51 protein-coding genes, 3 tRNA genes and 2 pseudogenes (2 of these 56 running past the window's edge) are annotated in these 57,671 nt (G+C 34.9%); 35 read left to right on the forward strand and 21 right to left on the reverse strand.

Translation table 11 applies throughout. The annotated features are described in order from the left end of the window. From AAGD84_RS06700 to AAGD84_RS06715, 4 genes are all read left to right on the forward strand, one after another. Window positions 1-659: the 3' portion of a 3'-5' exonuclease gene (locus AAGD84_RS06700; RefSeq protein ID WP_065094884.1), read on the forward strand. It extends 163 nt beyond the left edge of the window; only the last 659 of its 822 coding nucleotides appear in the window; the start codon falls outside the window, past its left edge; the stop codon is at window positions 657-659. Window positions 660-866: 207 nt separating this feature from the next. Continuing rightward, on the forward strand, window positions 867-2,834 hold the full coding sequence (locus tag AAGD84_RS06705) for a porin (protein ID WP_264722950.1): 1,968 nt from the start codon (window positions 867-869) through the stop codon (window positions 2,832-2,834). Between the two features lie 436 nt (window positions 2,835-3,270). Continuing rightward, window positions 3,271-4,077, forward strand: coding sequence for a DUF2163 domain-containing protein (locus AAGD84_RS06710; protein ID WP_265029996.1), 807 nt, complete (start codon window positions 3,271-3,273; stop codon window positions 4,075-4,077). A 31-nt stretch (window positions 4,078-4,108) separates the two neighbouring features. Continuing rightward, a tRNA-Ser gene (locus tag AAGD84_RS06715) sits at window positions 4,109-4,195 on the forward strand. 106 nt (window positions 4,196-4,301) lie between these two features. On the opposite strand, the gene AAGD84_RS06720 is transcribed toward AAGD84_RS06715, so the two are convergent. Next, window positions 4,302-4,553 (reverse strand): hypothetical protein, encoded by a 252-nt coding sequence (locus AAGD84_RS06720; RefSeq protein WP_022626339.1) that lies wholly within the window; start codon window positions 4,551-4,553, stop codon window positions 4,302-4,304. Between the two features lie 187 nt (window positions 4,554-4,740). Between AAGD84_RS06720 and AAGD84_RS06725 the strand changes: the two genes are divergently transcribed. After that, window positions 4,741-6,066 carry an IS4 family transposase gene (locus AAGD84_RS06725; protein WP_341817981.1) on the forward strand — a complete coding sequence of 442 codons (1,326 nt, stop codon included), beginning with the start codon at window positions 4,741-4,743 and terminating at the stop codon, window positions 6,064-6,066. A gap of 308 nt (window positions 6,067-6,374) precedes the next feature. On the opposite strand, the gene AAGD84_RS06730 is transcribed toward AAGD84_RS06725, so the two are convergent. Beyond that, entirely contained in the window at window positions 6,375-6,668 is a 294-nt protein-coding gene (locus tag AAGD84_RS06730) for a transposase (RefSeq protein WP_080717625.1), read from the reverse strand. A 348-nt stretch (window positions 6,669-7,016) separates the two neighbouring features. On the opposite strand from AAGD84_RS06730, the gene AAGD84_RS06735 reads away from it, so the two are divergent. Genes AAGD84_RS06735 through AAGD84_RS06745 form a run of 3 tightly spaced genes read left to right on the forward strand, consistent with a single transcriptional unit; the run spans window position 7,017 to window position 10,421 of the window. Continuing rightward, on the forward strand, window positions 7,017-8,126 hold the full coding sequence (locus AAGD84_RS06735) for a PQQ-binding-like beta-propeller repeat protein (protein WP_264722876.1): 1,110 nt from the start codon (window positions 7,017-7,019) through the stop codon (window positions 8,124-8,126). Continuing rightward, complete coding sequence (gene lpdA / locus AAGD84_RS06740; protein WP_264722877.1) at window positions 8,119-9,489, forward strand: dihydrolipoyl dehydrogenase; 1,371 nt, start codon at window positions 8,119-8,121, stop codon at window positions 9,487-9,489. Before AAGD84_RS06735 ends, lpdA begins: the two co-directional genes overlap by 8 nt. 2 nt (window positions 9,490-9,491) lie before the next feature. Next, window positions 9,492-10,421 (forward strand): tyrosine recombinase XerC, encoded by a 930-nt coding sequence (locus tag AAGD84_RS06745; RefSeq protein WP_265038099.1) that lies wholly within the window; start codon window positions 9,492-9,494, stop codon window positions 10,419-10,421. Here AAGD84_RS06745 and AAGD84_RS06750 read toward each other — a convergent pair. The 5 genes from AAGD84_RS06750 to AAGD84_RS06770 all read right to left on the reverse strand — a co-directional run bounded on the left by AAGD84_RS06750 (window position 10,418) and on the right by AAGD84_RS06770 (window position 16,071). After that, window positions 10,418-12,241, reverse strand: coding sequence for a hypothetical protein (locus tag AAGD84_RS06750; RefSeq protein WP_341817982.1), 1,824 nt, complete (start codon window positions 12,239-12,241; stop codon window positions 10,418-10,420). The genes AAGD84_RS06745 and AAGD84_RS06750 overlap by 4 nt on opposite strands. 85 nt (window positions 12,242-12,326) lie before the next feature. After that, on the reverse strand, window positions 12,327-13,265 hold the full coding sequence (trxB, locus tag AAGD84_RS06755; RefSeq protein ID WP_341817983.1) for a thioredoxin-disulfide reductase: 939 nt from the start codon (window positions 13,263-13,265) through the stop codon (window positions 12,327-12,329). Continuing rightward, complete coding sequence (locus AAGD84_RS06760) at window positions 13,252-13,851, reverse strand: peroxiredoxin (RefSeq protein WP_012673206.1); 600 nt, start codon at window positions 13,849-13,851, stop codon at window positions 13,252-13,254. Before AAGD84_RS06760 ends, trxB begins: the two co-directional genes overlap by 14 nt. 875 nt (window positions 13,852-14,726) lie before the next feature. Then, a complete protein-coding gene (locus tag AAGD84_RS06765; protein ID WP_007550039.1) occupies window positions 14,727-15,599 on the reverse strand; it encodes a hypothetical protein in 873 nt (290 codons plus the stop codon). 115 nt (window positions 15,600-15,714) lie between these two features. Further along, window positions 15,715-16,071, reverse strand: a complete 357-nt coding sequence (locus AAGD84_RS06770; RefSeq protein WP_264722881.1) for a glutaredoxin — start codon at window positions 16,069-16,071, stop codon at window positions 15,715-15,717. Between the two features lie 68 nt (window positions 16,072-16,139). Between AAGD84_RS06770 and ribF the strand changes: the two genes are divergently transcribed. The 4 genes from ribF to AAGD84_RS06790 are packed head-to-tail and all read left to right on the forward strand — an operon-like array spanning window position 16,140 to window position 20,221. Then, window positions 16,140-17,072, forward strand: a complete 933-nt coding sequence (ribF, locus tag AAGD84_RS06775) for a riboflavin biosynthesis protein RibF (RefSeq protein ID WP_341817984.1) — start codon at window positions 16,140-16,142, stop codon at window positions 17,070-17,072. After that, window positions 17,069-17,545 (forward strand): signal peptidase II, encoded by a 477-nt coding sequence (lspA, locus tag AAGD84_RS06780; RefSeq protein ID WP_006279329.1) that lies wholly within the window; start codon window positions 17,069-17,071, stop codon window positions 17,543-17,545. The genes ribF and lspA overlap by 4 nt, the downstream gene beginning before the upstream one ends. A 29-nt stretch (window positions 17,546-17,574) precedes the next feature. Next, a complete protein-coding gene (locus tag AAGD84_RS06785) occupies window positions 17,575-18,915 on the forward strand; it encodes a pitrilysin family protein (protein ID WP_341817985.1) in 1,341 nt (446 codons plus the stop codon). Further along, window positions 18,902-20,221 carry a M16 family metallopeptidase gene (locus AAGD84_RS06790; RefSeq protein WP_151807601.1) on the forward strand — a complete coding sequence of 440 codons (1,320 nt, stop codon included), beginning with the start codon at window positions 18,902-18,904 and terminating at the stop codon, window positions 20,219-20,221. The genes AAGD84_RS06785 and AAGD84_RS06790 overlap by 14 nt, the downstream gene beginning before the upstream one ends. Here AAGD84_RS06790 and purN read toward each other — a convergent pair. Further along, the gene (gene purN / locus AAGD84_RS06795; RefSeq protein WP_264722883.1) at window positions 20,215-20,781 is read right to left on the reverse strand and encodes a phosphoribosylglycinamide formyltransferase; all 567 of its coding nucleotides are present in this window, start codon (window positions 20,779-20,781) and stop codon (window positions 20,215-20,217) included. The genes AAGD84_RS06790 and purN overlap by 7 nt on opposite strands. 304 nt (window positions 20,782-21,085) lie before the next feature. Between purN and AAGD84_RS06800 the strand changes: the two genes are divergently transcribed. Further along, a complete protein-coding gene (locus AAGD84_RS06800; protein ID WP_010082489.1) occupies window positions 21,086-21,502 on the forward strand; it encodes a hypothetical protein in 417 nt (138 codons plus the stop codon). On the opposite strand, the gene AAGD84_RS06805 is transcribed toward AAGD84_RS06800, so the two are convergent. Further along, a complete protein-coding gene (locus AAGD84_RS06805) occupies window positions 21,495-22,025 on the reverse strand; it encodes a Na+/H+ antiporter subunit E (protein WP_010962821.1) in 531 nt (176 codons plus the stop codon). The two genes, AAGD84_RS06800 and AAGD84_RS06805, sit on opposite strands and share 8 nt — an antisense overlap. Window positions 22,026-22,093: 68 nt before the next feature. On the opposite strand from AAGD84_RS06805, the gene AAGD84_RS06810 reads away from it, so the two are divergent. From AAGD84_RS06810 to dapA, 10 genes are all read left to right on the forward strand, one after another. Continuing rightward, window positions 22,094-23,842 carry an ankyrin repeat domain-containing protein gene (locus AAGD84_RS06810; RefSeq protein WP_341817986.1) on the forward strand — a complete coding sequence of 583 codons (1,749 nt, stop codon included), beginning with the start codon at window positions 22,094-22,096 and terminating at the stop codon, window positions 23,840-23,842. A gap of 120 nt (window positions 23,843-23,962) precedes the next feature. Then, entirely contained in the window at window positions 23,963-24,412 is a 450-nt protein-coding gene (gene smpB / locus AAGD84_RS06815; RefSeq protein ID WP_007548863.1) for an SsrA-binding protein SmpB, read from the forward strand. Window positions 24,413-24,418: 6 nt separating this feature from the next. Beyond that, window positions 24,419-25,210, forward strand: coding sequence for a prolipoprotein diacylglyceryl transferase (gene lgt / locus AAGD84_RS06820; protein WP_006280508.1), 792 nt, complete (start codon window positions 24,419-24,421; stop codon window positions 25,208-25,210). Between the two features lie 690 nt (window positions 25,211-25,900). Then, window positions 25,901-27,646 (forward strand): type I secretion system permease/ATPase, encoded by a 1,746-nt coding sequence (locus AAGD84_RS06825; RefSeq protein ID WP_010962824.1) that lies wholly within the window; start codon window positions 25,901-25,903, stop codon window positions 27,644-27,646. 361 nt (window positions 27,647-28,007) lie between these two features. After that, window positions 28,008-29,447 carry a hypothetical protein gene (locus AAGD84_RS06830; protein WP_015589193.1) on the forward strand — a complete coding sequence of 480 codons (1,440 nt, stop codon included), beginning with the start codon at window positions 28,008-28,010 and terminating at the stop codon, window positions 29,445-29,447. Between the two features lie 4 nt (window positions 29,448-29,451). Continuing rightward, window positions 29,452-30,060, forward strand: coding sequence for a hypothetical protein (locus tag AAGD84_RS06835; protein WP_015589194.1), 609 nt, complete (start codon window positions 29,452-29,454; stop codon window positions 30,058-30,060). A gap of 4 nt (window positions 30,061-30,064) precedes the next feature. Then, the gene (locus AAGD84_RS06840) at window positions 30,065-30,880 is read left to right on the forward strand and encodes a hypothetical protein (protein ID WP_065094808.1); all 816 of its coding nucleotides are present in this window, start codon (window positions 30,065-30,067) and stop codon (window positions 30,878-30,880) included. A gap of 13 nt (window positions 30,881-30,893) precedes the next feature. Next, a tRNA-Arg gene (locus tag AAGD84_RS06845) sits at window positions 30,894-30,967 on the forward strand. Between the two features lie 67 nt (window positions 30,968-31,034). Continuing rightward, complete coding sequence (gene ssb / locus AAGD84_RS06850; RefSeq protein ID WP_010082448.1) at window positions 31,035-31,517, forward strand: single-stranded DNA-binding protein; 483 nt, start codon at window positions 31,035-31,037, stop codon at window positions 31,515-31,517. A gap of 9 nt (window positions 31,518-31,526) precedes the next feature. Beyond that, window positions 31,527-32,408, forward strand: coding sequence for a 4-hydroxy-tetrahydrodipicolinate synthase (gene dapA / locus AAGD84_RS06855; RefSeq protein WP_264722888.1), 882 nt, complete (start codon window positions 31,527-31,529; stop codon window positions 32,406-32,408). Between the two features lie 38 nt (window positions 32,409-32,446). Here dapA and ligA read toward each other — a convergent pair whose 3' ends face one another. After that, window positions 32,447-34,435: an NAD-dependent DNA ligase LigA gene (gene ligA, locus AAGD84_RS06860; RefSeq protein WP_264722889.1), complete on the reverse strand. Its 1,989-nt coding sequence runs from the start codon at window positions 34,433-34,435 to the stop codon at window positions 32,447-32,449. A 214-nt stretch (window positions 34,436-34,649) separates the two neighbouring features. Here ligA and gltX point away from each other — a divergent pair, with 214 nt between their 5' ends. The 7 genes from gltX (at window position 34,650) to AAGD84_RS06895 (ending at window position 43,319) form a co-directional block, all read left to right on the forward strand. Continuing rightward, on the forward strand, window positions 34,650-35,972 hold the full coding sequence (gltX, locus tag AAGD84_RS06865) for a glutamate--tRNA ligase (protein WP_264722890.1): 1,323 nt from the start codon (window positions 34,650-34,652) through the stop codon (window positions 35,970-35,972). A 757-nt stretch (window positions 35,973-36,729) separates the two neighbouring features. Then, window positions 36,730-40,059, forward strand: coding sequence for a DNA polymerase III subunit alpha (gene dnaE, locus AAGD84_RS06870; RefSeq protein WP_265038483.1), 3,330 nt, complete (start codon window positions 36,730-36,732; stop codon window positions 40,057-40,059). A gap of 48 nt (window positions 40,060-40,107) precedes the next feature. Further along, the gene (locus AAGD84_RS06875) at window positions 40,108-40,881 is read left to right on the forward strand and encodes a 30S ribosomal protein S6 (protein WP_065094495.1); all 774 of its coding nucleotides are present in this window, start codon (window positions 40,108-40,110) and stop codon (window positions 40,879-40,881) included. Then, window positions 40,881-41,156: a 30S ribosomal protein S18 gene (rpsR, locus tag AAGD84_RS06880; RefSeq protein ID WP_007548890.1), complete on the forward strand. Its 276-nt coding sequence runs from the start codon at window positions 40,881-40,883 to the stop codon at window positions 41,154-41,156. The genes AAGD84_RS06875 and rpsR overlap by 1 nt, the downstream gene beginning before the upstream one ends. Before the next feature lie 7 nt (window positions 41,157-41,163). After that, window positions 41,164-41,718, forward strand: coding sequence for a 50S ribosomal protein L9 (rplI, locus tag AAGD84_RS06885; RefSeq protein WP_341817987.1), 555 nt, complete (start codon window positions 41,164-41,166; stop codon window positions 41,716-41,718). A 236-nt stretch (window positions 41,719-41,954) separates the two neighbouring features. Continuing rightward, on the forward strand, window positions 41,955-43,247 hold the full coding sequence (gene purB, locus AAGD84_RS06890; protein WP_264722894.1) for an adenylosuccinate lyase: 1,293 nt from the start codon (window positions 41,955-41,957) through the stop codon (window positions 43,245-43,247). Then, window positions 43,247-43,319: transfer RNA gene (locus tag AAGD84_RS06895), tRNA-Met, on the forward strand. The genes purB and AAGD84_RS06895 overlap by 1 nt, the downstream gene beginning before the upstream one ends. Window positions 43,320-43,508: 189 nt before the next feature. Here the strand turns inward: AAGD84_RS06895 and AAGD84_RS06900 are convergent. Then, window positions 43,509-44,765 carry an iron-containing alcohol dehydrogenase gene (locus AAGD84_RS06900; protein WP_265038084.1) on the reverse strand — a complete coding sequence of 419 codons (1,257 nt, stop codon included), beginning with the start codon at window positions 44,763-44,765 and terminating at the stop codon, window positions 43,509-43,511. A gap of 42 nt (window positions 44,766-44,807) precedes the next feature. Here AAGD84_RS06900 and dapE point away from each other — a divergent pair, with 42 nt between their 5' ends. After that, window positions 44,808-46,004, forward strand: coding sequence for a succinyl-diaminopimelate desuccinylase (gene dapE, locus AAGD84_RS06905; protein ID WP_341817988.1), 1,197 nt, complete (start codon window positions 44,808-44,810; stop codon window positions 46,002-46,004). Between the two features lie 117 nt (window positions 46,005-46,121). Here the strand turns inward: dapE and nth are convergent, their stop codons facing one another. Both nth and AAGD84_RS06915 read right to left on the reverse strand, forming a co-directional pair. Then, window positions 46,122-46,760, reverse strand: a complete 639-nt coding sequence (gene nth, locus AAGD84_RS06910; RefSeq protein WP_209472633.1) for an endonuclease III — start codon at window positions 46,758-46,760, stop codon at window positions 46,122-46,124. Window positions 46,761-46,781: 21 nt separating this feature from the next. Next, window positions 46,782-47,657, reverse strand: coding sequence for a molecular chaperone DnaJ (locus AAGD84_RS06915; RefSeq protein WP_341817990.1), 876 nt, complete (start codon window positions 47,655-47,657; stop codon window positions 46,782-46,784). A gap of 49 nt (window positions 47,658-47,706) precedes the next feature. Here AAGD84_RS06915 and AAGD84_RS06920 point away from each other — a divergent pair. Then, window positions 47,707-48,565, forward strand: a pseudogene (locus AAGD84_RS06920) (IS630 family transposase). A gap of 28 nt (window positions 48,566-48,593) precedes the next feature. On the opposite strand, the pseudogene AAGD84_RS06925 reads toward AAGD84_RS06920, so the two are convergent. From AAGD84_RS06925 to AAGD84_RS06945, 5 genes and pseudogenes are all read right to left on the reverse strand, one after another. Continuing rightward, window positions 48,594-48,977, reverse strand: a pseudogene (locus AAGD84_RS06925) (DUF6444 domain-containing protein); the annotation flags it as partial. Between the two features lie 64 nt (window positions 48,978-49,041). Continuing rightward, entirely contained in the window at window positions 49,042-49,215 is a 174-nt protein-coding gene (locus AAGD84_RS06930) for a hypothetical protein (protein WP_264722855.1), read from the reverse strand. An 11-nt stretch (window positions 49,216-49,226) separates the two neighbouring features. After that, window positions 49,227-50,528 (reverse strand): group II intron reverse transcriptase/maturase, encoded by a 1,302-nt coding sequence (ltrA, locus tag AAGD84_RS06935; RefSeq protein ID WP_338476458.1) that lies wholly within the window; start codon window positions 50,526-50,528, stop codon window positions 49,227-49,229. Continuing rightward, on the reverse strand, window positions 50,513-51,025 hold the full coding sequence (locus AAGD84_RS06940; RefSeq protein ID WP_245611107.1) for a hypothetical protein: 513 nt from the start codon (window positions 51,023-51,025) through the stop codon (window positions 50,513-50,515). The genes ltrA and AAGD84_RS06940 overlap by 16 nt, the downstream gene beginning before the upstream one ends. 235 nt (window positions 51,026-51,260) lie before the next feature. After that, window positions 51,261-52,586, reverse strand: coding sequence for an IS4 family transposase (locus AAGD84_RS06945; RefSeq protein WP_341817859.1), 1,326 nt, complete (start codon window positions 52,584-52,586; stop codon window positions 51,261-51,263). An 807-nt stretch (window positions 52,587-53,393) separates the two neighbouring features. On the opposite strand from AAGD84_RS06945, the gene surE reads away from it, so the two are divergent. Then, window positions 53,394-54,146: a 5'/3'-nucleotidase SurE gene (surE, locus tag AAGD84_RS06950; RefSeq protein ID WP_264723003.1), complete on the forward strand. Its 753-nt coding sequence runs from the start codon at window positions 53,394-53,396 to the stop codon at window positions 54,144-54,146. 24 nt (window positions 54,147-54,170) lie between these two features. Here the strand turns inward: surE and hisS are convergent, their stop codons facing one another. Both hisS and AAGD84_RS06960 read right to left on the reverse strand, forming a co-directional pair. Continuing rightward, a complete protein-coding gene (gene hisS / locus AAGD84_RS06955; RefSeq protein ID WP_264723004.1) occupies window positions 54,171-55,394 on the reverse strand; it encodes a histidine--tRNA ligase in 1,224 nt (407 codons plus the stop codon). Continuing rightward, entirely contained in the window at window positions 55,391-55,963 is a 573-nt protein-coding gene (locus AAGD84_RS06960) for a NifU family protein (protein ID WP_151807847.1), read from the reverse strand. The genes hisS and AAGD84_RS06960 overlap by 4 nt, the downstream gene beginning before the upstream one ends. Window positions 55,964-56,129: 166 nt before the next feature. Between AAGD84_RS06960 and AAGD84_RS06965 the strand changes: the two genes are divergently transcribed. Continuing rightward, a protein-coding gene (locus AAGD84_RS06965; RefSeq protein ID WP_264705388.1) for an IS630 family transposase occupies window positions 56,130-56,989 on the forward strand; the annotation gives its coding sequence in 2 pieces (ribosomal slippage) (window positions 56,130-56,454 and window positions 56,454-56,989; 861 coding nt in all). A gap of 86 nt (window positions 56,990-57,075) precedes the next feature. Continuing rightward, window positions 57,076-57,336, forward strand: coding sequence for a J domain-containing protein (locus AAGD84_RS06970; RefSeq protein ID WP_227738613.1), 261 nt, complete (start codon window positions 57,076-57,078; stop codon window positions 57,334-57,336). Between the two features lie 19 nt (window positions 57,337-57,355). Here the strand turns inward: AAGD84_RS06970 and AAGD84_RS06975 are convergent, their stop codons facing one another. Further along, window positions 57,356-57,671, reverse strand: partial view of an N-acetylmuramoyl-L-alanine amidase gene (locus AAGD84_RS06975; protein WP_341817991.1) — the 3' end only. It continues 1,214 nt past the right edge of the window; only the last 316 of its 1,530 coding nucleotides appear in the window; its start codon lies beyond the right edge, outside the window; the stop codon is at window positions 57,356-57,358.

Consider the following 57,671-nt stretch of genomic DNA (forward strand, 5'->3'; position numbering starts at 1 on the left):
AGCCTTTTCACCTTGTTGTAGTTATTAGTTTTTTACTTTGCAATATAAGCTACCAGAGTGGTTATGAGGTGTTCACACTGCAAGAAATAAGATCTGGAGGCACACTAAATTCCAGTGAAAAGGAGCTAGTGAAAGGATTTTTTAACTACATATCAGAGAAAAAGCCAAGATTAGTTTCGTTCAACGGACGCACTTTTGATATACCAGTGCTGAAGTATCGTGCTATGGTCCATGGCATTCAAGCGGAATATTTTCATAAAGCTGGCGATAAGTGGAATAGTTACAATCAGAGATATAGCAGTGATTGGCATTGTGATTTGCTTGAATCCCTCTCTGATTTTGGAGCTTCTGCGAGAGTAAAAATGAACGAAGTTTGTGCAGCATTTAATCTTCCTGGTAAGATTGGAGTTGATGGGTCACAAGTTATGGACTTATACGATAGCGGCAAGATACAAGAGATTCGAGATTATTGTGAAACAGATGTAATTAACACTTATTTGATTTACTTAAGGTTCATGCATCATCAGGGAAGGATTACTACTGAAAGCTACAACAAAAGTGCGGAAGAGCTGCTTTTAGAGTGCGAAAAAAAAGAATACCTAAAGAAATTTAAAGAAGAATGGGAAAGAACTTGTGGTGGAAAAATTTTACTTCCATAGAATAAATAGTCGAGTTATAATGCACTAACAAGCGAACCTCTGTACTAAATTTTGGTTAATATACACGTTGAGCATATTAAGAAAGTTGCTTTTAAGGTATTGCATTTTACTTTTATTTTCGTTATAAGGTTGCTTTAAGTTGAATTTTCAACATTTTTATACTATTTACATTTAAGATATGATTTCGAAATTTTTTGGGGGCACTTCATGAAAAAGTCTATGTATACTAGAACTGCTCTAGTTTCTTTATTAACTTTATGTTCTTTCAGCAGTTTTGCAGCTGACTTTCCTGATGAGAGTATGAAGGAAATAAAAAAGCAAGAGAGCACAAAAACTTCTGGAAAAACAGAAGTTATGAAAACATCAAATAAAAAACTGAAAGAAAAGATGGACAGAATATGTAATGCTGATCCAAGAAAAAAAGCTGAAGAGCTTAAGAAAAAGGAAGAGATGAGATTAGCAGCCGAGCAGAAGAAAAAAGAGGAGATCAGGCTAGCAAATGAGAAAAAAGCAAAGCTTATAGAGGATTCAAAAGCGAAAGCTCTAAACGCTAAGAATTCTAATATAGAAAAAGGTAAAGTTTCAAAAACTAAGCGTTCTAAAACTAAGAATGCTAAAGTTGAAGCTAAAGATGTAAAGAAGGATATAAAAGTTGTTAACAAAAATACAGAGGAAAAAGGTAAGGCAAGTCCTGTTGTTTCAGTTGGTGGAGTTGATATTATCGATACCAATCAAGGGCAAAGTAATTTAAGAATAACTTTTGGTGGTGTTGTTGATGCTCAAGGTTATGGCAAAGCTGGACCAAGTGGCGCAGATTATAAACGTTATAACGTTATGCCAAACAGATCTACAGAGTATTATAATGCCACTCCAGATATAACAAGAGGAGCAAATCCAATATTCTATGAAGGAATAGGAAATATTGGTGATTACAGCAACGATATGGGTATGATTGCTGATGCAATATTGCACCTCAGAGCAGAAAATAAGAATGAAGATTTAGGTCTTCTTTATGGTGCTGACGTGCAGTTTCATGTCCCAGTGACCGAAGGTAAGGGAGCTTCACAGGGTGTTTATGCTGCAAAAGGCAGAAGTGCGCATGTGTTTGTTAACTCAAAATATGGTGACGTGAAGCTTGGTTACCAATTTGGTCCTGAGGCTCTGATGAGGCTTGATGCAACAAGAATTGCGACTGTTGACGGAGCTGCAGATAGTGACTGGTTCAGAAAAGTGAACTTAGAAGGAAGCGCTGCTAGCTTTCCATTTTATGTAACACCACGTCTTTACACTGAAAGTTTTTCGAGTGAAAGTGAAAAATTCTCTTTCCGCATGGCAGGGAAATATAACAAAGGCGTTATGACTACACTGCCATTTAGAGTTGCCTACTACTCACCAAATTATATGGGCGCAAGGTTTGGCATCAGTTATGCACCTCGTTATGATAGTAGCTTGTTTATTGTGAAAGAAAAAGAAGAGAAAAACGGTAAGGTAAAAGATAAGATAAGGCATGTCGGTCCAGACTATGAGCACATAGTAAGTGCTGGTGCATCATATGAATATGACTTTGATAAATATAATGTAAAAGTTAAAACTTCTGCAGTTGGTGAGTATGGTCAAGCAAAAAAACTAAATAAAGATAAGCATGTTTATAATGAATATGTAGAGTACAATGACCTTATGGGTGTTAATTTGGGTGTAAGCGCTGATTATAAGATTAATGAAGATCAAGGCGTAAAGTTTGCTGCCTCTTTTGCATACTTGGGCAAATCTGGTCAACCGAAGGGTATTAAAAAATTAATTGGTGATACCTATACGGAAATTGATAGTAAAGATGCTACTGATGGCAAAAGAGTGGAAGGGCTGAAAGCTCAATTTGGTAAAGATAGTATAGATACCATGTATTGGACTGTAGGAGCTGGGTATCAACATGAGAATATCTACACAAGTTTGACGTATTTTGGCAGCAGAATGAATGACAAAGATATGCTTCATGATGGTGCACTTGGCGTTCAATATGATCTGTCTCCTGCATGCAGTAAGAACAAATTTGTTCCTTACGCAGCTCTCCATTATTTTATGACTAACGAAACAGGTAAGCTGAAAGATGAGTCTGATGCTGATGTACCTTCTAACCAAGGAATTCTCCTTCTTACTGGTGTGAAGTTTTCTTTCTAACCAGCCAGTACACACCACAGTTAACTGTGGTGTATTCTTGTCTGTTAGTGTTTATTTGTCGATCAAATAAACATATGGTGTCCTCTCTCCTGTCATCCCAGTGCGTGACACACAACTGTACGAACATTGTGATTTGAGGACACTCCACCAAGAAGGATGTCATCCCAGTGCCCAGACACTGGGATCCAGCTTTCCATGCAACTTCATCAAAAGCGTTTATTCAGCATAAGATCAGCCACTTTTTATGCTCACCAAATCAGTTTGCTTACTTACAAGCAAAATTTCCTGGATTCCAGTGTCAAGCACTGGAATGACACCCTATGGTCACCGGAATGACGCTTTATGGCTACTTAGATGATGAGAAAAGAACACACTGCCCTTATTCTACTGGCCGTATAGCTACTTTCAAATTTAATCAATTAAGCAGGAGGCCCCTATGCAAACCACACTAAAAAATCATTTAGCTGGAGAATTACTTACCACTGCTACGTGCTGGAAATTAACGCTTGCAGGTGGAGAAGTAATGGGATTCACTGACTATGATGAAGACTTAAATATTGATAATATACTCTATAAATCTTCAAGTGGATTTACAGCCAGTAGTATAATATTAAACAGCGATTTAAAGACTGATAATTTGGAAATTGAGGGAATATTAAATAGTGTTGATATCAAAGAAAAAGATGTTTTATCAGGAAAGTACGACTTTGCAAATATTGAGATATTTCTTGTGAATTATAAAGACTTGACCCAGGGAACAATGAATCTACATTCAGGAATTTTTGGTAAAGTGACATTAAGTAGTGGAAGATTTATTGCTGAAATTAGAGGGCTCTCAGCAAAGCTTGAGAGAAGCATAGCAGAATTATACTCTCCTGCATGCAGAGCACAATTTTGCGATGATAAATGTAAAGCCGATACTAAAAAATTTAGTAAAATAAGTACAATCACTAAAGTAATAGACGAAAGAAGATTTGAAGACACGAATTTAACTGAGAGTGATGAATATTATAAGCACGGAGTAGTAAAATTCTTTGGCTCAATAGCGTTTGAAGGTGTAGTAAAAGAATATAAAAATAAAGTAGTTACGTTGTTTACTTCGCCTCCATACCAAATTTTTGCTGGAGATAAATATTCAATACTCGCAGGTTGCGATAAAACATTTCCAACTTGCAGAAGCAAGTTTAACAATACTGTGAATTTTCGTGGTGAACCCTATATACCAGGTTTTTATATTGTTTAGCAGTACAATTTTCAATATTATGAATAAGCATGGAAAGGTGGCTGAGTGGTCTAAAGCACACGCTTGGAAAGCGTGCACATATGAAAATATGTCGGGGGTTCGAATCCCCCCTTTTCCGTATGTTACTTCTAGAATAGTATAAAACCCCCGGTCGCGCACACAACTGTACGAACATTGTAATATGGTACAATGTTACAACTATGCGGTGGTAATTTACGATAAATTCATGTAGCCATTTCAAATTTAGCCATACCAATGTCAGTAAATTGATTAAGCAAATAACACTTGAGTAGCAGTTCCTTCCCACGATTAATTTCAGATTTGTTCCGAAAATTAAACCCGAATGTTTGTTTCAGTCGCGAGAAAAAACTTTCTACATAAGATCTTTTTCCGTAGTTTGTTTGCCTTTTCCACCTCTTCATTCCATCTTCGCTGTATGACTTTATTAGTCTAATTGCAGCATTTCTTTCTGCCATACTTTGGATGCTCTGCTGCATTGTTTTTTTGGAGGAATTTTTGTCTTTATGCCGCATTCATCACACAATTTATAGAGTTTATGTCTGTCATATGCTCCATACGCGTCAAGTTAAGGAAATAAAGGTATGAAAGAGATAGAATAATAAGGTATAAGTTCTCCCAGATGTACTTTTAGTGAGAGAACCAATGAATAAAATAACTTGCTTATCAAAAAAGCTCAAAGAATTTTTTAATGAAAAAGCAGAGAAAATCTCAATTACAACAAGGTTTATAAAAAGAAAGAGAAAGCTAAAAGGTTCATCATTCGTAAAAGCCATGGTCTTGGGTAATATAGGAGTTGATAATTGTAGCGTAGAAACAATGTGTCAATTACTAAACGAGGACTCGATAGATATAACAAAACAAGGTTTGGATTTTAGATTTACTGAAGAAGCAGTGGAATTTATGAAAAGGATGTATAATGAATCTGTGGTTCTCTTTAAAAATATCTTGCAAGTTGATTGCAAAATCTTACAGCAATTTAATAGTGTTAAATTATTGGACAGTAGCTATATTACTCTACCTAACAGTATGGAAGAGATGTATAAAGGTTATGGTACTAGCTACAGTGGCTATGAAAGCAATACTAAGTCTGGAATAAAGTTACAATTAGTTTTCGATTACATGAATCAGATAATAGACCAACTTAATTTAACGGAGGGAATAAGATCAGACCAGGGATATAGGAAACATTTAAGTAATATATCAAGCAATGATTTGCTAATATCTGATCTCGGTTATTTTGTGCCAAGTTCTTTTAAACAAATCAATGAAATAGGAGCTTATTTCATAAGTCGTTATAAATCCGATACCAACGTATATGATGTAGAAACAAATCAAAAAATGGAGTTATTAGAATGTTTAGAGGATAAGTTATTTTTAGAAAACGAGGTATTGTTAGGAAAAGAAGCAAAAATTAGAGTAAGAATTATATGTCAGAAACTAACTGAAGAACAGTCTATAGCCAGAAGAAGGAAAGCTAATAGATTAGCAAGATCGCAGGGATATACATCCTCTAAAAGAAATCAAAAATTGTTGAACTGGTCAATATTTATAACTAATGTTCCAGAAAATAAAATTAGTGCTGAGCAAGTATTAACGATTTACAGAGTAAGGTGGCAAATTGAGTTATTATTTAAATTGTATAAAAGCCATATCAGACTTGATAAGCTAAAAGGAAAGCCATGCAGAGTATTATGTGAACTATATGCTAAATTGTGCGCAATTCTTATATTTCACGGCATAGTTGGTTGCACAGAAGTGAAAAAGAATACAGAACTTAGCTTAACAAAGGCATTTATTGAGCTAAAAAGACGGGTTAGAGAGTTATTTTTAGTATTAACCAAGATTAATAGTTTAAAAGTATTTCTTAAAAAACTCACTATAACTTGGTCGCGATTTTTATTAAAAGACAAACGTAGAAGGGCTAGAGTATCCACTTTAACCTCTCTAAATTTGCTCACAATCTCTTAACTTGACGCGTATGGTCATATGCTCTGTCTGCATATAGTGCTTTTATGGCATGCTGAAAATTAACTCCTTTAAGTAAATCGCAAGCTCCATAGTGATCAGACCGTTACTGTATTTTGCAGCTATGGCTTTTTTGCTGTTTATATTCAACATTACATGCAATTTTCTTGTCTGTTCATAGCCACGATATTTTCTGTCAGCGCTATTTTCCTTGCTGTGTGTTGTTATAAATGCTGATGCTTGTGCTATCTATGGCAATTTCGATATCTTCCATATTATTTTTATCAATTCTGCAATCATTGATCTTAATATTAAGTTTTTTTTGAAGCTTGCGAATAGCTGATAACTGCCAAATCTCTTCCTATTTGTTGCAAATATCCTTTTATAAACCCGACTGTTTGTCTTAAGCCAATTCTAAAAAGATTAACGATTATATGCACTAAAATCACAACTTTATCACTATAAATATAGTTGCCGCCCTGCATTTTTGGACTATTTTCATACCAATTTTCGATAGCTTTATCGATGTAACGAAAAATATTTCCTCTTTTTTCTAGAAATTTGTTATATTCATGGCAGTTACTAACTCTCATTTTTTGTGGCATATTTTTCCTTAAGCGGTTAAATGGCTATTTTATAATGAATTTTGTCAGTAGCCACCAGATTTTTTCAGTTGCGATGCAACAGAGCCATCCCAGTGTCAAGCACTGGGATGACAGGAAAAGAGGCTATTTGGATGACATCTTTCTTCTTGGTATAAATTACTTTTATATCTCAATGTTCGTACAGCTATGCAAGTTGCCGCATAGTGGATGAGCTCTAAGAGTATAGTTTTTTACATAATAATATAATATTTCGTTCATAAATTAACGTTTTTAACATGCAGCAAGAACATTTCCGTTGTAATTAAGGTTCTTAAGATGTATATTAATGAATCTTGTTTTCAATAAATAATGAAAGTAATAATTGTTATGATAATGTTATTGTGTAGCAGTTACACAATGGCAAGCGAGCGAATAATTCTAGTGGATAAAAAACTATCTCAAGGATATGTAGCTCCAGTGCTTACAGAAGATAGCGTTATTTTATCAGACAAGCACGGCGCTTTATATTCCTTTGATATTGATAACTCAAAGGCTATGAATTGGAAATTACACCTCTCACATAGGAAAAAAATTGGTAACATGAGCCTATTGCGTCACGGAGGAAATGTTTTCTTTATAGTGGATAACGTTCTACACACAATAGATGCAAAAACCGGCGAGATTCAGTGGGAAAAAGAATTGAGAGCTCCAGTAAGAGGGAAAGCAGCAGTAATAAATAATAAATTGGTAGTATTGACTATTGATAATTATCTGTACGTGTTTGATATAAAAGATGGCAGCTCCGTTTGGACTTATCAAAACGGTATCAATGAGGTTCGAGGTTGGTATTCCATATCGCCAGCAATTTCTAACGATAAAATAATAGCGCCATTTTCAAATGGTGAGTTAATAGCTTTTAATGAAGACGGTAAAAAATTGTGGAGCCAAAAATTGGCTACAAACCTTTTGGATACACAGCTCACAGATGTAACTACTACACCAAGAGTGCTTGGCGATACTTTAATAGCTACAAATAATTCTTATATTTATAGCATTGACGTGAAATCAGGAAATATTTTATGGTCAAAGTCACTGCAAGTAAAAAGTGTATCAGACATTGAATCATATTACAGTCCTCTCATTCCTGTAAAGAAACAAAAAGAAGGCGGAAGAATTTTTATAGTTACTAAAGACGATAAAATAATTGGCCTGGATATAAAAAATGGAGAAACAGTCTGGGCATCTGATTTAATAGAAGATACGCAACTATTTGCTCCAATTATGCATGCCCATACACTGTGGGTGACAAGCAATAAAGGTTCAATGTTTGCTTTTCAGGGATCTGAAAGTGCAGGAAAGGTAGTCAAAGTACCTGGTAATGTGTTTCACACTCTAGTGTTTACTCACGATAAAATATATGTAACAACTGAGGGAAAAGGTGTTTATTCTTTAGAAAATAGGTTTGTTCTTTATGATTGATTATGACCTGATTGTTATAGGTGGTGGCCCAGGAGGCTATAAGTGCGCTATCGCTGCTGCAAAACTTGGATTGAAAGTTGCCTGTATAGATAAAAATAGCATTTTTGGTGGTACGTGCTTGCGAGTTGGGTGCATACCCTCCAAAGCATTGCTCCATTCTTCCTATCAGTATGCTCACACGAAAAATGATCTGTCGAAGCTTGGCATAAAAATTAAGGACGCAAGTTTCGACTTAAAAGAAATGCTAGGCTATAAGGACGCCAGAGTTCAGGAACTTGGAAAAGGTATAGAATATCTGTTTAACCTTCACAAAATCACTAAAGTCAATGGGCTTGCTTCTTTTGACCAAGGTAATCTTGAAGTTTCAGTTGAAGGTAAGGTGCTGAAGACAAAAAATATAGTAATTGCAACCGGTTCTGACGTTATTTCTTTGCCAGGAATTAATATCGATGAGAAAAGTATTATTTCATCAACTGGTGCATTATCTTTAACTGAAGTACCAAAAAAACTTGTCGTAATCGGAGCCGGGGCAATAGGGCTTGAAATGTCTTCTGTATGGAGCAGGCTAGGGTCTGAAGTCACTGTAGTAGAATTTTTTGACAGAATCGCTGCAGCAATGGATGGAGAATTAAGTAAGTCTCTACTTTCTAGCCTACAAAAACAAGGAGTAAAATTTTTACTCAGCACTAAAGTTGAGGAGATAAAACAAAATAGTAATTCTTTGAGTGTGGAAGTTTGCTCTGTAAAAGATAATCAAACAAACACTATAGAGGCGGATAAGGTGCTGGTTGCAGTAGGTCGCAAACCATGCACTGAGGGTCTTGAAAAAATAGAGAAAGACAGTCGTGGTTTCGTTCAAGTTAACAACAGATATGAAACTAATGTGAAAGGAATATTTGCTATTGGTGATGTGATCGGTGGAGCAATGCTTGCTCATAAAGCAGAGGAAGAAGGGGTAGCAGTTGCAGAGATAATCGCTGGGCAAGTACCTCACGTTGATTATGGAATCATACCATCTGTCATTTACACTCACCCTGCGGTTTCCTCGATTGGTAAAACAGAAGAGGAACTCAAAAATGCTGGCCGTGAATACAAAGTGGGTAAGTGTCAATTTGCTGCAAACGGCAGAGCAAAAATCACTGATGATGCTGAAGGATTCGTGAAAGTGCTGACTTGTAGCAGAACAGATACAATACTAGGTGTGCATATCATAGGAGCATACGCTGACACGCTAATAAACGAAGCAGCGGTTGCAATGGCATATGGCGCAGCAGCAGAGGATATATACAGAATTTGTCACTCTCATCCTGATATAAATGAAGCCTTTCGAGATGCGTGCATCGATGCTTTCTTTAAAAAGTAATCGTGGACCTTGGTTCAATCATTGAAAAATGGTATGAGTGGCTGAGGTGCAACAGATCTTATTCACCAAACACTTTAGAGTCATACATGAGGGACTTGAAGGATCTTATAAGTTTCCTAAATACTCACATTGGTGGAGAAGTAAATGTCGGCACTTTGGAAAAATTGAGCGTACCTGAGTTAAGAAGTTGGCTTACCTCTCGTTACGCAAGAGGTGTGAATGCAAGATCTAACGCTCGTGCATTGTCAGTAATCAGAAATTTTTTCAAGTACATAAAAAACAACTACAATATAGACAATAAAGCTGTATTTTCCTTATCAAGGCCAATTCAGAGAAGAACTCTGCCCAAAGCATTATCAATACCTAATATAAAAACTTTATTGAAAGAAATGAAACTATCCGACCTGGGCGAACCTTGGGTGATAAAAAGAGAAATTGCAATTATCGTCCTGCTATATGGTACAGGCTTAAGAATCAGTGAAGCGTTGAACCTTAGGGTTAGTGATATTAACAATGAAAGTTTAATAGTAACAGGTAAGGGAGATAAACAAAGGCAGGTATTCATTCTTCCGGTAGTAAAAAAGTGTATACAAGAATATGTAAAAGCCTGTCCTTATCTTGGCACTAATAATGAAACACAATATCTTTTTTTGGGAGTAAGAGGAAAAAAATTGGGAAGAACTTATGTGGCTAATCGTTTGCAGAAAATAAGGAGAATATTAAATCTGCCAGAAATCTTATCTCCACATGCATTTCGTCATAGTTTTGCTACTCATTTGCTTCAGGAAGATATTGATATAAGATCAATACAACAATTGCTTGGTCATTCGAGTCTTGAGACCACTCAAGTTTACACTCACCTCAATTATCAAGATGTTTTTAATATGTATAAAAATTTTCAGCAGAGTTTGGAGAAGAAATCAAAACCTTAACTTCGTTCTAAATCACCAAGCTGAGTGCTTTTAACGTTGCTAAGTGTTGTGTTTGCTTTGTATGAAAAGTAGCATCCAATTGTAAAAAAGGCAAATGCAGTTACAGCAAGTGGAATACATATTTCCAAATTAGGTATTGTTAAACATGCACCAACAGCAAACGCTCCAGACAACACAAAAGAAGCAGAAGCGTAGTTGCTTTGTTCTCTATCAGAAGAAATTGCTTGCGAGGGTTTTTCGTTTTTATTACTCAGACTTTTAGTACGGAGCAGTCTATTTTCTGATGAAAGCCTATCTCTTTCTTCCCTTACTTGTTTCAAATCTCTTTTTAATTGTGAAATTTCAACAGTGTCACTTGCTCTTCCATACACAATTCTATTAAGTCGAGTTACTTCACTATTTAGATCATTGATTTTTGTTTTTTGAGCCGATTTTTCCTGTCTTACTTGCCCTAAATCTCTTTCTAATAGTGAAATTTTGCTAGTTTTATTCGTTAGCTCTTGCTCTGTTTCTGCAAGTTGAGCTTTTGTTCTTTCAAGTTCATCGACAAGCTCTTGTACAAACTCCTCAGAATCTTCTGGTATATTATTCGTATTTGCAGGAAATTTTTCATTTAGATAATTTTTAACGGACTCAGTTGGCTCACTAGCATCTCTCAATGCAGCAGTAACAATTGCACGATTTATGAAGCAATTATCCTTTACCAATTCTTTTACATCATCTAGATCTTTTCTATTAATAGTATCAGTTAATCGCTCTGTAATAGCTTGTTCAATTATTTGCTTCACCCATGAATTTTTCTCTATATCTTGTATTGGCTTTATTTGACTAAAATCTAGCTCTTTATGTTTTAAAAGTTTTGTCAATACTTCTTTGTTATCTGATGTTATTCCTTGTAAACATGATTGAATAATTAAGCTAAGCGGCGTTTCTATTTCTTCACTTTGGCTTCTTTTCCAGCAATTAGGGTTAAACTCTTGATTTAATGGTCTTTTCGCTTGGTAAATGTTTCCGCTAGAAAGAGCACCTAATAAATCTCTTCCTTTTTGTGCTTTTTCAAACTCCAATTTTATTACATCTCTGGAACTTCTTTCAAGACAACCTTCAGGGCTGTTATGTTTACAATTTCTAATATCAGTTTCCACACCTGGGTGCGTGAGCAATATTTTTACCATATCTCTAGCTCCAACTTGGCAAGCAATATGTAAGGCTGTATTTTTTTGTATTAAGGGTGTCCTTACCTCCTCCTTTACACCGTCATAGCTTTCTGTCAAAACCTTGAAACCAATATTTTCTTCATGATATCCTACAAAATGATCAGTAGTAAACCATATAGGTTCATTATCATCTTTCGTTACTATTTCATTACTATCAATGTACTTGAATTTACTAGCGTTTATTGATCTCCGTCCATTTCTTAGTGTAAAGCGCTTGGAACCCGAAAAACCATCACGTACTATTTCTTTTCCAAGGTATTGAAAAACTACATGACCTTGGCTGTCTTTCTTTTGCCTTTCCTCATAAACATATTCCCTATTTTGAGCGTTAATATCGATACTGCTATTTTGTATAAGCAATTTAGCCATTTTTTCTAACATGGGTTGTCTACCATAAGTGACATCACAGGCTCTAGCAATAGACATCAAAGGTGTCATGCCTTCTTCATCAAACGCATTAACATCCGCATCTCCTTCCAAAGCTTGTTTAAAAGCTTCTAGGTTTTCATCATCAATAGCTTTAAATAACTTTTGTGTCGGTGCATCTAGAGTTCTCTGATATCTGTAACCATTAGTATTTGTCCTATTCTCTCCATAAGGCATATTAAACCCATCTAATAATTTACTAACATAATTATGTAAAAGAAAAGGAAAATTGCAAGCAATTTATCTAAAATCCTAGAATTAACTACGACTCCAAAAACTTTTCTGCATCAAGCGCAGCCATGCATCCTGTTCCTGCTGCAACTACTGCCTGACGATATACCTTATCTTGAACATCACCTGCAGCAAACACTCCTGCTTTACTAGTTAAAGTTGTTCCAGGTTTTGTAATTATATAACCCTGCTGATCCATTTCAACAAAGCCTTTAAAAATACCTGTATTTGGTGCATGCCCAATTGCAATGAACACTCCATCCACTTTTAATTCTTGAGCTTCCGTTGATTTAACTATAATACCAGTAACTTTTTTCGGATTTTCTTCTCCAAGAATCTGCTCTACGGTATGGTTCCACATTACTTTTATTTTATCATTTTTAAAGAGCCTATCTTGCATTACTTTTTCCGCTCTCAATTTATCACGCCTGTGTATTAATATCACTTCTTTGGCAAATCGAGTTAAAAATATTGCTTCTTCAACAGCAGTGTTTCCACCACCAATCACGGCTACAACTTTATTCCTAAAAAACGCACCATCACAAGTTGCACAAGCTGAAACTCCGTAACCTTGAAATTCTTTTTCACTCTTGAGACCAAGCCATTTTGCTTGCGCACCGGATGCAATTATAATTGCATCTGAATAGTAGTCATTAGTATTACCAGAAGATCTAAACCTATACTCATTAGAATCCTCAAGTTGTTCAACGCTTTTTATCTCATCATCTATTATTTTTGCTCCAACCTTTTCTGCATGCAACCTCATTTGCTCCATTAGTTCTGGACCCTGTATTGAAACAAAACCAGGATAGTTTTCAACATCTGTAGTAATTGTAAGCTGACCACCAGGCTGCATTCCCGTTACTATAATTGGCTTTAAGTTTGCACGTGCTGCATATATAGCGGCAGCATAACCCGCTGCCCCAGATCCAATAATAAGAACTTTTGTACTAAATTTATAATTCTTCACTGTATGAGTTTAGATAATCAGCTACTCCTTCATCGCTTGCCTGCATTGCTGGCTTACCTTTTTTCCACCCTGCTGGACACACCTCACCATGCTCTTCATTATGTTTAATTGCATCAACGATTCTAACGAATTCATCGATATTACGCCCTAAAGGCAAATCATTTATCGATTGATGACGTACAATAAATTTATCATCAATAACGAAAGTTGCTCTCAGCGCAATTGAGTCATCATATAAGACCCCATAGTCTCTTGATATAGACTTTTTGATATCAGACACTAAAGTGTAGCTAATCTCTCCAATACCACCATCATTAACTGGGGTGTTTCGCCATTTATAATGTGAAAATTTTGAATCTACACTTATTCCTATCACTTCAACACCACGCTTTGCAAACTCATTTATTCTATTATTGAGCGATATCAATTCAGTTGGGCAAACAAAAGTAAAATCAAGTGGATAGAAAAAAAGGACAGCATACTTATTTTTTATGCGCTTACTCAGACAGAAATCATCAACAATTTCTCCGTCAGAGAGAACAGATGAAGCAGTAAAATCGATAGCAGATTTTGTTACAAGATTCATAATTAACCTATTCTTTTAAAATAACTTCAATTTTACATCTTGATAAACTTATATGCAAGTTTTCTTTGGTTTTAGTCCTATAAAAACTTCCTAAAATAGCTCTTCTTTTTTACCGATAAGATACAATCCAGGTTGGAATACTGAGTTGGTGAGTATAAAATTCTACGTCATGCCACCGCGAACCGTCATACCGCCACGAACCGTCATACCGCGATTCATTCGCGGTATCTCTAGATCCCGCTAACAAGTAGCGGGATGACGGTTGTCGTTTAGCTATAAATGTTAAAAAATTTGCCAAACGAAAAAAAAGGCAAAAGAAGCCCCGTGGTTGGCTAATTACTTACATTATACTTTCAAGTATGGCGTTTTTTTATTCTAAACGTTTAATAACCGCGATTCAGTTGCTTTTAAGCCGCAACTAATCTAAATTATAAACATTAAGAAATTTACTAAACAGAAAAAAAGGCAAAAGAAACCCTAGGGTAGCTAGTTATTCACTATCCATTTTTTAAGTTGGCGTTTTTTTATGTTTTAAATGCTTTATAAGCGCATTTTAGCTTATATTAGGTAAAAACCTAGAACTTTATAAAGACATAAGGTGCACATAGTGCAAAAAATTAAACATGAGACGCCAGATACGTGAGTTTTTTTGTCATTTAATCTGTACAGAGAAGATAAATAAATAGCTTCAGTTTCATGATAAGGGAGTTGGCGGAGTTTGTCAAGTAAGTTTTTCGCTTCTGCGGGCTACTTGAATAACGGCTACAATGTTCATACAGCTATGTACATAGCTGGAACCCAAAAAAAGAACCAAGTAGCCTTGGCTACTTGGATGACAAAAGGTAATACAAGAAATCTATTGGCTCTCGTATATCTTAGTGAAACTTAACAAGTTTATCTATAGTTTTAGTGATGATTCTTGGAGTATCCGGAGAAACTGCTGAGCTCAGCCTATTTAACCGCTCTATAGCGAACTCGCTATTCTCATTTGCTATGAAATCACATAAAATATTTTCTATATCCTTAGTAACACTTTCATGCTTTCTCAGAGGATGATTATGTGGATACCTACTGATGGTTTTGATACTGGAATACTCAACAAAAGCTTGATCCTTAAAAGCAAGTTGTCTCAATTTCTCTTTGAATTTTCCTTCTTCCTCTTTTGCTAAAAGGCGAGACTTTATCAGTGATTTTATAATCAAATTTATAGCTTGATGTATTTCAGAATGCACTATAACTTTAATGGTATTTTCTTCTACTATACAATCATAAATATTTTTTTCGCTCTGTAACGACTCTATTAATTTCTTGCTACTTTGTGAATTCAATTCCAAATTCTCCTCACTCATAGGAGTTATTATGAAGGTGTTCTTACTCACTCTGATGTTAAATTGTGGAGAGCCTTCAGAAAAGGAAAATGCTACATCCTTAAATTCAAGTGCATGATTGTATGCAGCAAAAAGGGTGTGTGCTATAACACTGCTGGGCACCTTCATTCCATGTTTACTCAGGTGGTTCAATACATTTTCAACCTCATGATATGTAAAGTCTGTATCTTTTAGCAATTCAACAACTTCTATGCCGTTGTGTTGTTTATACTCTATTCTCACTTCTTCTGTAAAAAGTGTTTTAGCTGCTATATGTTTATCAAGCACTGTGAAAATCTTGATGAAATTCTCTAAATCTTGTTTGTTAACTAATTCGATACTAATTAAGTTTCTGCTAATAATTGAAATATTTTTTGTCATTTTTTCCCACTAAAAAAACTCACTGAATGAATTGTATTTTTAATTCATTAAGAATTGTTTAAAGTGAGCATACTAGTTTTCATTTACGTATTACACGACAAAACAAGATAAAAAGTTACATAAAATCATCATGTGGTATAACACACTCTCCACATTCATCATTGCTGTTTGTGTAGGTTGTGACATCAGTGTGATTGTCATTATTATTTAGCATATCATCCAACTTTCCTTCTTTTTCAAGATCCATCAATTTGTCGCTTCCTGCAATGTGGTCTATATAGTTGCCATTTTCATCAGCAATAAAGATCTGTGGAACTGTTCTAACGTTATACTTTGATTTTATGTCGTTAAATAGATCTGAGCTTTTGAGCACATCGATTTCTTCATACTTCACACCTTTTTTATCTAGTAAATCCTTTGCCCTTATGCAGTATGGACAGCCCTTCTTTACATATATCACAACATTTTTCACAATTTATCTCCGTAGCTTACTAAAATATAGTTATTATATATAAGAAACATGTAAAAACATCAAATTGTATGAAAATTATTTATAATTGTGAGCAAGGAATAGAAAATAATATAGCACTAACCTTCGGAAATTTCGATGGCATTCATTTAGGACACGAGTTTGCAATTTCTACTCTAAAGAAGGTAGCACAAGAAAGAGGATTACCCTCTGCAGTTTTAACTTTTGAGCCTCACCCATCAACTGTTTTATTTGGTAGAAACAATTTTAGGTTAATAGACCAAGAACAAAAAAAGGAACTAATCAGCAGCTATGGTATAGATTACTTATATATTATTAATTTTAATAGAGGTTTTTCTGAGGTTAGCTGCGATGACTTTATCAGTGAGATTTTAATAGATAAATATGGCGCTAAACACATAATTGTCGGAGAAAATTGCACTTTTGGTCATAAACGATTGGGTAATATATTAACTCTAGAGAAATATTCTGAAATATATGGATACTCTTTGACTAAATTAGAGCCATTAACAATTGACGGCAAAATTTGCTCTTCTTCTTCAATAAGGGAGTATGTACAAAGGGGCGAAATAGAAATTGCTAATAAATTGCTCGGCAGGCCTTATCAAGTTTCTGGTATTGTGACAAAAGGTGCATGTAGAGGTAGAGAAATAGGATTTCCAACCATAAATATTCCTATAGAAGATTGCATGATAAAACCTAAGTTTGGCACATATTACGCTAGAGTGACTTTTCCTGATAGTAATCCAAATTGGTTATATGGAGTAGTCAATATTGGTATGAGACCTACTTTTAAGGATCTGAAAAAGCCTATAATAGAAATGCACATATTCGATTTTGATGAAGACGTATATAGTCATAAAGTCAATATACAACTTTTAAAATTCATAAGGTCAGAAAAAAAATTCCATAGTATTGAGGAGTTAACAAAACAGATAAATTATGATATACTTAAAGTTTATAGGTTAAAGGCAAATTTATGAAAAAGTTATGCTTAGTTGTTATATTAATTATAGTATTGATTGACCAAACGAGCAAATTGTACATAAACTCATTGATTGATGAAGGAGAATCAATTGAGATCGCTAGTTTTATAAAACTAGTTGAAGTTTGGAATTCAGGTATTAGTTTTGGAATGTGTAGCGCTTTACCACATGGCGGTTTCTTTTTTTCAGCATTTTCAATACTAATAATTGGTATACTTGCATATTTGATATACAAGTCTGACGATCAGTCAACTTACCTTGGTTTTTCTCTGATGATTGGTGGAGCAATCGGAAACGTAGTTGATAGGATCTATTGGGGAGCTGTATATGATTTCATATATTTTCATATTGATGATTGGTATTGGCCAGCCTTTAATTTAGCAGATTTATCTATAGTTTGTGGAATGTTTACATTGTTATATAAGTGGTATATATACGATATGCTTATTTCTAAACAAAATGAGGAATAAAATAATTGTTTTTATATTAGGTCGAAATAATGCTTCATAAGTTTTTTAGTTTTCTTATACTACCTGTACTTTTTTTTACTTACCCAATTTCTTCGAATGCTTTAAACATAGAGCACAACATAAAATATACTAAACTCAGTAACGGACTAGATGTTTATGTTGTTTCTAATCATCGGATTCCAGCCGTTTTACATGCAGTAATATACAAAGTTGGGGGAATGGATGATCCAATCGGCAAAGCAGGATTGGCTCACTACTTTGAACATTTAATGTTTGAAACTACAGGGAAGTTCACAGATATAGAAGCCACTATGAGTAGCATTGGGGCTCAATTTAACGCATTTACCACTAAAGAATATACCTGTTATTTTGAGTTGATCCCCAAAAAAGATTTACCACTTGCAATGGAAGTTGAAGCAGATAGAATGGGCAGCTTTAATGTTACTCAAGACAAAATAGATAGAGAAAAAAACATCGTATTAGAAGAAAGAAAGATGAGATTTGATAACCAACCTCATAACTTGTTATGGGAAGAAATGGATAGTGCATTTTACCGTACTGGCTATGGTAGGTCTGTTATCGGCTGGGAGAGCGATATCAAAACTTACAATTTGGATGACATAACGAGGTTTCATGATAACTATTATCACTCCGGCAATGCAATATTACTGATTGTGGGTGATGTGGAACTTGATGAAGTAGTGAAATTAGCAGAAGAAAAATATGGCGAAATTAAAGCTAAGCCTGTAATGAGAAATTACCCAAATCAGGATCCAGTGCATAATGCAGGTCTATCGGTGACCTTAGAGAGCACTGAAGTAAAAGAATCAGTTTTATATTTTCGTTATCGTGTTCCCTTATTTGATCACATAAATGAAGCCTCTGCTGCTCATTTAGCGGTTGACATTTTAGGTGGCGGCAAATCCAGCAAACTGTATAAAGATTTGGTTTTAGATAAAGATGTGGCAGTATCAGTGTTTGCTTATTATAATAGCCTAGCTTTTAGTGATGGCTACATTGATATTATGATAATTCCAAAAAGTGGCGCTAATTTAGATATTGTTGAAAGAGAGTTAGATAATGCTATTAATGGCTTCGTATCTAAAGGGGTGACGAGCGAGGAATTACAAAGCTCAAAATATAGGTATAAGGCAGCACAGTTTGATAATCTATCTGACTTAACTCATATAGCGATGTTCTATGTGCCACACCTTGCACTTGGTATTCCACTTGATGAAATAGATATTTCATATAGCAAGATTAATGATGTCAATCTAGAGGATGTAAATAATAAAATCCGTGCTATTTTTTCTGCTAATAAGTTAATTGGTCGTTTATTACCAAAAGGAGATAATAATAAGAATAAGTAAAATTATATTTCTATTTTTTTTCTGTCTAGGCTTTAATTTACAAGCAAGTGGTAACCTAAATATAGAGGAGGTCACTACCCGTAAAGGATTTAAGTTTTTATTTGTAGAAAATCATGATTTGCCAAAAGTTTCACTAAATATATCGTTCAAGGATGCAGGTTATGTGTATGAGAATAAGGAAAAACAGGGGCTTGCTTGGTTTACTTCTCTTGTAATCCAAGAAGGGGCAGGAAAAAATGATGCCAAAGATTTTGCGAAAAAGCTTGAAGATAAAGGGATTAGTTTAAATTTTATTGCTGATTTAGAAGCATTTAGGGTTTCATTAAATACTTTGTCTGACAATCTAGAGGAAGCAATTTCATTACTGAGCGATACTATAATGCGTCCTAAAGTTGACCCTGAAGGGTTGAATAGAGTTTTCGAGAAAGCCAAAGTTGATTTTAATAATCTTGAAAAAAATCCTTATTTTGTTGCTGGAAAAGAATTAGATACGTTATTGTTTAAAAAACATCCTTACTCAAAAAGTGTGTATGGTACTCTTGATACTATAATGAGCATTACTAGAGACGATGTTTTAACATACATAAAGCGTAATTTTGCTAAAGATAACATAGTTATCAGTGTTGCTGGTTGTGCAAAAAAAGAAGAAATTATTACGCTATTAGATAAATATTTATCTAAATTGCCGTCAAAAAGATCAAAAGTTAGAAAAATACCTGTAAAAAATAATTTTGGTTCTGCAGAAAGTAAGAATATTTTTATGGATATACCACAGAGTGTGATACTTTTTGCTCAAAAAGGTATAGCTTATGAAGATCCTAATTATTATAACGCTGGTGTCTTAATTGATGCACTTGGTGGCATGAGGCTGAATTCAATATTAATGACAGAACTGAGGCAAAACTTGGGTATTACTTATGGTGTTTATGCAAGTATTATTTCCAATAAACATGGAAATATTATATCTGGATTTATAAGTACTGATAGTTCTACTGCTGGCAAAGCTATATCAGCAGTAAAAGATACATTTAGCAGAATAAAAAAGCAAGGAATTGACGAACAATTGTTCAAGGATGCAAAAATTGGCTTGGTAAATAATCTTGTCCTTTTCCTGTCCAATAACACAAATACAGCAACGCTGCTAGATAATATGCAGATAAATGATCGTGATGTTAACCGTATAAATAATTATGCGAATATCATTAATGATGTTAAATTAGAGGAAGTAAACGAACTGGCAAGTTCTTTACTGGAACCTGAAAATTTATTTTTTGTTGAAGTTGGAAAAAACGCTCAGGGTCAATAATTAATACTTTCTGCTATTGATCTTACTGCTTCTACATAGCACTTATGCTCCTCAGCTAGAATGCGTTCTGAGAGGCTTTGAATATCATCAGCTGGTAACACTGGTACAACAACTTGAGCAATTATGGCTCCAGCATCAACTTCAGGAGTGACATAATGTACAGTACAACCTGTAATTTTTACACCTGCTTTTAGAGCTTGCTCTTGAGCGTTTAGGCCTTTAAAAGACGGAAGTAAAGAGGGATGAATATTTATCACCTTGTTATGCCATTTACTCAGAAAATCAGCTTTGAGAATTCTCATAAACCCTGCAAGGCAAATTAAATCAACCTTATGTTGAACAAGTATTTCGTGAATTTTACCAGCATCAAGCGGTTTATCTTTAACAATAAACGCTGAGATTCCTGCTTGCTCTGCTGTTTTCAGACCAGCAGCTTCGCTATTATTTGTGATAACACATGCAACTTCTGCGGGAAAATTCTGATCTTGACATGCTTCTATTAAGGCCTGCATATTCGACCCCCTACCTGAAATTAGTATTCCGAGTTTTATCTTTTTCATTATAGCACAGTTAGTTTAGAATTTAGTTAATACTAACAAAACAGCTCAAAAGGAAAACTTATTTTATAGCAAAGAAGGCAGACTAAACTCTTTATATAAGTGGACCTCTAATTTTGGACCTCACTGGACAACACAAAATAACGAATAGCCCCATGTACCCAGCTAAAACTAGCTTTAATGCTTAGATATTGTGCTATTTTTGTATAATATACTACTATAAGTATATATTTTTGTAATCGCGTTATTATTTATTTAACAAAGTATTAGTATAATTTATTACACTGGATTAAATGGAGAAAGTTCAATGAGTAAATTACCGAACAATGCAAAAATAGGTAAATCTCAGGTTACTCAGTGGGAGGTAATAAAAAATTGTGAATATGCTGATAATTGCTTGTCAAAAATAGTAACTTTGTACGTTATTAGAATAACTCAGCTATCAGATTTTTATACGAGTGACGAACCTGAAATTAACACTGTTTTAGCAAGAATAAGCGTGACAAGTGAAAATGTATTTTTAAACAAGGCTACTACTATTGAAGTTATGGAAGGTATTTTTCCGTATAAATTCAACAGCAAGAAGAGAAATAACGTATTAAGGTTAGAAGATTTGTATAATTATTTATGTTCTATTGTTAACAATAGCCTTCCAAAAGAAATGCTTGAAAGTCTTGTAAGGGAATATAAGGATGCTGTTAACTTATTTAAAGCAATTACTTAACTGAACGTAGTATTTTTAAGATTTTATTTTCTATTTCAGAAATGCCGCTTTCAAGATCTTTATCTATCAAATACATGGTAGAGAAATATGTTTTCTGCTTACTTTCAACATTGATAGTTAAAGTTCCGGGAGTGATTGTGACTGAATTGGCAAATAACGCAATGCTTTCATCATTATGCCCTTTGCATTTTCTTAGGATAATGATTGGCTCAAGCTTAGATTTGAGTTGTAGCACCTTTTTTGTTACATAAACACTTGATAAAATGATTTGGTACATTAACCATGGTATATAACTTACTAACTTATAAAACGACAGTCTACTCGTACTATTTAAAATCTGGCTAAGAGCTCTTTCAGCGTTTATCAACCTTCTAAAGATAAACGATGTGAATATAGAGGAAAACACTCCACAAAAAATAAAAAACGGCTCAAAATAACCAGACAATACAGTCCATAGAACAAATAAAATTATAAATGACAGAGAAAAAAACTTGATTTCCTTCCTAAAGTTGAGGTTTTTCATAGTCTGTAATATAACTTAAATGACTCTTTAAGGAAAGATAATAACGAATATTTAGGTTCTTGACTTCTATGTTAAAAGATATAACAACTAAGTTATGTATTTTAAGTGAGGAAGTTATGGAATATGATAAATTTATGGAAATATTAAAAAAAATAAATGACCTTTCAGATTTGAGCAAGGACAATATAGTTGAAAAAATAAAAGCTAAGTTACAAGAAGAAGATCCAGATTTATGTCAAGAGTGGGAAAAGAGTAAACCTGACAATGATAGTGGATCTGGCATAAATTACATATTTACTATATCTCGTGGTCAAAATTCTAAGGAAGTCAAATTGTTACATCTTGCTTCTTATTGGAACTGTGCAAATGTAGCAAAAGCTCTGATTGAAAACGGAGCAGATATTAATGCAGAACATGATAATAAAATTACTCCTTTACATATTGCTGCTCACTATGGCCACGAAGATGTAGTAACCATTCTAACTGGAAAAGGAGCAATTGTTGATGCAAAAAATGGTGATGGATGGACTTCTTTACATTTTGCTGTTGAAAAGAACCACAAAAATGTAGTAAACACTCTAATTGGAAAAGGAGCAAATGTTAATGCAGAAAATGATAAAGGATGGGCTCCTTTACATCTTGCTATTACAAATGGCCACAAAGAGATAGTACAAGTTCTATCAAAAGCAGAAGGAATCAACGTTGATGCAAAAAATAGTGATGGGTGGACTTCTTTACATCTTGCTGCTGCAAATGGCCGCAAAGATATAGTAGAAACTCTAATTGAAAAAGGAGCAGATGTTAATGCGAAAGACCATTATAAATGGACTCCTTTAACATTTGCTTCTCAAAAAGGCCATAAAGCGGTAAAAGAAGCTCTATTAAAGGCACAAGAGAACATCAAAGCTTTGCATTCAGCTGTTAAACATAATAATGAGGAGGAGGTGAAAAACCTATTAAATAAAGGAGTAAACGTTAATGCAAAAGATGATGATGGATGTACTCCTTTACATCTTGCAGCCAGAGAGGGCCATAAAGATGTAGTAGACATTCTAATCAAAAAAGGAGCAAAGGTTAATGCAGAAAATGATGATAGATGTACTGCTTTACATCTTGCTGCTGAAAATAACCACATAGAGGTAGTAAAAATTCTAGTTGAGAAAGCAGATGTTAATGCAGAAGGTATTGTGGACGAGACTCCTTTACATCTTGCAGCCAGAGAGGGCCATAAAGATGTAGTAGACATTCTAATCAAAAAAGGAGCAAAGGTTAATGCAGAAAATGATGATAGATGTACTGCTTTACATCTTGCTGCTGAAAATGGCAAAATAAAAGTGGTGGAAGTTCTGCTACACACTGAAGCAGACCCTTCATTAAAAGATGTTGATGGAAAAACGCCAAGAGACCTTACTAAATATCAAGGTATAATTCAGCTTTTAGAGGAAGCGGAAAAAAAGCAAACGTTAAAAAATGAGAATAAAAAAACGCCAAAGGATCTTACTGAAAATAAAGATGTAATGCAGCTTCCAGAGAAAAAGGAAGAAAAACAAATTGGAAAAAATGCAATTGTGAAAGAAAAAGAACAATCTGCAAAAAATGCAATTGTAAAAGGTGTTATTGTGTGTTTTGTAACTGCAGTGATAGTTGGTGTTGCACTTGCATTTGCTACTGCCCTATCTGTACCAGCAATAATTGGACTAGCTGCAGGATCTGCGCTCATAGTTGGTGCTGGTCAATATATAATGTCAAAGCCTAAAACTGAAATGAAAGAAGTAAAGGAACTTGTGCCTAGAGAGACAGAAAAAGCACTTACTTGATTTTTGTTATCCTGTTGCTATCAGACTAGCCTGGCACCTTATATTTATTGGGATAACTGTTTTATTATGAATTAAGTCAAAAACTCTGTAATATATTGAAGCTTAAAGATATCTTTAGATATGGAAGTTATTGCAGAAAATAGGAAAGCAAGGTTTGAATATTTCATCTTAGAAGAATTTGAAGCGGGTATGGTCTTATTAAGCAGTGAAGTTAAATCGCTAAGAGAAAGAAAAGTAAATATTTCCGACGCCTACGTTGTTGAAAAGAATAGCGAAGTATGGCTGCACAATATGCATATTGCAGAATATAAAGCTGCGAACCGAAAAAATCATAAACCAAAAAGGGAACGTAAATTACTCTTGCATAAAAAGGAGATAAATAAACTAATTGGTCAAATCAAGACTGCTGGGATAACTGTTGTGCCGCTTTCGGTCTATTTTAACGATAAAGGATTTGCAAAAACTAAAATTGCCATTGTAAAAGGAAAAAAACTCTACGATAAGAGAGCAACCATAAAACAGAGAGAGTGGGATCGTGAAAAAAGTAGATTGTCTAAAAATAATTTATAGCAAAATATGTCTTTAAATCCAGTAATTTTCAGCATCGGTCCTGTTTCTATATATTGGTATTCCTTAGCCTACGTTTTGGGTATAGTGTTTGCATATTGGTATTTACATAGGCTAGATGACCAAAAAATATTTACTAAGAATTTTTACGATTCGTTATTAACAGCCACTATTGTAGGTATTATCCTTGGAGGTAGACTTGGCTACGTATTGATATATGATCCAGTTCTTTATATAAGCAACCCTATCGAGATATTGAAGACCTGGGAAGGAGGGATGTCATTTCATGGCGGTGCTATAGGAGTTTTGCTTGCAGTAATAATCTCCTGCAGAAGACATAACATTCCTATATTTTATGCACTGGACCTAGTTTCTTGCGGAGTTCCCATAGGTTTATTTTTAGGTCGCATAGGCAATTTTATAAACGGAGAGTTATTTGGCAGAGTTACAACTATGCCATGGGGTATGGTATTTCCAGAGAGTGGTGATAATTTGCTGCATCATCCAAGCCAGCTTTATGAGGCACTTTTTGAAGGACTGCTACTTTTTGCAGTTGCAAATTCACTGTTTTTCTTAACTAGAATAAGACTGTATCACGGTGCGTTAACTGGTATTGCAGTTATGTGGTATGGAATAGCACGTTTTTTCGTTGAGTTTTTTCGCGAACCAGACTATCAAATTGGCTATTTGTGGCTTGATTTAACTATGGGGCAGTTGCTTTCTATACCTATGGTTTTGCTAGGAATGCTTGTATATCTAGGCGCATTAAATTTAAAATTTAATACGAAATCTGTCACATAGAGAAAAGGTGAGTTCAATAGAAAAATGTAGCCAGAAGCCCCACATTATGCACAATTGTACGAATTTTCTGCGTTGCAGTAGAATGAATCGGTGGGCTTTGTTGCATCGCTAGCTATGATGGATTAAAGATAAAAAAGGTGGAGAATATCAGTAGCTTATTATTCTGGTATTTATAACAAGAACGGTCAGTGAATACCTAAATTTGAGTAAAAGAAATTTCACTACCACTCACTAATCTGGCTAAAATTCAAGAATTTCAATGCTTTAGCTATTTTCAATAGAATTAAATTTATTAATATAAATAACAAATTACTATTCTTAAATTTGATCAGATTGATTGCAAAAAAACAAGATTTTCAATAAGTTGCTTATAATCCTAATTATAGTTAGCCTTTCATAAGTAGCGATGCAACAAAGCCATCCCAGTGTCAGCTACTTTCATGACACCATTTGCTGTGCAGTTTACCTTCAAAAATGAATGTTCGTACAGCTATGGAATGAATCGCGGTATGACGTAGCTTCGCTATAGGCAATGAAGGAAATATTAACTATACTTCTTTTTACCATTGTTTATATTTCCTATTCACATATATTAATATTTTACTCACTTAAAGTAAGCTAACTACCGTTATTAATATTTTTGTAATAAAAATTGTATATGGTGCATGTAATCAAATTAAGAGGAAGATTGTGGAAATTACGCCATCAATAAAAAAAGAATTGAAGCAAAGTACTCTATATGTTTGCCTAGAAAAATGCAAAAGTGCATTTTGGTTTATCTTTTGGTTTAGTGCGGGAATCAATTTATTAATGTTATTCCTACCACTTTATACCTCTCAAGTGCTTGATCGGGTGATATCGAGCGAAAGTGTATCAACACTAACTATGCTGACAATTATCACTTTATCTGCATTTGCATGTTCTGCAATGCTTGAAACTTGTCGATATTTAGCCATGGCAAAAATAGGTGATTGGATCGATAAAACTGCAACACCAGATCTGATAGTAAGGTCAATCAGGCTAACGTCAGTGCAGAGCTCAACTTCAAGTGGTGAAGCAATACGAGATCTCGGAGTGATAAAAAATTTCATTACAGGAAATGGTATATTCTCACTGTTTGATACTCCATGGTCGTTAATTTACCTTGTTGTGATTTTCATGATACATACCTCCACGGGGTTTATAGCTATTACTGGAATTATTATATTAGTCTCTATGGCAATATGGAATGAACTTGCCACTAAACGAATATTACAAGAAACCAACGAAGAAACTATACGGAATATCAATGCTATAGATGTTGCAACAAGAAATGCAGAAGTGGTTGAAGCTATGGGCATGTCAGAATTCATAGTCTCTGATTGGTGTAAACGAAATGATCAGAATCGAGCAATGCAAATTAAAGCACAAAATCGCTCTAATGTAATTACTGGAATCACTAAGTTTTTGCGCTCAACTCTGCAAATATCAGTAATTGGAACAGGTGCATTACTTGCAATCACAGCTCATAAGACTGCCGGTAGCATCATCGCTGCTTCAATTTTAATGGGTAGAGTATTAGCACCATTTGACGCTGCGGTTCATACTTGGAAGTTTTTAAATCAGGCTAGAATGTCATATGGAAGGCTACAAAGACTTATATTAACATCGCCAAAAAGAGAGCAAACGATGGCTCTACCAGAACCTGAAGGAAAATTGGAATTTGATAGAGTATTTTTTACTCCTTATGGAAGCAATAAGCCGACAGTAAAAGGAATATCATTCATTATAGATCCTGGAGATGTAGTTGGTGTTATTGGTGCAAGTGCTTCTGGTAAATCCACTATCGCAAAATTAACTGTTGGTGTATGGAAGCCAATATCTGGTGTAGTCAGACTAGATGGCGCTGATGTATATACTTGGAATCGAGAAAATTTTGGTAATTATGTTGGCTACTTACCTCAGGATATTGAGTTATTTAACACTAGTGTCAAAGCTAATATTGCTCGCATGAGGCCAGATCCAAATCCTGAAGAAATAATCAAAGCAGCAAAAATTGCAGGAATACATGAACTAATACTAAGCTTACCAAATGGATATGATACAACAATAGGAGGTCCTGGAGGAGTAACGCTCTCTGGCGGCCAAAAACAGCTTCTTGGACTTGCCAGAGCTTTTTATGGTCACACAAAACTTTTAGTACTTGATGAACCAAACGCTAACTTAGATAGCAATGGAGAGGCATGCTTAATTAATGCAATTGGCATTGCAAGAAAACAAAATACTACTACTGTTATCATCACTCACAAGCTACCGTTATTGTCCGTAGTTGATAAGGTGATCCTCATGTCAGATGGTATCATTTACGCTATGGGACCAAAAGATGAGATTTTGAGCAAATTAGTTGCTCCATCATCAAGTACCACAGAAGATGAGCGCTCTTCAGCAAATGGTTAGTTTACTTACAATAAATTCTGTATCTGAAATAACAACTGTTCCAGAAAAATATATATTTCTTTACCATTAGAAATAATATTACAAGAATAGTAAATAGATTAATAACTCTTATTAATTAAAGTCAATCGGCAGATATAGCTAAAGTGGCTTAGGTTTACCTACAATTTGAAAAACAACAAATTCGTCTTAATGAATTTTCTTAATTTGTTATCTAAATAACTTAATATTAGTGGTAATTTTATAAAAAAATTATAATATAAATAATGTTGCTGCGAAAATTTATAACAATATTTCCCTCTAACGTTTAATGAATTTCAATAAATTGCCTTTTTAATTCTAGATAAGTATATGCTTTGTTAATATGTTTAGTTCAAAATCCAAAAGTAAGTTTATGCTTTCTATTGGAGAAGAAGGCATAATGTTACTATATTTTAAAAATAATACTTTAAATAAAAGGTATTTTGTTAAGGGCAAAAACGATAAAGCAGTTTCCGATTTAATTTCATGTCTTTCGTCAGATAAAAAAGCACCTTTATACCTGGTGCTTAATCATGCAGATCAAAATTACTCGCTACAGTTTATTACAAGGGCAAACAAGATTAGTGCCTATCTATCAGCAAAAACAAAGATGGAGCATTTTTCTCGTAATAATGACATAAGTTCAGTTTTTTTGGTTGAGAAGCCAAACAAATTCAATCAAAACTGGTGCTATCTTCTTGTTTCATCAAAAGCAAAGCATTTAGTAGAATATTGGTTGAATGTGTTTATTGAGATAGGCTCCAACTTTAAGGGAATATTAATGTTTCCTATAGAAATAAGTAATATAACAAAAAAGATTCTACATAAAGATCCTAATAATTGGAAAATTATAGTTGCTGCAACTAAAACGGGAGGCTATAGACAAGTGGTTCTTAAAGAGAATAAAATGGTATTTACGCGCTTAACATCATTTACTAATGATAATTTACCAGGAATTATCGCTGGTGGAATATATCAGGAAGTGCAAGATACTATTCGATCCTTAACTAAGTTTGGGTTTGAAAAAAATAACCCTATCGACCTTTGTATCATAGTGTCAGAAGATATCAAAGCTAGTTTATCAGTCATAAATTTTTCAGAGAACAGTGTGAACATATTAACTCCATATGAGTTAGGCAAACTATTAGGAGCAGAACTAGCTATAAGTGAAAAAGATAACTTTTGCGATACCATAATTTTGTTTCATAGCTTTAAGAATAAATTAGCAGCTATTTTTAATACAAAGGAAACTAAAGAATTTTATCTATTCAATTACCTTTATTTAAACTCTCCTCGAATTTTTCTATACTTCGCCCTGGTTTTAGTTATAACAAACACCCTTTGTTTGCTAAATTTGTATTCAAATTTCAATGTCGCTGATAATTTATCAGCAAAGCAGAACACCTTAAATAACCAATTAACAAAACTTAGCCAAAGCTATAATGTAAAAAAAATAGATGAAATTTATGATTTTATTAATATCAATAATATTTTATCAAAAATAGAATACTCTCCTCTTACACAAGTTAAGTATGTAGAAAAGTTAAAAATACCAGGTATAGAGCTTCGATCATTTGAATGGAATTATAATGAGGCAAAAAGTTATATTACCACAACTTTAAAGTTTAATTTTCAATCCGGTAAAAATATTTCTCATCAATACGAGAAACTACGAAAAAATTTAAACGATAATTTTCGTACCTATGACATTAATATCTCTAGCTTACCTGCTGCTAAAGAGCAAAATCTATCTATTGATGTTGAAATAGGAGAGGCAATGTAGATTAATGACTATCTCTCAATTAAAAAGAAAAGCTACAATTCAGTTTATATCGTATTTGTTATTATCTGTTGGATTAATAGGGTTATTAACATATGTTGTTATCTATAACGAAAAGATTTATAATAAAAACCAAATTGCGATTGATAAAATACGTTCTATTAATTTACAGATTACTGGAATTCAAAAAAAGGAAGTTGTTCTAAATAAAAACCTAGATTTATGGAAAAAAATTTCTTCTTCAAATTTACATAGTAGCAGATACATTGCAAATTTAAATTTCGAGCTTAGCAAGTTATATAAAAAGCACTATATATTAGAACCTGAAATATCAATTTCTATACCCGAAGAAGTTGAGCTCCACAACAAAAGTGAACGCACAAAAGTAATAAAAAGTGAAGTGGTCCTAAATTTAAGCTCAATCAGCGATAAGCATATTTTTTTATTTCTACAGTCTATTCCAAATCTGCCCGGTTATGTTATGATCAAATCTCTTATTTTAAATAAGCAGAGAAATATTGATGCTGCAACTATGAATCAGATTTTGAATGGTAATATGATAGAGATAGTGAGAGCTAATATAGTCTTTGATTGGTATACTATATTAAGTAGATAAGGTAATGAACATAAAGCTGTTTTTTATTTTTACGCTACTCATTTCCAATGTTAATGCATATTGCAGTTGTGAAGATATCATAGAAAGCATAGAAATTTGTAAGGAGTATTCTTGCCGACAATATATTGGCAATGAAGATTTTATTGAGCATAAAATATTAGGATTAAATAGTGGAAATTTATGCGTATATATAGAAAAACAAGGTAATGATGAAATGGTTTGTCATCATTCTCAGTATGGAATGATGATAGAAAAAAGATATTTTGAAAGTATTCTTAAAGTTGGCAATCAAGAAATCGACGATTTTATTGATATAGCAAATTTGCGTGCAAAAGAGTGTTTCTTTATCAACAATCAAAAACTAAGCTATACAGATCGGGACGATATAATAAGAGAAGCAGTGGAAAGTGACTTTGACGTTTTGTCACAATATAGTAACGTAAAAAGCATTTTTTTTGATGAAGAGCCAGTTAATAGAATGGTCAATGAAATGGAAAAGTTCAATTTAAGATCTTCAAGAGCTGTAAAAGAGGAGGTATCAGATAATTTCAACTGTAAGGTAGTGAGTTTAGACTCAATCTTATATCTTTCTCCCGATACATGGAAAATATGGGTAAATGGAAAACTGTTTATAAATACTAAGGATTTAAAAGTGCACTCAGTCACTGAAAATTATGTAACTTTTGTATGGACCGTAGATCAAAAAGCAATAAAAAAGCATGCGAATGATTCTCAAAATGTATATTTTGGATATGGGAGTATTATGTTTACGCTTTATCCAAAACAAAAATTTGACTTGGATGGCTTATCTATTAAATAACTTAAATATATATGCGCTTGTAGCTCAGTTGGATAGAGCGTTGCCCTCCGGAGGCAAAGGCCGTGGGTTCGAATCCCTCCAAGCGCACTTTTAATTAAATTTGACAATAGTATTTTCACATAAGATAATAAAAGGATTTATTTAGAGCATAATTATGTCTGGTGGTACCATAAACAAAGTCATACTAGTTGGTAATTTAGGAAAAGATCCTGAAATTAGGACTACACAAAATGGAAAAGAAATGGCAAGTTTTTCAATAGCCACGTCTGAAAGTTGGACTGACAAACTTTCCGGTATGCGCTCTGAAAAGACAGAGTGGCATAATATCGTAATTTTTAGTGAAGGATTAGTAAAAATCGTCAAAGATTTTGCACGCAAAGGCAGTAAAGTTTATGTTGAAGGTTCTTTGAGAACTAGAAAATGGACTGACCAAAACGGTGGTGAAAGATACACAACAGAGGTGGTTCTATATAATTTTAATAGCGCTCTTACTCTCTTGGATTCACGAAATAGTGCGCCAAATTCTGATTACAAGCCAAGTGAATACAAACAAGGTGAAACAGAACAAAAAGATAAACACGAAAGTTTTGACAACGATATAAAAGATGAACTACTCGACGATGAAATACCATTTTAACAATTTAAATTGAAATCTACATTTTTATGGACTGCTTGTGTTACTCCTTTTAATTGCAATGGGGATAGCATAGATTATAGCAGTTTGCAGCGTTTACTGACAATGCAAGTTAAAGCTGAAAATGGCGTAGTGTTGCTGGGTAGCACAGGTGAGAGCCTATCGCTTACTGATTCTGAAAAGCGTACATTAGTTGAATTCGTATGTAAGCTAAAATTAAATACGAAAATTATAATTGGCGTACCAGGAGTGAATCTATATCAGACTCTTGAATGGCTTGATTTTTGCAAGGGTATGCCTATTCATGGCTATCTAATGACAACTCCCATTTATGCAAAGCCCGGAATTATGGGGCAGACTTTATGGTTTGAAAAGCTACTTGAAAAAGCACATGTGCCGGCTATGTTTTACAATATTCCATCGAGAGCAGGAGTGAGTCTTCACGCTGAAACTGTACGCAACTTATCCAGTCACGAAAAATTTTGGGCTATCAAAGATTCAAGTGGCACTGTTGATACTTTAACTCAGTATAAGAAAGTTGCACCAAATATTGAGGTCTTTTGCGGAGATGATAATATGATATCCGATATGGCCGCCTATGGTGCGGCTGGCCTGGTTTCCGTTGCTTCCAATGTTTGGCCATATGTAGCACATGAATATGTTAAGAAGTGCCTCAATGGCAGGAACCCTCAGGCAGATATCTGGCAACAGGCTTGCGAAGCGTTATTTATTGCCAGCAACCCAATACCCACTAAAGCACTTTTGCATGATATTGGGCTCATAGAACATCAAACTGTCCGCCTACCACTCAGCACAGAAGACTTGCCTTCTGTTGAAAAATTGAGGCAAGTCAATAAAATGATTCTTGGATGGAAAGAATTGGCTACTCTCTAAATAGTCTTGCAACTTTGATTTAATATACAATCCAAGTTTCATTTGAACACTCCCAAACTTATCACTTTATGCCACTGGTCTTCATCTAAAATTTCTACACCTAATTCCACTGCCTTTTTATATTTGGATCCTGGTTTTTCTCCTGCAATTAGGTAGTCAGTTTTAGCAGAAAGATGTGAGCTGACCTTTGCTCCTAGAGTTTTGGCTCTTACTTTTGCCTCTCCTCTACTCATAGCAAGTAGCTTACCAGTAAACACTATAATTTTATTATTTAAAACAGAGTTACTAGAGTTGGAGCTCACAGGAAGAATTTGAAGACAAGCAGTAAGATCATTTAACATTTTGATGTTATGTTCCTTAGAAAAAAATGATTCCAAAGATTCAGCTACTTTTTTTCCTATGCCGTCTATACCTACTAGCTCAGTATTATCTGATGACAGTTCAATCATCGAATTATACCAATTATCATAAGAAACATAATAATCTGCAAGCAATTCTGCTGCAACTTGGCCAATAAATCTAATACCTAAAGAAAATATAAACCTATCTAGAGTTATTACCCTTCTGCTTTGTATAGCATTTAATAAATGAGCTATTGATTTCTTGCCCCAACCAGACTGTTCTTCCAGATTAAATTCATCCAATCTTTCTTCTAAAGTAAAAATATCGGGAATTTGTTTTATCAGACCAAGGTCGTAAAAAAACTCTATCTGCTTATCACCAAGGCCAACAATGTCAAATGCATCTTTCGATACAAAATGCTTTAGTTTTTCTATTATTTGAGCTTTACAGGCAAATTCCTCAGGACATCTTACTGCAGCCTCTCCCTCAACCTGACGTACTTTACTACCACATTCAGGGCATACTTCAGGAAACACAAATTCAGGTGTATTTGGAAGACGAGAATCTCTGCTTACTTCAACGATCTGGGGAATTACATCCCCTGCCCTTTTGATTGTTACAATATCTCCCTCTCTTATGTCTTTACGTTTTATCTCATCTTGGTTATGCAGACTTGCTCTACTAACTAGCACCCCACCAACATTGACTGGCACTAAATCTGCAACTGGAGTTAAAACCCCTGTTCTGCCCACCTGTATAAATATCTTGTTTAACTTTGTTTTTGCATAAACCGCAGAAAACTTGTATGCAAGTGCTGAGCGCGGTGCTTTGTGAGTATTCCCTAGACGATTTTGTAGTACCAAATCATTTACTTTATAGACTATTCCATCAATATCATAATCCAAGTTATAGCGACAGTTATAGACTTCATTATAGAACTTCAGCATTCCATCTAAACTACTCGTTAAGGACTGATGCTCATTTACGCAAAAACCAAGTGCCTCAAGCTTATTTAGTACCTCACTTTGACTTTTCTCTGCTCCACCAATCAAAGAATAAGCAAAATATCTAAGAGGTCTGCTTGCTGTAATGTTTGCATCCAATTGCTTTAGAGAACCAGCGGCTGCATTTCGAGGATTGGCAAATTCATCGTTTTCATTTAACTTTAAAAAGTCGCTGTTACTGATGTATATTTCACCTCTTACTTCTAGTCTTCCTTGCACACCTTGCAAAAACTTAGGAAAGCCTTTTATTGTTGCAACATTGTGAGTGACATCTTCCCCTACAAAACCATCACCTCGAGTTGCAGCTTTAACAAATCTTCCATCCTCATAAATTGCAGAAAACGACAACCCATCAATTTTTGGTTCACATAATATCTCTATTTTGTCCTCAATTAAAAACCTCTTTATTTTAGACAAAAATTTCTCTACACCTTGTTCATCATAAGCATTCTCAAGGGAAAGCATAGGTTCTTGATGTTCCACCTTAGAAAACTTCTCATCAGGTGGAGCACCAACACTATCTTGTGTTGCATAAATTTCTGGCTCTATTTCAGCTAACTTTTTCTTCAGTTCATCATATTCAGCATCACTTATTTCTGGCTTATTTTTTTGGTGATACAAAACATTATGATAATTTATTTGATCTTGCAGTTTTTCTCTCATCTTTTCTAAGTTAGTCATGATACCAATATAATGCTACATTAGCCTTTGTCGTCAAGCTGTGAATTTTCTTGAATTTATCATATGGTCTTAATCCATCAAATATCAAAGGTGCCACAATGCTATAGCCATACTTATTCTTCTCTCGCTCAATTGTATTAGCAGATCTCACTTGCTTTAGCCATATATTTATATAAAATTAAAATAAATTAGAGTAAACAATATTGCTGTTTAAATGCTAACAAGATTCGCTCCAAGCCCAACTGGCTACCTCCACGTAGGAAACGTACGAACTGCCTTGGTTTGTTGGATGTACACACGCAATCAAAATGGAAAATTTTTACTCCGTTTTGATGATACTGACCTTCAGCGTTCAGATGTCAAATATATAAATGATATCATACAAGATTTGAAATGGATTGGTATCAATTGGGATGCAAGTTTCAAGCAATCAGAGCGCTTTGAGCGTTACAATGAGGTGTTTTTGCAGTTAATAAAAGAAGGGCATATTTATGCATGCTATGAAACAAGAGAAGAGTTAGACATTAAACGAAAATTGCAGTTAAAACAAGGACTTCCCCCTGTATATGACAGAAGCGCGTTACTTCTAACTGAGCAAGAGAAAATTAGTTATGAGCAAGAAGGAAGAAGACCACATTTTAGATTTAAGTTGGATAGAAATGAAGTTGTTAAATGGAATGATGAAGTTAAAGGTGAAATAAATATTGCAACAAGTCACATCAGCGATCCTGTGGTAAAAAGAGAAGATGGAATGTACACATACATGTTACCTTCTGCTATCGATGATGTTGACTTTAATGTAACCCATGTTGTACGTGGGGAAGATCATGTAACTAATACCGCAGTGCAAATCCAAATGATTAAAGCATTAAAAGCGAAAATTCCTATGTTTGCTCACCTTTCTCTGCTACATTTTGATGATAGCAAGATATCGAAACGGAAAGGCGGGCTGGATATCAAATCTATAAAAGAAGATGAAATTGAACCGATGGCACTAGTTAGTTATTTAGTGAAGCTCGGAACATCCAATCCAATTGAAGCTTGCGCCTGTATGCAATCTTTGATTGATTCATTTAATATTAAAAAATTTAGCTCAGCATCTGTACAATTCAGCTTGAGTGAAATATATAAGCTAAATAGCAAAGTTCTGCAACAAATGCCATTTGAAATGGTGCAAGACCGTTTAAATCAAATTGGAGTGGACTCCTCAGAGTTTTGGTATTTTATAAGGAACAATATAGAAAGGTTTTCTGAGGTGGCCAAGTGGTGGAAAATATGCAAATCTGATATAGAGCCTGTGATTCTTGATAAGGAGCTTATAAAAATTGCGTTCAATGCATTGCCCCAAGGTGATTGTAATGAAAACACGTTGTCAGAATGGGTCAAAACTATTCGACAAACAGTGGATATAAAGGCAAAAAACCTATTTACGCAGTTGCGTTCAGCTTTAACAGGAACAGAAACAGGACCAGAGCTCGCTAAACTATTAATTTTTATCGGCAAAGAAAATATCATTGCAAGGTTAAAAGAAAAGTGAAAACTAAAGAATTATAGCTAATGCAATCCCTACGTCATACCGCGATTCATTCGCGGTATCCCTTAGCCGCTAACAAGCAGCGGGATGACGATTGTCAGGGTGTCATCCAAGTAGCCTCTTTCTTGTCATCCCAGTGCCCAGACACTGGGATGACAAAAAAAGGAGCACTGACCTCTCTTGGGCTCTTTTAGCTACAAACGTTAAGAAATTTACCAAATAAAAAAAAAGGCAAAAGAAGCCCCGTGGTTATTATCCGCTTTAAAATATTGGCGTTTTTTATGTTTTAAACGCTTGACAAGCGAGATTCAGCCGCTTTTAATTGCAACTAACTTACGCTGCAAATGTTTAAGAAATTTACTAAGCAGAAAAAAAGACAAAGAATCCCCGAGTTAGCTAGTCTTTTACTATCTCTGTCGAGTATTGGCATTTTTTGATGTCTTGTAACGCTTTATAAGCGCGTTCAGCTTATTTAGATAAAAATCTAGATGTAGATGAAGTTTTGTAAAGACATACAGTATCTATATACTGCAAAAAATTGAACATAAGACGACGATACATTAAGTAATCCTTACCTTTTAATCTGCAGATTGGCGAAAGCAAATACAATAGCTTCGCTATCATGATAAGGGAGCTGGCGGAGTTTGTCAAGTAAGTTTTTGTATTTTAATTTTAGAATTTTATAGGCTTTTGTTCTCATGAAAATTATGTTCTCATGAGTAAATTAATGTTATCCTTTTTTGTTGATCTAAAGTTTTTTATGTTCATACACTTGCGTGTTCATAGTGTTTATTCGCTGCTTGAAAGCTCGGTTAAAATTGAGGAGCTGATCGGCCTTTGTTTGCGAAATAAAATGCCAGCGGTTGCAATTACTGATTCAGGTAACTTGTTTGGCTCACTTGAATTTGCAGAATATGCGGCAAGTAGGGGAATACAGCTAATAATAGGATGCAATATTATAGTTAAACATTCAGAACAAAATTTACCTATATTATTGCTTGCAAAAAATGAGCAAGGGTACACTAATTTAGTCACTTTGGTGAGTGAGTCTTTTAGAAAGCGCAAGAATAACAGCGATATTCCTTACGTTGATTTTGATGAGCTATTGAATTTAAGTACGGGTCTGATCGCTTTAACCGGTGGATGTTTGGCTCAACTATTGTTGGGGCAAGATAAAGAAACGGTTGAAAAACTGCTTTCAGCATTCAATGGTCATTTATATGTTGAATTGCAGCGTCATGGGTTGAATAAAGAGCTAGAGCTTGAAGAAGCTTTGATAGACTTTGCTTATCAGCGCAATATACCACTAGTTGCAACGAACGATGTATTTTTTCCAAATAGGTCTGACTATGAGGCTTATGATATATTAACGTGTATATCGGAGGGGAGTTATGCCCTGGAGAATAACAGAAAGAAGTTAACTACCGAGCATTACTTCAAATCTGTGGCAGAAATGGAGGAGCTGTTCAGCGACATTCCCGAAGCAATTCATAACACTTTAGTGATAGCTAAGCGGTGCTCTTACATGCCAAGAAGCAGGCAGCCTATTTTGCCTAAATTTCCTTGTAGAGAAAATAAAACTGAGAATGAAGAACTGAGGGAGCAGGCAGTTGCAGGATTAGAATTCCGCATTGCGAATGAGACAGACATAGACCTTAAACAATATTACGATCGGCTGAATTACGAACTGAGTGTGATAACTTCGATGAACTACGCTGGCTACTTTTTGATAGTTTCTGATTTTATTCGTTGGAGCAAAGCAAATGGCATTCCAGTTGGTCCAGGAAGAGGCTCTGGTGCTGGATCAATTGTTGCTTGGGGCTTGCAGATTACAGACCTTGATCCAATAAAGTTTGGCCTAATATTTGAAAGATTTTTGAATCCTGATCGTGTATCGATGCCTGACTTTGATATCGATTTCTGCCAAGAGAAAAGGGACCTGGTTATTGATTATGTTCAGAAAAAGTACGGTTATGTTGCTCAAATAATCACTTTTGGTAAATTGCAGGCAAGGGCAGTATTGCGTGATGTTGGTAGAGTATTGCAAATGCCTTACTCTCAAGTGGATAAAATATCTAAAATGGTTCCATTTAATCCAGTAAATCCTGTAACTTTATCACAAGCGATAGAGTTTGATCAAAACCTGCAGAAAGAGCGGGATAGTGATGAGGTAATTGCAAAGCTTCTTGATATATCTCTTAAGCTTGAAGGAATATATCGTCACGTTTCAACCCATGCTGCTGGAATTGTAATATGTGATCAAAAGTTGGAAAATTTTGTTCCTGTGTATTATGATCCAAATTCAGCTTTGCCAATCACTCAATACAGCATGAAATATGTGGAGAAAGCTGGGCTAATAAAATTTGATTTTCTTGGACTTGGTACGCTAACGCTAATAGATCATGTATGTCGTTTAATTAATCGTGATGGAAAAAAGATTGATATTTCTTCAGTTTCTTTGAATGATCAAAAAACCTATGAGATGCTCTCAAGCGGTGATTCAATTGGAGTGTTCCAGCTTGAAAGTTCGGGAATGAGAGAAGCTTTAATTAAACTAAAACCGGACTGCATTGAGGACATCATCGCTTTAATCTCCCTTTATCGTCCAGGACCTATGGATAACATTCCAACTTATGTTGCAAGAAAGCATGGACTTGAGAAGCCAGATTATATTCATCCGTTACTTGAGGAAGTATTAAAAGAGACATTTGGGGTAATAATTTACCAAGAACAAGTGATGGAAATAGCGCGTATTCTTTCCGGGTATAGCTTAGCGGAAGCAGATTTGCTGAGACGTGCCATGGGTAAGAAAATCAAGGAAGAGATGGATAAACAACGTGAACTTTTTGTCCAAGGGGCAACAAAAAATGGCGTTGATTATGACAGGGCAAGTTATATCTTTGACCTTGTTGCAAAATTTGCTGGTTATGGGTTCAATAAATCTCATGCTGCAGCATATGCGGTTATATCTTATCAAACGGCTTACCTTAAAGCTAATTATCCATTAGAATTTTTTACAGCACTAATGAATCTGAATATTGATGATAGAGATAAACTGAATTTATTTTATCATGCAGCAAAGTTTAGTGGCGTTACCGTTCTTTCACCTGATATAAACAAGTCTCAAGCTGAATTCTCAATAGAGGATGAACGCATACGTTATGGTATTGCTGCCTTGAGGAATGTTGGTTTTTCTATAGCGGAAGGAATAGTGAACGTACGTTCAAGCGCTTGTAAGGACATATGGGAATTCATTCAAAATTCAGGTCATATAATAAATAAGAGAGCGCTAGAAAGCCTGATTAAATCCGGAGCATTCGATAGCGTGCATAAGAACAGAAAGCAGCTATATGAGTCAATGGACATGCTGATTTACTTTGCAAATAAAAACAAACAGGATAGAGAATCAAGTCAAGCTGCTTTGTTTGGTAGTCTTGATGTCCTCAAACCGAAACTTGAGAATGTGGAAGATTTTGATGAAGAGGAAAAATTAGAACATGAGTTATTTTCACTAGGATTTTATTTAACTAATCATCCGCTTGAAAAATTTAGAACTCTTCTGGAAAAGTTAAATATTGGGTTTATCGGAGAAAATAGAACAGCAAAAACTGCTGGGGTAATATTAAATGCACGTATGAGAACTTCAGAGCGTGGAAGGTTTGTTATACTCACACTTTCTGATCCCCATAACGTTTCTGAAATAGCATTCTATAATAATGAAATAATAGAAGAAAAAAGAGATTTATTTTCACCAGGAACGTTTGTGATAATTGATCTTGAAGCTTCGGAAAATACAACAAGATTAGCAGGCAAGGATATATCTGAGTTTACAAAAAGAGTCACTTCTACAATAAAAGAATTAGTTCTCACCACTGAGTGCACGGATTCGCAAAAAGCCGCTATGGAATTAAACACAATATTGAAAGATGAAGGCAGAACCAAAATAATGCTAAAACTTCTTCTCGAAAAACATAAAGTGAGCATCTTATTACCAGGTGCATACTCAATTGCTCCTCAAGTTATTTATGAAATATCTAACTTAAGCTGGATTAAAGGCGTAGAAATTAACACAAATAACTTGCTTATATAAAAAAGCTTTATATAATGAAATATTTAATCGGTATTAAAGGAAGATATAGTGAATCTTTATGAATTTACTTTTATAACACAACAAGGATTATTACAGCAAGAAGTAGAGGAGATGGTCCAAGAGCTAGCTGTTTCATTGAAAAATATTAAAGCAGATGTTATGTTCCAGCAAATCAGGGATATTCTGAAAAAAGGAAATGACAAGCTTACAACACAAGAGTTAGAAGTGCGTGCTGAAAACATTAAAGAAGGTCTAGTTGCTTACTCTGATTTCTTGGAAGATCTTACAAAAATTTTATGGGTTGAATTGGAAGAAGATCTTTCAAATTTGAAAGAAGTGAAGTCAAAAATCGATAAAGAGTTGAAAGATGACCTAAAAGATTTAGGAATAACGCAAGATTTTACAAAATTTCTAGGAGGCAGTACTAAAAGTGCGTTTATCCATAACGCAGTAAATGCTTTGAAGAGAAATATTTCAGAACATCTAATAAAGATTTTTCAAGATATTTTGAAAGATTTTAGAATAAACGGTCCAACTCAATCGAGCAAAGCGTTGGAAATGCTTTTGAAAAACATTGAAGCATCAGGATTAATCAAGTATGAACATTGGGGTCTTTTGGATTTTGCATATCACAAAAATAAAATGAAGAGCGGTCATTATTGTATAATGTGCATAAGTTCTACTGCAAGCATTCTGGATGAATTTATGCGTAGAATGAAACTTAATGAGAACGTTATTCGCCACTTTCCTGTGCAGGTTGATAAAATTTTTGAAGGTAAATCTCATATGATGAATAAACAAATTGAGGAGCAAAGCGCATAATGATGAAAAGACGAAATAGTTTTAATAATTCTTACGTATCTGTAAATAATAGGACTGGCTTTAGGCGTTCTAAAGTTTGCCCTCTTGCTGCGTCTAAAGATGAAGACATAGATTATAAGAATATAGATTTATTATCCAAGTTTACCTCTGACTATGGTAGGATATTACCTAGAAGATTAACAGGCGTATGTGCAAAAAAACAAAGGAAGTTACGCTTAGCGATCATAAGGGCACGTTTTTTAGCTCTTATTCCTTACTGTACTAAAAAAGTTTAGGTAATTTATGTTGATAATTTTAAAGGAAAATATAAGGACTTTAGGTAAGCTTGGTGAAGTTGTCAAAGTTAAACCAGGTTATGCACGTAATTTTCTTTTTCCACAAAGAAAAGCGGTGAAAGCTACCAAGGAAAATTTAACAAAGCTAGAGGAGCAACGTTTATTACTGGAAGAAGAGAATATAAAAAGATTAAATGTAGCAAAAGAGCTTGCATTGTCACTACATGATAAGTTTGTGGTATTGATAAAGCAAGCTTCAGAGGATGGTAAAATTTTTGGTTCTGTAACAACACGTGAAATTGCGAAAATTTTACTACAAGAAGGACATGTGATAGATCACCGTAGTTTATCTTTTGGTGGAGTAAGCATCAAAAACTTGGGTGAATACCAAGTAAACGTAGAATTACATAGTGAAGTAGTAGTACCAATTACTATATACGTCGTGAAATCCGAAACAGATGCAAATGAGCTAAGGCAAGTAAAATTGCAAAATCAGAAGTCTGAGCAACAAGAGGCAGAGCAAGATGCGAATAAAGAAGCTACTAATGGTGATGATAGCTGATCAAAGATGATCCCTTGTTATAGTCGTAAAGAAATGTCTGCCATGGCTAAGCTGGTGTCATCCCAGTGCTTCCCTCATGTCATCCCAGTGCGTGACACTGGGATCCAGTTTATTTCATCATGGACATTATTTTATGCTTCTAGAATCCGTTGTCCATTGAATAATTTGCAAATACTTTTATATCTGGATTCCAGTGTCACGCACTGGAATGACACCATTATTGGAATAAATCAAAAATGATTCCCCGCTATAGCAGAAAAGAAATGTCTTCCATTTGGGAGGAAAATAATAAATTTAATATATGGCTTAAAATAGAAAAATTAGCGTGTGAAGCTCAAGCAAAGTTAGGAGTGATTCCGAATAATATTGCTGAGAACCTCTCTGGTGCTATTGAATTTGATGTTGAATGTATCAACGAAATTGAATCCATTGTAAAACATGATGTTATAGCTTTTCTGACATATGTTGCTGAAAAAGCGGGAGTTGATGTTCGTTATCTCCACTATGGAATGACAAGTTCTGATGTTTTGGATACATGCCTTGCGGTGCAGTTGAAAGAGTCATGTGATATTTTACTCGAGAATCTAAAAAATATACTTGCAGTATTGAAAAAAAAAGCTGATGACTATAAAGATATTGTTTGTGTTGGACGCAGTCATGGAATGCATGCAGAACCAACAACTCTTGGATTAAAATTTGCTAGATTTTATGCTGAATTTAAACGCAATTATCAGAGATTAATTAGCGCACAAAAAGAGATCTCTATTTGTAAAATATCAGGTGCAGTAGGTAATTTTGCAAATGTTGATCCGTTTGTTGAAGAGTATGTAGCGAAAGAAATGGGACTCATACCTGAAACCATATCATCTCAAGTCATTCCTCGTGATAGACATGCCATGTTCTTTTCAGTTTTGGGAGTGATTGCAAGCTCAATAGAAAATATTGCAATTGAAATTCGTCATTTGCAAAGAACTGAAATCGGCGAAATTTCTGAGCATTTTTCCACTGGGCAAAAGGGGAGTTCTGCTATGCCACACAAATGTAATCCTATTTTAAGTGAAAATCTGACTGGACTCTCACGTTTAATACGCAGTTATGTTTTTCCTGCGTTAGAAAATGTTGCATTGTGGCACGAACGTGATATATCACACTCGTCTGTGGAAAGATGCATTGCTCCTGATGCTTGTATAACAATGGATTTTGCTTTAGTGCGATTAACAGATTTGATAGATAAATTGGTGATCAATAAGGAAAACATTGAAAAGAACTTAAATTCTTCAAAAGGTTTAGTTTTCTCACAGCGTGTATTGCTTGAGTTAGTAAATAGTGGTTTGGCGAGGGAAGAGGCGTATAAAATTGTTCAGAGCAATGCAATGAAAGTGAAACAAAACAACAGTGATTTTCTGGCCGAATTGAAACAAGATAAACCCTTACTTAAGGTTATTAACTCGGAAAAACTTGAATCTTTGTTTGATTTGAAGTATTATACGAAACATATAGATCATGTGTATAATAAGGTTTTTAATTAGGCTGAGTAGCTCAGTTGGTAGAGCAGGAGGATCATAATCTCTTGGTCGTGGGTTCGAGTCCCTCCTCAGCCACTCGAACTAGACTATGTTTAGCAAAAGCAGCGCTCTAAGTGCACTGAGTGGAATAGTGTGACTCAGTGTCAGCTACTTGGAGTGAGTTGTGTATCCACTCAGGTGAGGAGACAATGGATATAGGAGATTGTGAAAAGGTTTAGTTTTTGGCCTATGATCTCTTTAAATGACAGAATTTTACTACAAAACTTAACTTTCTTCTATGCAGTTAGCTAAGTCAAGAAAGGTGAATCTATCTCTTGTTGCAAACGCAAGATCGACCACTTTACAATATTGTTCTTTATTCCAATTGAGGTGCTCTGGTAAGTGTGGAATTGATAGATCTTCAAATATTTTTTGCAGGTGTTTTGCAGGTAGTAAATTTTGCTTAATTAAACTGGAAATATTATGCCATTCTTTGCGAATAATCTCTTGGATTTTTTGCTGCAGAATTTGCTTCTGTTCAAAAGTTCTTACAAATTCAATATTATCAAAGCACTGAGTTATATGTTTTACATCTAAAGTGGTCGGTTTGATTATTGGGTTTTGTATTGATAATATCTTTTCCTGTAAATTAGCCATAGTAATCGTTGTGACAGCAATTTTTTCACCATGTAGTGAGGAATAATCTTTTGTTACCATTTCCATTGCGTGAGCTATCATATGCTCTCCTTGGCTTGCAGAATAGCTGCCTTTTGACATCACCATTCCAAGTCCTGAAATTAGTAGAACTTCCATAAGTAATAGGACCACTTTTCTACTTCTTTTAGTAAGCGCCGTATATTCTCTTAGCAAAATTTGCTCCAAATCATGAACAAGTGTAAAAGGTAATTCATTGTATTCTGTGCTAAGCAACAAATGAGATAGTAGCCAGTCAGCCTGAACTGTTGAACGACAAATGAAATCTGCAAATCCGCTTAATGTGAGACGCAGTGGTGCATTGGCAAGTATGTCTATATCTATATATATTGCTCTTGGAAGATGTGCTTTGAACGATTTTTTATATCCATTTACTAATATTGAAGCATTTGCGGATGTATATCCATTCATGGAAGCGGCTGTTGGGAACGATATATAATCTTTTTTCTCGAGGTAGCTTGCATATTTGCAGATATCGTTAACGGTGCCGCTACCAAATGCAACTATTAAGTCACTGTCTTTTACTTTGTTTCTCACTAGATTTACGGTTTCAAGAGAGGCAGCTCTGCTTGGTGTCATTTCTCTACCTGGTGTCATTCCAGCGCGTGACACTGGAATGACAGGTGTGGCTGGAATAATTAAATGAGAAATTTTATTAAATACGTTTTTGTTTAAAAGTTTTGCTGTATTTTCATCTGCAACTAGAAAGATGTCATTTCCGTGTCGTGTGCATATTTCATAGATATCATCAGCAAGGTGGTAATCTGTTATTACTTCCCTTAGAAAAGTTTGTTCGGCTTGATGTAATATTTGTTTTAAATAGTGCATAGAGTGTTTACAATATAGCAATATAAGTATTTTAAGATTGACATGAAAATTGACCCTGTAGAGCTAACTAAGAAATTGATCTCTTTTGAGAGTATAACACCAAGGGACGGCGGGGCAATAGAGTATATAGCAACAATCTTCAAGAAGAGTGGCTTTGATTGTGAGATTTTAGAATTTGGTGATAAAGTTAAAAATCTTTATGCGAAATATATAAATGGAGTACCAAATTTGTGCTTTGCTGGGCATGTTGATGTTGTACCACCGGGTCAGTTAAAAGATTGGGCATTTGGTCCATTTAATTCAGAAGTGAGAGATGGCATATTATATGGAAGAGGGGCGGCTGATATGAAAAGCGGAGTAGCTGCGTTTATTGCTGCTATGGTAAATTTGATTGCAGAGAAGTTTCAATTTAATGGTTCGATAAGTGCATTGATTACCAGTGCTGAAGAAAGCATGGAAGAATATGGAACAAAAGCAGTTTTGGAATGGATGAAAAATAAGCAGAAAAAGATAGATTTTTGTGTGGTTGGCGAACCAACCAGTAGTGAGAAATTAGGTGATACCATAAAAATAGGCAGAAGAGGTTCTGTAACATTTGAATTAATTTGCCATGGAAAACAAGGGCACGTTGCCTATCCAGACCTAGCAGATAATCCAATATATAAGGTAATATCGATATTGAGTAAGGTAAAAAATACTACTTTTGATCATGGTAATAAATATTTTCAGCCTTCACATTGCGAAGTTACTACTATCGATGTTGGAAATAATACTAGCAATCTAATACCTGGTTCAGCAACTACACGTTTTAACATTCGATATAACAATGAACAAACACCGGGTGGCTTATATAAGCTGATTGATGAAATATGCTCCAGTGTAACTAACGATTATAAACTTTCTGTGCATAGCAGCAGGGACGTTTTCCTCTCTACTCCCGATAGAAATACTGATATTATGCTTGATGCGATAAATAAAGTTACCAGTATTGATGCTGTGCTGAGCACAAGTGGTGGCACATCTGACGCTGTGTTTATCAAAGATGTTTGTCCAGTGATTGAATTTGGTATAATCAACAAAACTGCACATCAGATAAACGAATGCGTATCAGTAAACGATATACACAAGTTAACAGCTATATATAAGGAATTTATAGAAAATTATTTCAATCCCACTAATAAAATATTGAATCAGGTCAACGTAGTTAGTAATATATCTAGTGGTCCATTGTTAGCTTAGATGTAATCAGATCTCTTTCATAACTGTTGTCTGAATAACAACTGGTGTCATTCCAGCAAAATGTGTCAAGTAAGTTTTTTCGTTTCTATAGCTACTTGGATGACAAAAGAAGAAATACTAGACTTTATACCTTTTGCACTCAAATTCACATAAATCATGAATTATGCACGTTTCACACGAAGGTTTCTGTGCTTTGCAAACATATCTACCATGCAAAACTAGCCAATGATGAGCATAAAGCAGGTATTTTTTGGGAACCACATTTAAAAGAGATTGTTCTGTTTTAAACACATCTTTTTCTTTCACAAGCCCGATTCTATTGCTCACTCTAAAAACGTGAGTATCAACTGCCAATGTTGGAATGCCAAGCCCCGAATTTAAGAACACATTAGCGCTCTTTCTTCCCACTCCCGGCAAAGACACCAAATCATCGAAATCAGTAGGCACTTTGCTATTGTACCTCTCAATCAATATTTTGCTGAGCCCGATTATGTTTTTTGCTTTGGAATTATATAAACCAATACTGCTTATGCATTTTCTTAGCTCACTCTGCCCAAAACTCAGCATTTTTTCTGGCGTATCAGTGATACTAAATAGCTCCTTTGTAATTTTATTAACGCTTATATCAGTTGTTCGCGCTGATAGAACTATCGCAACTAATAACGTAAAATCATTGGTATAATTCAGCTCTATTTTTGGTGCAGGATTTGATTGCTTGAATTTTTCAAATATCAGTTCTACTTTTTTTGAGTCCATGCATAGAGCTAAAAGCTTATACTACACTGGTTGCTGTGCAAATTCAATTCCTTTAGGCTTAGATAGTCCTTCAGCATTAACATCAGACATATCAGTTTTTACCTCATCAAAATTCCTCTCAGCAAATTCGCTTGCCACTTCCGCAAAACACTTTTTAATAAGAGGCATAACAATTGGCATTAACAGTTTTCGTGGATCATACCATCCTAACAGGTCAGTTTCCTTTTGTACCCTATCTCTTGGATCCTCTTCTAGTAAATCTTTTGTGTGCTTTTCAGCATATATTTCACAGCCTTTTGAGAAAACAGGAGCTAACATTTCAATTAATACTGCCAATAACAATAGTGAACCAAGTATGGTTCCACCAACAGTTAATCTATTAGCAATGAAATTTGTTGTAAGTAGATAAACAGAAAAAGCAGCTAAAGGATAGTTGATAAGAAGCTTACTGCCTAGCGCGATATAGTTCATTTTACTTATGAATTCATCAGTGGAAATTTCTGAATTTTTATACTTTTCCATATAATAATTCACTAATAAACCAAAGGCTCTACTAATAGCGATGTTAAATGCTATGATCCACCATGAAAAATAGCAACCTATAGTAACTGTAGTTAACAGGCCTAAGGGTAGAACACTAAGAGTCCGAATAAATAGTAAGGCATTTTTACGTTCTATAAATCTTAACGCTAATTCTTTTTTATCCTCATCTACTAGGTTCTTTTTTTCCTTTAGAGGAGAAATATAAAGAAATAGCCGTATACTAGGTTTTGATAAGCGTTTATTAAGCTCGCCAGGGTCTGACGGCCTAAAAAAACTGCCATAAATATCTCCTGAAAAACAGTATTCCACATCCTCTTCAAACGCACTATCATTCTTTTTTATAGCTCTTTCCATAAAAGTCCGGATGTGATAGGATAAGGGTAGATGATGATAAGGAGGTTGAATGCCAGCAGCATATAGTTATGATTTAAGAAAAAAAGCAATGGAAGCGCTAGACGAAGGAGAAAGCAGAGAAACAGTGGCAGCAAGATTTAAGATTGGACGAACTACTTTATGGGAGTGGCAGCAAAGAAAAAAAGAAACAGGAGACTTTCAATCAAAAAAACTTGGAAATGGGGGTTACAATCACAAAATTACCGACTGGGATACCTTTGCCAAATTTGCCAGAGAACACGGAGGAAAGACTCTATCGGAAATGGCTAAACTTTGGAACAACGTTAGTATCCAAACGATCTATCGAGCCCTTAAAAAAATTGGATTTACGCGCAAAAAAAGACATATGGATACAAGGAAAGAAACGAAGAAAAACGTGCTGAATTTTTGAAAATTATAGCGACAAAAGAACCTAAAAACTTAGTGTATATAGATGAGTCTGGCATTGATAACACCGAAGACTACCCCTACGGATATTGCCAGAAAGGACAGCGGTTTTATGCCTTAAAATCTGGAAAGAAAACTCAACGAATCAGTATGGTTGCAGCCTTAAGTGGAAGAAAGATAGTTGTTCCGTTAACCTTTGAAGGCCACTGTAATATGGATGTTTTTAATGGATGGTTTGAGCAATTTTTGACACCGATCTTGGAACCTGGACAGACTGTCATTCTTGACAATGCTACTTTTCATAAGTCTGATAAGATTATCGAGCTTGCTAAAGGGGTTGGTGCAGAAATTTTGTATCTGCCGCCTTATTCTCCAGATTTCAACAAAATTGAGCATCATTGGTTTGCTATAAAAAACAGAGCCAGGAAAAAATTCCTCTATTCGAATCCTTTCGTCGTGCTGTTGATTCTGCCTTCCTATGACCTGTTCGGACTATTATGAGAAATGCTATACTACATAAGGCCTAATTTCCGGAAGATCAACTTTTTGGTGAACATAAGGTTTTTCGCATATTACAAGCTCTCCTCCGCATTCGCAAATATTAGGCAACTCTATTTTTACTACTTTATCCGCTTCCATTGTGGCATGAAAATTTCCTTTATGCCCAACCTGATCGCCAACATTCCTTTCGCTTTTTGGCTTGTCCTTTTTTATTTTGTATAGCTCTTTTGAGCTGGGCAGGGATGAGTTTTTTGAATTTAAACCGAGCCTTTCCTTTAATTCAGCGTTCTCTATCTTTAAAGCTTTATTTTCTGCTTTTAAGTTTTCTATCTCTGCTTTCAGTTTTTCTATTTTTTGCTGCAAATTTTTGCAAAGTTCTAAAAGGTTTACCACATTAGTTATCTAAGTGAGGAAAGTCACCTCTCCCCACTCGACTTCGAAACCGGACTTGTGACTTTCACCACATCCGGCTTCTCTCTAACTTGGTGTTTGTCATACACACTCCTATGTAAATAATGTTCGGTAGAAGCTGTAGCTTTACTCCTCTCGTTTGAGTTTTATTACTACAACTCCCCCTAAAGAACCGTGCTTGCAGATTTCCCGCACACGGCTCATCAATATTAGTTTTCACAGTCGTCCCTCTTATGCATATAAAGAAAAATGTATTTTTGGCTTTGGTAATGGATTTACTTCTACGTAGTGTACAAACTGTTCCCAGGTCATACTCTTTTTCTGACTACGCCGATTTATCCATTTAAATGCTAGCTTTCTTACTGATGTGTAAAATTGTTTCAAACACCAATAATTTCCGCTAATACCAAAGTAGTTATAGTGTCCTGTTAATTTAGCCTTCAGTACTTGCCACCAATCTTTAAGTCGAATACTTCCGCGGACTATTTTCAACCACTCCTTGATTTCTTTTAGTTTTCTGGCTAGATTTAACTTAGAGGTTTTATGTCCCATCATTAATCTACCACGACGACTTTTTGCACCATAGTGCGTAAACCCCAGAAAATTGAAACTTTCCGTCCTTCGTTTCTCTCTTATCGCTCGTTGCCACTCCCTCTTGCCAAACTTTACTACTCTGGTCTTGTTTTCAGATACTTCCAACCCAAATTTATTTAGCCTTTGTTTCAGTAATTCCAGAAATTCTTCCGCGTCTACCTTACTTTCGCAACAAACCACAAAATCATCGCAAAACCTTATTACTTGTATATATCCTCTGGATCTTGGTTTAAATTTCTTTTCTATCCATAAATCCAACACATAATGTAAGTATATATTTGCTAATACAGGACTTACTATACCGCCTTGTGGTGTACCTTGTTTTGTTGCTTCATAATTTCCAGCTTCGACTATCCCTGCCTTGAGAAACCGCTTTACTAACCACAGCAAATTTGGGTCAGTTATTCGTTCCCTTAGACACCTCATTAGCCATTTATGCTGTATATTATCGTAGAACTTCTTGATATCCACTTCTACAATGTAGTTTATTGGCTTGTACATAACTGCTTTATCTAGTGCATTTACCGCTTGATGACAGTTTCTTCCTGGTCGAAATCCATATGAGCTGTCCAGAAAGTTTGCCTCGTAAATATTTTCTAATATCTTCTTCAGCATAATCTGTACTAATTTATCCTCGGTCGATGGTATTCCGAGTCCGCGTTTCTCTTTACTTCCAGCTTTCGGTATATATACCCTCTTTACTGGTTGTGGTTGATATTGCTTCCTCTTCATACTTTCTACTAGCACTTCGAGTTTCTCATTCAGATTTTCTCCGTATGATTCCACTGTTATCTGGTCTACTCCACAAGCCTTGTTACGCTTCAGTTCTTTATAACATCTCGCAAGATTCTCTGTATTTATCAGATGGACTAACGATGTGAATTTTAGTCGCTTATCTTGCTTTGCTCTTACTGCTATCTGGTTTAGTTTATATCGCATGTTATTCCTACCTCCGTTGTATTGGCATAGCAATCCCTATTCCAGTTACTATATTGCTGATCGCTTCCCCTTGTACGTGGCTTTCCCACATTCTGAGTACTATCAATCAGTCCGACTTCCCCTGCATCTTCCGCTAGTTCTTGCCTTTGTTGACTTGTTCCAACGTACCTTAATAGGAATGCATGGGATCTCCCAAGTTCACTTGAAGTCCATTTCAATACATGGCACGGTCTCAGATCCCGATAGAGTGAGTGATAACTTGCCTTTACGTTATCCTTCATGCTGTCTTCCATGGCCATGAACATGTCGACCTCTATGTCTTCAGGTATTTCGGGACTCCACTCCTTCACTTCCGTTGTGCCCTGCATTGTCCATCCCACTAGCTCTATTACACTCGTTACCTCATGCAACATAGTGGTCTGTTCCAAACTGTTGGCTAGACTTTGTTTGTGTTGGATTTTCACCAACTGTTCTCCAAGCACTTCTTGGCGCACCATAAATACCTCACAAAAACTATATTTTTAACATACCAGTGTTGTCATGTATTGTCAAGTTTTTAAAGAAGATTAAAAAATGCAACGCACATGTGCAAAAGACGCTAACTATGGATTAGCCAAGGAAGAAAGAGTAGGAAGAGGAAGGCTTTTTCTGTTTTAGGGAATATAAAATAAGCGTAGAAAAATATGAACTAGGTGTATAATTCACAGTGTAGTGGTATCCATACGCGTCAAGTTAAGAGATTGTGAGCAAATTTAGAGAGGTTAAAGTGGATACTCTAGCCCTTCTACGTTTGTCTTTTAATGAAAATCGCGACCAAGTTATAGTGAGTTTTTTAAGAAATACTTTTAAACTATTAATCTTGGTTAATACTAAAAATAACTCTCTAACCCGTCTTTTTAGCTCAATAAATGCCTTTGTTAAGCTAAGTTCTGTATTCTTTTTCACTTCTGTGCAACCAACTATGCCGTGAAATATAAGAATTGCGCACAATTTAGCATATAGTTCACATAATACTCTGCATGGCTTTCCTTTTAGCTTATCAAGTCTGATATGGCTTTTATACAATTTAAATAATAACTCAATTTGCCACCTTACTCTGTAAATCGTTAATACTTGCTCAGCACTAATTTTATTTTCTGGAACATTAGTTATAAATATTGACCAGTTCAACAATTTTTGATTTCTTTTAGAGGATGTATATCCCTGCGATCTTGCTAATCTATTAGCTTTCCTTCTTCTGGCTATAGACTGTTCTTCAGTTAGTTTCTGACATATAATTCTTACTCTAATTTTTGCTTCTTTTCCTAACAATACCTCGTTTTCTAAAAATAACTTATCCTCTAAACATTCTAATAACTCCATTTTTTGATTTGTTTCTACATCATATACGTTGGTATCGGATTTATAACGACTTATGAAATAAGCTCCTATTTCATTGATTTGTTTAAAAGAACTTGGCACAAAATAACCGAGATCAGATATTAGCAAATCATTGCTTGATATATTACTTAAATGTTTCCTATATCCCTGGTCTGATCTTATTCCCTCCGTTAAATTAAGTTGGTCTATTATCTGATTCATGTAATCGAAAACTAATTGTAACTTTATTCCAGACTTAGTATTGCTTTCATAGCCACTGTAGCTAGTACCATAACCTTTATACATCTCTTCCATACTGTTAGGTAGAGTAATATAGCTACTGTCCAATAATTTAACACTATTAAATTGCTGTAAGATTTTGCAATCAACTTGCAAGATATTTTTAAAGAGAACCACAGATTCATTATACATCCTTTTCATAAATTCCACTGCTTCTTCAGTAAATCTAAAATCCAAACCTTGTTTTGTTATATCTATCGAGTCCTCGTTTAGTAATTGACACATTGTTTCTACGCTACAATTATCAACTCCTATATTACCCAAGACCATGGCTTTTACGAATGATGAACCTTTTAGCTTTCTCTTTCTTTTTATAAACCTTGTTGTAATTGAGATTTTCTCTGCTTTTTCATTAAAAAATTCTTTGAGCTTTTTTGATAAGCAAGTTATTTTATTCATTGGTTCTCTCACTAAAAGTATATCTGGGAGAACTTATACCTTATTATTCTATCTCTTTCATACCTTTATTTCCTTAACTTGACGCGTATGGGAATGACAGCAGTCCTACGTCATACCGCGATTCATTCGCGGTATCTCTAGATCCCGCTAACAAGCAGCGGGATGACGGTTGTCGTTTAGCTACAAACATTAAGAAATTTACCAAATAAAAAAAAAGGCAAAAGAAGCCCCGTGGTGGTTGGCTATTTACTATGTACTAAAATATCGGCGTTTTTTTATTCTAAAACGCTTGATTAAGAGCGATTTAGCTGCTTTTAACTTGCAACTAACCTACACCGCAAGTGTTTAAGAAATTTACTAAGCAGGAAAAAAGGCAAAGAAACCCCGTAGTAGCTAGCATTCAAATTCTCCCTTGTCAATTTGACGTTTTTTGCTGTCTTAAACGCTTTGTAAGCGCGTTTCGGCTTATATAGGTAAAAACCTAAAAATTTTTAAAGACATGCGATGCACGTAGTGCGAAAAATTAAACATGAGACGCCAAATACCCTAAGTTTTTTGTCATTAACCTGCACAGATTGCGAAGATAAATAAATAACTTCAGTTTCATGATAAGGGGGCTGGCGGAGTTTGTCAAGTAAGTTTTTTCATTTCTATTGTAATGACAGTTATGGCCTGTGCAAGAAATCTATTGATTTACAGCAGGTTCTTTGTTACAGTCCACAGTTATGCAAAGAAACTTAAAGCCTCATGAGTTTATTTACAGCCAGTGGTTTACATAATTTGGAACTGTATAGCTGAGTATTGTATATGATAATATTGATAACAAACGATGATGGCTTTGGAAGTGAAGGAATAAAATTACTCGAAGAGATTGCACGGAATTTTGCGCCAGAAATATGGATAGTGGCACCAGATACTGATAGAAGCGGAGCTGCAAGATCTCTTGATTATCCAGTGAAACAATCTATTGGAATAAAACAACATAGTGAAAGGGAATTTAGTGTGTCTGGTACTCCTGCAGATTGTGTCATTATTGCGCTAAATAAAGTTATGAATAAAAAACCAGACTTAATATTGTCCGGAGTAAATATTGGATCAAATGTCGGGGACGATATTTGTTATTCAGGAACAATTGGTGCTGTAATGGAAGGTGCTGCAAGGTCTATACCTTCTATTGCGCTAAGCCAAGTTTATCATGATAAAATAGACTGGCACAATACAAAGGTTTTTGCACCAAAGGTTATTGCCAAGCTAGTTAAGGTTGGTTGGCCTAAAAACATAGTGATGAGTGTAAATTTTCCTGCTACGGAAAAAGTAAAAGGAGTAGAATTTGCTGAACAAGGTGAATATAACATTGATGGGGATTTAATTTTTACTGAAAATTCGAATGGCTCTTTTAGCTTAAATTGGTCTCGAGAGCACTCAGGCAGTGGTAGTATAAATAAAATAAAAGAAGGATTTATTACTATTACACCGGTAAAATTAGATTTTACAGATTATGATACTTTGAATACTATGAAAAATTCTTGTGCAGACGAATTTTCTTCTATAGCTGACTGAGAAAAACATTTGCATTGCTCCTAATTAGATGTTTTCTATTGTGTTATCGCGAGCAATTATTTTTTCTTCACCTGTATCCATGTTTTTAATCTTTAAAGTTTTACTATTCAATTCTTCATCGCCAAAAATTAAAGCAGCTTTAGCATTTGCTTGATTTGCTTTTTTCATTCGGGTTCTGAGCGTTCCGCTATATTCATAGATTACATATAAACCATTTCTGCGCAATTCATTTGCAAGTGTTAAAGCATGTTTTTCAGCCTCTCTACCGATTGGAATTAGGTAAATAGGTCGCTCTTCTTTCGGAGAATAATTGATTAACTCCATTATGCGCTCAATACCCCCTGCAAATCCTATTGCTGGAGTGTGTTTTCCACCTACTGAAGATACTAAATTATCGTATCTTCCACCGGCAAAAACTGCCCCTTGTGCACCTAAATCCTCTGTAACAAACTCAAACACTGTGTGGCAATAATAATCCAAACCTCGAACTAGTTTATTGTTTACGGTATAAGGTATATCAAGAATTGTTAATCCATTTAGTATTTGTTCAAAGAAATCTGAGGACTCTTTCGTATAATAATTGCTGATTTTGGGCGCATCAGAAATTATTGATTTATCTTTCTCGTCCTTGGAATCCAGTATTCTGAGTGGGTTTTTGATCAACCTATTTTTGCTATCTTCTGATAGATCATTTTGATACTTTGTAAAGTATAAGATCAAAGCTTCTCTATATTTAGTTATTGTTTCACCATCACCTAAAGAGTTGATTTCCAGCTTTACATTTTTATTGATGCCAAATTCAGTTAGTAAGTGCTGAGCGAGTGATATCAATTCAATATCAGCTTTTGGATCTTCTATGCCAAAAACCTCAAAATTTATCTGATGAAATTGCCTTTGTCTTCCCTTTTGCGGTCTTTCATAGCGAAATGCAGGTCCTGTTGAGAATAATTTTATCGGTGTTTGCAGTTTTTTTTCAATGAGTAGCCTGACAATCGCTGCAGTGAACTCAGGACGTAAAGTTATGCTCTTTCCCCCTTTATCATTGAAGCTATACATCTCTTTAGTGATGATATCTGAGCTATCACCTAAGGTTTTTGTAAAAACCTCCGTGTATTCAAATATCGGAGTTTGAGCAGGCAAAAAGCCATATAGATTTGAGATTCTGCTTGCTGTTTGCTCTATGTGTTTAAACTTGTACCATTCATCAAACAGGAGATCTTTTGTTCCTCTAACCGTTTGATTAGTCATAGTGTGGTCTCTATACCTGCAATCTCTGGTATGTGGTAGCTCAGCATATTTTGCACTCCTTGCTTTAAAGTAATTGCAGCACTTGGGCATCCAGAGCAAGCTCCTTGTAACTCAACATAAACTATCCCGTCTTTATAGCCACGAAATTTGATATCGCCACCATCTTGAGCAACTGCAGGTTTGATATAACTTTCCATTAATTCTTTTATTCTATTTACAATTTCTATATCATTTTTATCAAAAAATTCTTCATCCGGTATATTATTATCATTTACTCCTTCTTTATCTAGTGCTTTTCCACCTGAAGTAAAGTGATCCATGATTGTAGTTAAAATTTCTACTTTTAATGTATCCCAATTAATTCCACCCAATTTTGTTACTGAAATAAAATCATGACCAAAAAACACTCTTACCACATGTTCTATTTGAAAAAGATTTGCTGCTAGTTTAGAATTTTTTATCTCATTTGCATTTGAAAAATCAGCCGTTTCTCCTTCGTTTAAAATTTCAAATCCAGGAAGGAATTTTAGCGTATTTGGGTTTGGTGTTTCTTCAATCTGGATGAACATGTTATTTACCATGACAATTATAATTGTTACTATTTAATCATAAAATGATAAAAAAATATACATGTCATTCATCTTTTTTCTTTTTTTAGTATTCATAGTAATTATAGCTCTTTCCATAAAAGTCCGGATGTGATAGGATAAGGGTAGATGATGATAAGGAGGTTGAATGCCAGCAGCATATAGTTATGATTTAAGAAAAAAAGCAATGGAAGCGCTAGACGAAGGAGAAAGCAGAGAAACAGTGGCAGCAAGATTTAAGATTGGACGAACTACTTTATGGGAGTGGCAGCAAAGAAGAAAAGAAACAGGAGACTTTCAATCAAAAAAACTTGGAAATGGGGGTTACAATCACAAAATTACCGACTGGGATACCTTTGCCAAATTTGCCAGAGAACACGGAGGAAAGACTCTATCGGAAATGGCTAAACTTTGGAACAACGTTAGTATCCAAACGATCTATCGAGCCCTTAAAAAAATTGGATTTACGCGCAAAAAAAGACATATGGATACAAGGAAAGAAACGAAGAAAAACGTGCTGAATTTTTGAAAATTATAGCGACAAAAGAACCTAAAAACTTAGTGTATATAGATGAGTCTGGCATTGATAACACCGAAGACTACCCCTACGGATATTGCCAGAAAGGACAGCGGTTTTATGCCTTAAAATCTGGAAAGAAAACTCAACGAATCAGTATGGTTGCAGCCTTAAGTGGAAGAAAGATAGTTGTTCCGTTAACCTTTGAAGGCCACTGTAATATGGATGTTTTTAATGGATGGTTTGAGCAATTTTTGACACCGATCTTGGAACCTGGACAGACTGTCATTCTTGACAATGCTACTTTTCATAAGTCTGATAAGATTATCGAGCTTGCTAAAGGGGTTGGTGCAGAAATTTTGTATCTGCCGCCTTATTCTCCAGATTTCAACAAAATTGAGCATCATTGGTTTGCTATAAAAAACAGAGCCAGGAAAAACATTCCTCTATTCGAATCCTTTCGTCGTGCTGTTGATTCTGCCTTCCTATGACCTGTTCGGACTATTATGAGAAATGCTATACATTTGTCTTGCCTAGCGTTGTTGTATTTTTTCTTTTCCTGACAAAAAAAAATAATATGAGTTTCATGATGAACTCTATATTGAGTAAGTTTTTGAACGAATTTAGTAGCAGTAGAAGTTATACTGAAAATTACACTGGTGATAACATGTCCAAGGATGAAGCATTAAAGATACTGGGGCTGAATCCTGAGGCAAGTCAAAATGAAATCAATAAAGCATATCAAAATTTAATGAAATTAGTTCACCCAGATAAGGGAGGCTCGGAATATTTTGCGCAAAAGCTAAATGCGGCACGTGATAAATTGTTAAAAAAGTGATCTTAAAAAAAGTTTTCGTTTAACGAATTTCTTCCTTTGCTTTTTCTAAATACTCCAATATTGCTTCATGTAGTGCAGTCCATGTTATCTGTTCTTCCAGGGAAGGTATAAATTCTTGTCTCCAAGCATTCTTAAACTCCTGAAACCACTGTTTTTCAAAACCCTGAAATTCTAAAGAAATATCTACTTTAAAGCTATCAATTAAACTGGAAACTTCTGCAGCTTTAGAGCTATCTAGTGATTTTAAAGATAACACTCCACTCTTTAAAATCTCTAACTCTTCCAATACATTAAGCTTAAATGGTTTATAGAGTGAAGACCATATGCGATATCTT

Source organism: Wolbachia endosymbiont (group A) of Andrena fulva (assembly GCF_964026815.1).
Taxonomy (GTDB): domain Bacteria; phylum Pseudomonadota; class Alphaproteobacteria; order Rickettsiales; family Anaplasmataceae; genus Wolbachia; species Wolbachia pipientis.

Coding starts and splice junctions, on each gene's coding strand:
- AAGD84_RS06705 (WP_264722950.1), top strand. CDS start 867: ATGAAAAAGTCTATGTATACTAGAACTGCTCTAGTTTCTTTATTAACT.
- AAGD84_RS06710 (WP_265029996.1), top strand. CDS start 3,271: ATGCAAACCACACTAAAAAATCATTTAGCTGGAGAATTACTTACCACT.
- AAGD84_RS06720 (WP_022626339.1), bottom strand. CDS start 4,553: ATGGCAGAAAGAAATGCTGCAATTAGACTAATAAAGTCATACAGCGAA.
- AAGD84_RS06725 (WP_341817981.1), top strand. CDS start 4,741: ATGAATAAAATAACTTGCTTATCAAAAAAGCTCAAAGAATTTTTTAAT.
- AAGD84_RS06730 (WP_080717625.1), bottom strand. CDS start 6,668: ATGCCACAAAAAATGAGAGTTAGTAACTGCCATGAATATAACAAATTT.
- AAGD84_RS06735 (WP_264722876.1), top strand. CDS start 7,017: ATGAAAGTAATAATTGTTATGATAATGTTATTGTGTAGCAGTTACACA.
- lpdA (WP_264722877.1), top strand. CDS start 8,119: ATGATTGATTATGACCTGATTGTTATAGGTGGTGGCCCAGGAGGCTAT.
- AAGD84_RS06750 (WP_341817982.1), bottom strand. CDS start 12,241: ATGCCTTATGGAGAGAATAGGACAAATACTAATGGTTACAGATATCAG.
- AAGD84_RS06760 (WP_012673206.1), bottom strand. CDS start 13,851: ATGAATCTTGTAACAAAATCTGCTATCGATTTTACTGCTTCATCTGTT.
- AAGD84_RS06765 (WP_007550039.1), bottom strand. CDS start 15,599: ATGACAAAAAATATTTCAATTATTAGCAGAAACTTAATTAGTATCGAA.
- ribF (WP_341817984.1), top strand. CDS start 16,140: ATGAAAATTATTTATAATTGTGAGCAAGGAATAGAAAATAATATAGCA.
- lspA (WP_006279329.1), top strand. CDS start 17,069: ATGAAAAAGTTATGCTTAGTTGTTATATTAATTATAGTATTGATTGAC.
- AAGD84_RS06785 (WP_341817985.1), top strand. CDS start 17,575: ATGCTTCATAAGTTTTTTAGTTTTCTTATACTACCTGTACTTTTTTTT.
- purN (WP_264722883.1), bottom strand. CDS start 20,781: ATGAAAAAGATAAAACTCGGAATACTAATTTCAGGTAGGGGGTCGAAT.
- AAGD84_RS06800 (WP_010082489.1), top strand. CDS start 21,086: ATGAGTAAATTACCGAACAATGCAAAAATAGGTAAATCTCAGGTTACT.
- AAGD84_RS06805 (WP_010962821.1), bottom strand. CDS start 22,025: ATGAAAAACCTCAACTTTAGGAAGGAAATCAAGTTTTTTTCTCTGTCA.
- AAGD84_RS06810 (WP_341817986.1), top strand. CDS start 22,094: ATGTTAAAAGATATAACAACTAAGTTATGTATTTTAAGTGAGGAAGTT.
- smpB (WP_007548863.1), top strand. CDS start 23,963: ATGGAAGTTATTGCAGAAAATAGGAAAGCAAGGTTTGAATATTTCATC.
- lgt (WP_006280508.1), top strand. CDS start 24,419: ATGTCTTTAAATCCAGTAATTTTCAGCATCGGTCCTGTTTCTATATAT.
- AAGD84_RS06830 (WP_015589193.1), top strand. CDS start 28,008: ATGTTTAGTTCAAAATCCAAAAGTAAGTTTATGCTTTCTATTGGAGAA.
- AAGD84_RS06835 (WP_015589194.1), top strand. CDS start 29,452: ATGACTATCTCTCAATTAAAAAGAAAAGCTACAATTCAGTTTATATCG.
- AAGD84_RS06840 (WP_065094808.1), top strand. CDS start 30,065: ATGAACATAAAGCTGTTTTTTATTTTTACGCTACTCATTTCCAATGTT.
- ssb (WP_010082448.1), top strand. CDS start 31,035: ATGTCTGGTGGTACCATAAACAAAGTCATACTAGTTGGTAATTTAGGA.
- ligA (WP_264722889.1), bottom strand. CDS start 34,435: ATGACTAACTTAGAAAAGATGAGAGAAAAACTGCAAGATCAAATAAAT.
- gltX (WP_264722890.1), top strand. CDS start 34,650: ATGCTAACAAGATTCGCTCCAAGCCCAACTGGCTACCTCCACGTAGGA.
- dnaE (WP_265038483.1), top strand. CDS start 36,730: ATGTTCATACACTTGCGTGTTCATAGTGTTTATTCGCTGCTTGAAAGC.
- rpsR (WP_007548890.1), top strand. CDS start 40,881: ATGATGAAAAGACGAAATAGTTTTAATAATTCTTACGTATCTGTAAAT.
- rplI (WP_341817987.1), top strand. CDS start 41,164: ATGTTGATAATTTTAAAGGAAAATATAAGGACTTTAGGTAAGCTTGGT.
- purB (WP_264722894.1), top strand. CDS start 41,955: ATGATTCCCCGCTATAGCAGAAAAGAAATGTCTTCCATTTGGGAGGAA.
- AAGD84_RS06900 (WP_265038084.1), bottom strand. CDS start 44,765: ATGCACTATTTAAAACAAATATTACATCAAGCCGAACAAACTTTTCTA.
- dapE (WP_341817988.1), top strand. CDS start 44,808: ATGAAAATTGACCCTGTAGAGCTAACTAAGAAATTGATCTCTTTTGAG.
- nth (WP_209472633.1), bottom strand. CDS start 46,760: ATGGACTCAAAAAAAGTAGAACTGATATTTGAAAAATTCAAGCAATCA.
- AAGD84_RS06915 (WP_341817990.1), bottom strand. CDS start 47,657: ATGGAAAGAGCTATAAAAAAGAATGATAGTGCGTTTGAAGAGGATGTG.
- ltrA (WP_338476458.1), bottom strand. CDS start 50,528: ATGCGATATAAACTAAACCAGATAGCAGTAAGAGCAAAGCAAGATAAG.
- AAGD84_RS06940 (WP_245611107.1), bottom strand. CDS start 51,025: ATGGTGCGCCAAGAAGTGCTTGGAGAACAGTTGGTGAAAATCCAACAC.
- AAGD84_RS06945 (WP_341817859.1), bottom strand. CDS start 52,586: ATGAATAAAATAACTTGCTTATCAAAAAAGCTCAAAGAATTTTTTAAT.
- surE (WP_264723003.1), top strand. CDS start 53,394: ATGATAATATTGATAACAAACGATGATGGCTTTGGAAGTGAAGGAATA.
- hisS (WP_264723004.1), bottom strand. CDS start 55,394: ATGACTAATCAAACGGTTAGAGGAACAAAAGATCTCCTGTTTGATGAA.
- AAGD84_RS06960 (WP_151807847.1), bottom strand. CDS start 55,963: ATGTTCATCCAGATTGAAGAAACACCAAACCCAAATACGCTAAAATTC.
- AAGD84_RS06970 (WP_227738613.1), top strand. CDS start 57,076: ATGAGTTTCATGATGAACTCTATATTGAGTAAGTTTTTGAACGAATTT.